Raw genomic sequence first — 55,190 nt, 5'->3', positions numbered from 1 at the left:
CCGGGAAGGGCGCGTCGGGCAGGGTGAGGCGGTCCGACTGCCTGGCCAGCCAGTCGTTGAAGTCGGCGGCCCGGGCCAGGGCGTCGTGGTCGCGGGTCCGCGTGTTGACCAGATCCAGGGCCAGGGGCTCACCCGTCAGCAACTCCATGGCGCTAATGCTATCTCCAAGTGTTGACCCATTAGATCGTTTTGGCTATAACTAATGCGTCTTCGCGAGAAAGAGGCATGTGAGATGGAGATCCCATACGTCAGGCACGGGTTCGTGGACGTCGAGGGGGTTCAGGTCTTCTACCGGGAGGCGGGGCCGGAAGGCGGGGTCCCGCTGCTGTTGCTGCACGGGTTCCCGTCCGCGTCGCACCAGTACCGGCGGCTCATGGACGCGCTGGGCACCCGCCACCGGGTCGTCGCGCCCGACTATCCCGGGTTCGGGCACACGCGGACCCCCGACGGGTTCGAGTACTCCTTCGACCGGCTGGCCGACGTCGTCGAGGGGTTCGTGCGGGCGATCGGGCTCGGGCCGTTCGTGCTGTACGCGTTCGACTTCGGCGGGCCCGTCGGGTTCCGGGTGGCCGAGCGGCATCCCGAGTGGATCGCGGGGCTCATCGCGCAGAACGCCAACGCGTACGACGAGGGGCTGTCCGAGGTGGCGCGCCAGGCCGTCAAGGCGCCGTCCGAGGAGCTGTTCACGCTGCCGTTCACCCGTGGCCAGTACGAGGACGGCACGACGGACCCGGCCCTCGTCGCGCCCGACGGATGGACGCTCGACCAGCACTTCCTGGACCTGCCGGGACGCAAGGAAGCACAGCTGGCCCTCGCCCGCGACTACGCGGGGAACCTCGCGCGCTACCCGGACTGGCAGGCCTGGCTACGCCGGCACCGCCCGCCCACGCTGGTGCTCTGGGGGCGGGGAGACGCGATCTTCCTCGAACCGGGCGCCCACGCGTACCGGCGGGACGTGCCCGAGGCGGAGGTGCACGTCTTCGACACCGGCCACTTCGCGCTGGAGGAGAAGCTGCCGGAGATCGCGCCGGTCGTCGCGGGCTTCCTGGAAAGGACGACCACATGACGAAAGCCCCACGGTCGCCCGTGGGGCCCGACGAGCGTGAAGGAGGATCCGGCGCGAGCGCCGGGCCCTCGTCACGTCAACCAGGAACGGCTATCGGCGGCCGGGAGGACGGCCGTCGTCGTCGTCTCCGGCGCCATAGTCATCGGCGTAATCGGCATAGCGATCCGCCAGCTCATCGTTGAGGTCGTCGGCGTCGTCATTGCTGCTGGAGTCTCCGACCCCGAGTTCATCGCGAAGACGGTCAAGATCCGTGCCACCGCTGTTGTACTTCAGCTGGCGAGCAACCTTGACCTGCTTGGCCTTTGCTCGGCCGCGCCCCATTGGCTCGACCCCCTCGTGTGGGGTCGTCCCCGACCCCTCGTCGCTAACGCACCACACACTGACGCCGCTTCTCTTTGGGCGTCAGCCTATCGTTCGCCTATTACCGTACCTGTTTTGTGCCCAGCTCGGTACGTCGTATGGGCGTGGGGCGTCAGCGGCCCAGCCAAATGGCCCGAATACGCCCGACTTCCGACATTCTGCGCTCGGCTAGCCTATCCGCTGCGACGGCGGGAGGAACGCCCTCATCGGCAGCGATTCGGAAGATCTTCAGAGTCGTGTCGTAGATCTGGGCGGCCTTCGCTCTGGCTCGTTCCATGTCGAAGCCCTCGATCTCATCGGCGACCTGGATCACCCCTCCCGAATTGACGACATAGTCGGGCGCGTAGAGGATGCCGCGCTCGGCGAGCTGCTTCTCGACCCCGGGGTGGGCGAGCTGGTTGTTGGCCCCGCCACAGACGATCTTCGCCCGGAGCCTGGCGACCGTCGCGTCGTCGAGGGCGCCGCCCAGCGCGCACGGCGCGAACACGTCGATGTCGGATCCGGACAGCTCGGCCGCGTCGGCCACCACGTCGACCTCCGGGTGGCGCAGGCGCACGCGCTCGACGGCCTTGGGGTCGACGTCGCAGATCACGACCTCGGCGCCGTCCTCGCGCAGGAGATCGACCAGGCGGTGACCCACCTTGCCGACCCCTTCGACGCCGACGCGCCTGCCGTGCAGCGACGGCGTGCCGTACACGCGCTCGGCCGAGGCCCGCATGCCCTGGAACACGCCGAACGCCGTGAGGATGGACGAATCCCCCGCCCCGCCGTGGGCCGGCGAGCGGCCGGTCACGAACCGGGACTCGCGGGCGATGACGTCCATGTCCGCGCTGTAGGTGCCCACGTCGCAGGCCGTGATGTAGCGCCCGCCGAGCGACTGCACGAACCTCCCGTACGCGCGCAGCAGCGCCTCGTTCTTGTCGTGGGCCGGGTCGCCGATGATCACGGCCTTGCCGCCGCCCAGGTCGAGCCCGGCCAGCGCGTTCTTGTAGGACATGCCCTTGGAGAGGTTGAGCACGTCGGCCAGGGCCGCGCTCTCGCTCTCGTACGGATAGAAGCGGGTGCCTCCCAGCCCCGGGCCCAGGGCCGTGTTGTGGATGGCGATGATGGCACGCAGGCCGCTCTGCTCGTCGGCGCAGAACACGACCTGCTCGTGGACGTCCTTTTGGGACGAGCCGAAGACGTCGGTCACGGTAGTGACTCCCTGTCCGGTCCGCCGCACCTTTGCGGCGGAGATCACCTCACAGCGTAGTAAGCGTCACAACGGTGCACGCAGGTTCGCTTCATGACACGATGCCTCCGTGCTGCCCTATGCCGCCTACCTCCGCGTCTATGAGCCACTGACCGCGTTCGCCGAACCCGAGCGCAAGGTGTGGGCCGACTACGCCGACTCACGTGACCGCCCGCGCCGCGCGAACGCGCTCAATGCGGAGCACGGCGAGTCGGTGATGCGCCTCCTCGGCATGCCCCCTCAACCCGTTCCCGCCCAGGAGAGCCCCAACGCCTATCTGCGGCGTGTTGAGGACCGGTTGTACGTCTGCCCCTGGCAAACCCGTTTGCGCTCGTGGCTGGCGTTCTCAAGGCTGCGTGGCAGCACTCCTGTGAAGATGATGGACCGCCTGGTGCCCAAGGCGATCGCCGACCAGGTGGCCGACGACTTCGACCGGTACAAGCGGCAGGCCGGTTCGTCCGCGTTGCGTACGCACATTCGCACCACGGCGTGGCATGTGCCGCCATCGTGGTTCGTGCCGTTTGATGGAAACGAGCGCTGGCTGGTGCTCGGCTCCGCCAACCCGGGACAGGACGTGACGACCGCTACCGGACGCAACCTCATCTACGTCACCTCCATGGCACAGGCCAGGAGGCGGGCGGCCAGGGCGCTCAACGTGCTGCGCAGGCACCTGGGCGACGTGTCCGCCAACTTCGACGTGGAGGACGTCGCCAGGTGGCTGGAGGAGTTCCACCCGCACTCGCTGGTCGAGCTCGACTACGGCGGCCTCGTCCACCTCATGGACGACGACGCGCTGCAGGCGGATCAGTCGGTCGCCGAGCTGTCGGCCGCCCTGACGGGCCTGGACACGGGTCAAGAAGAACTTGCCTACGCCATGTACCAGAGAGTGATCCTCCGGTGGAAGTCAATGCAACAGCTGGAATCTGCCAACTGAGGCTCAATGCGACCGTCTGACCTGCATGAGTAGGTCACGTCTCACGGCTGCTCTCTTCTGCGAACTGAGTAGTTTGCCGTTTTCACTGCGATACCACGAACCGTGTCGCTAGAATCACCGAGCGTGACATCGCCACGGGGGCGGGCAGTTGGGTCAAAGAAGGGCTCGCCAATCGCTCTGCGTGGCGGTATGGTCACATCGGGTGATGCCGCATATGGCTCAGAAAAGCCGCACGCTCTGTGCCATAGGGGGACATCCGTGACACGCGCAAAGGCAGTCACAGGATCGCTAAGCCGGTCCACACGGAGGAGAGGCCGCACAAATGTCAGCTCGTACACCCGAGGCCGAGCCACTGCTCACGCCCGCTGAGGTCGCGACCATGTTCAGGGTCGACCCCAAGACCGTTACGCGGTGGGCCAAGGCGGGTAAGTTGACGTCGATTCGCACCCTCGGCGGTCATCGGCGTTACCGGGAGACCGAGGTCCGGGCACTGCTCGCGGGCATTCCGCAGCAGCGCTCGGAGTAGGTGAGGGTCGTCACGGATCCTCAGGGGGGTTGAGGGTGAGCCAGGCCGACGGCCTGGTCCACCGCTGTGACGACACAACGTCGCATGGGAGAGTTGGCGCCGCCCGCCCGGCGCCATCCTTCCGCGACGGATCCGAGCGACCGAGCCGCCTCACGCAGCGAGGCGATGAGTGCGGCTAACTGAATCGTTCCAGCAGCGTGGCCACGTCGCCGTCGTAGGCGGCGGCCACGCGGAGCAGCGCGCCCATGTGATCGACGAGCATCTTTTCCAGCGTCGGTCGCTCTATGTCACGATGCTCCAGCCAGTCGAGCCCGGCCGTCTCCACGGAGGCGATCCACGACCGCAGGGTCGCGCGCAGCACCGGGCTGGCCTCCTCGACGCGCATCTGTTTCAGGATCTGGCGGAAGAGCCGCCGGCGTACGCCGTCGACGATCTCGCCGACCTCGCCCGCCCTGTTGGCGGGCCCCCCGCGCAGCAACGCGGCGAACCCGGCCGCGTGCTCCTCGACGAAGTCGAAGTAGCGCCTGAGCCCTGAGGCCAGCTCTTCGACCGGCCGGCCGCCCTCATGGGGGCGGAGCCGGGACTCCAGTTGCTCCGCCGCGCTCTTCAGCGCGGCCACGTAGAGCTCCTGCTTGCCGCCGAAATAGTGGTAGACGAGGGCCCGCGAAGCGCCCGCCGCCGAGGCCACGTCGTCGATCGAGACGTCTTCCGCGTCACGGGTGCTGAACAGCTCTAGCGCGGCCGCCATCAACTCCTCGCGACGCCGGTCGACGCTGAGCCTGCGCCGCGCCGGCCGTGCCGTGTCGGCTGACTTCCCGGGTGTCACACCTGCACAGTAGCCGACGCCGTGCCGCCCGTTCCCCGGGTCGACTGACGATGATTCCCTGAGTCAAACAGTGAGAAGGCCGTACCCTGCGGCGAACTCGATCGTTTGGTCAGACAGGTGCCCATATCCGCATCGCGGGGGAGACACATGTCAGGACCGCCCGTCAACACTTCCACCATCACCGAGCTCAGAGAGGTAGACACGCTGCCTCGGCCCAGACCGACAATCCGCAACGTCGCCGAACGAGCCGGCGTCTCGAAATCGCTGGTCTCTCTCGTGCTGCGCGGATCCCCGCACGTGAGCGAGCACCGGCGCCAGGCCGTGCTGCAGGCCGCCCGCGAACTCGGCTACCGGCCGAACGCGGTCGCGCGGAGCCTGGTCGAAGGCCGTACGCATCTTGTCGGCGCGCTCGTCGCCGACCTGCACAATCCGTTCTACGCGGAGTTCCTCGACGGTCTGCAGGAGAGCCTGCACGGCGACGGCCTGCGCATGCTCATCGGGAACAGCCAGTGGGACCCGGCGTTCGAGGACGAGGCCGTCGAGGCCTTCCTCGAGCTCAGGGTGGACGGGCTGATCCTCCTGGGCATCGCGCCGACCAGCGAGACGCTGATCGAGGCCACCGCCTACACCCCGACCGTCGTCGTAGGGGAACGTGACATCGAGCTCGACGGAGTCGACATCGTGGTCGACGACGACCAGCTCGGCGCTCGCCTGGCCATCGACCACCTGGTCGAGCTGGGCCACAAGCGCATCGCGCACATCGAGGGCCGGCGCTCGTCGCGCTGCGAGGGTTACCTCGTGGCCATGCGCAGGCACTCGCTGGCGCCGTACATCATGGTCGAGGCCGCGGACTCGACCGAGGAGGGCGGCAGGGAGGCGGCGATGGCGCTGCTCACCCGCGACCCGAGGCCCACGGCGATCTTCGCCGCCAATGACGTGGTCGCGCTCGGCGTGCTCTCGGCCGCGAGCGAACTGGGCCTGCGAGTCCCGCAAGACCTTTCGGTGGTCGGTTACGACAACACGCACCTGTCGGCCTCCCACCACATCTCGCTCACCTCGGTCGACCAGCCCCGCCGCACCATGGGAAGGTCGGCGGCGGCGCTGCTGAGCGACCGGATCGGGGACCCCGCCAAGGTCTCGCGCCTGCGTGAGATCCGCCCCGAGCTGATCGTGCGACGTAGCACGGGTCCGGCCTAAGTCGAATGAGAAATCTGCAAAGCCGACCGCCGCTGTGGCGAGAATCGCGCGCACGACAGTAGGGCGGCGGTCTGCTGGAGCAGGTTTCTTGTTCGCAAACCCTCAAGGCTGGGTCAAGCCGCGCGGAGAAGCGGCCGCGCGGCTGTTTACTCGTCAGGGTCATGCTAATTGTGGCCGGATTCGGTCCGGTCACGGTCTGATCCGGGGGAACAGTCATGCGTGATCCGGAACTAGTGTCTTGCGCCCAGCGCGCGGCGGCCGAGCTCGAGCGCGCCTGGGGCCACTGGCGGGCGGGGAGGGGGCGGGGCGTCGACGGCGCCGCGGAGTCGGTCGCCAGTTACGTCGCCCACTCCCTCGACCACCCGTGGGGCCGGCCCCGCGTCGTCCTCGGGCTCGACGCCGAGGACGCGCGGGAGCTGGCCGCCCTGCTGGAGCGCCAGGAGGTCGGCGAGCGCGTCTGGTGAGGGCCCGAGGCCCCTCCAGGACGTACGATTCCCCTCCACCAGCCGTGGTTGGCATAAGACGGGTTCGAGCTCCGGGTTTGCCGTAAGTTGGAACCCATGCGTGCTCTGCCAGCCTCAGTCCTCGTCGTTTGCGGCCTGATCGCCTCCGCGTGTGGCGGCACCGGCACCGGTGGCGCCGCGGCAGGTCAGGCCGCTCCCGCGACCGCCGCGGAGCAGACCGCCGCGGAGCAGACTCCCGCAAAGCAGTCCCCGCCCGACGCCAAGCCGCTGGAGGGCAAGGTCGTCGTGATCGACCCGGGCCACAACGGCGGCAACTACCGCGACCCCAAGGCCGTCAACCGCATGGTCAACGTGCTGACCAAGTGGAAGCCCTGCGACACGACGGGCACCGCGACCAACAGCGGCTACAGCGAGGCCGCCTTCACCTGGGACGTCTCCAAGCGGCTCGTCAAGATCCTCGAAGCCCGCGGGGCCACGGTCAAGCTGACCAGGGCGGGCAACAACGGCGTGGGTCCGTGCATCACCGAACGCGCCGCGATCGGCAACAGGGCCCACGCCAACGCCGCGATCTCCATCCACGGCGACGGCTCGGCCCCCGCCAACCACGGCTTCCACGTCATCATGCCGAAGAAGATCAAGGGCCCCGTGGACAAGGTCGTGGCCGCGTCGAGCAGGCTCGGCATCGACGTGCGCGACGCGTTCGCCAAGGGCACGGGCCTGCCCTACTCCACCTACGTCGGTCGCGACGCGCTCGACTACCGCAACGACCTCGGCGGCCTCAACCTGTCGACGGTGCCGAAGATCTTCATCGAGTGCGGCAACATGCGCAACGCCGCCGAGGCGGCCAAGTTCCAGGACCCGAGCTTCCGGCAGAAGATCGCGGTGGCGCTGGCGAACGGATTGCAGCACTATCTCAAAGCATGATTCCTCGCCCTGAGCTGCTCAGCGATCTTTCCGGTTCTTTCCAGCTGACCTCGGGCGCGACCGTGTCCGGCGACCTGGTGGACGCCGTACGCCTCGCGCTCCCGCTGCTCGACCTGCGGCCCGGCGACGCGGGTGAGATAGACGTCCGGCGGGATCCGGCGCTCGGCGAGGAGGCGTACCGGCTGACGGCCGGCTCGCGGGGCGTCGAGATCGTGGCCGGCGGGCGGGCGGGGGCGTTCTACGCGGCGCAGTCGCTGCACCAGCTGCTGCCGGCCGCCTCCTACCGGTTCTCCGGCGGGGCCTCCTGGTCCGTTCCAGGGGTGCGGATCGAGGACGCGCCGCGGTTCGCCTGGCGCGGGCTGCACCTGGACGTGGCGCGGCACTTCTTCCCCAAGCGGGAGATCCTGCGCCTGCTCGACCTGATGGCGATGCACAAGCTCAACCGCCTCCACCTGCACCTGGTGGACGATCAGGGATGGCGGGTGGAGAGCAGGGCGTACCCGCTGCTGCACGAGGTCTCCTCGCACCGGCCGCGCACGGCGACCAACTTCTGGCGGGAGCCGGACACGTACGACGACCTGCCGCACGGGGGTTACTACACGCTCGACGACCTGGCCGAGATCGGCGCGTACGCCCGCTCGCGGTGCGTCACGATCGTCCCCGAGATCGACGTGCCCGGTCACGCGTCGGCGATCCTGGCAGCCTACCCGGCGCTCGGGGCCACCGGGGAGCCTTACGACGTGCTCGACCGGTGGGGCATCTCCTCCGCGATCCTGTCGCCGCTGCCGCCGACCGTCGAGTTCCTGACCACGATCTTCGACGAGCTGATCGGGGCGCTGGGCGAGACCCCGTACGTGCACATCGGCGGCGACGAGGTCGTGCTGGACCATTGGGGCGAGTCCCCGGAGATCATCGCCTACCGCGACTCGCTCGGGCTGGCCACCTCCAACGACCTGCAGGCGTGGTTCCTGCGGCGGCTCGCGGACGCGCTGGCCGAGCGGGGCGCGCGGACCGTGGTGTGGGACGAGGCGTTCGTCAGCGGCGGGCTGCGGGAGGACACCGTGGTGATGCCGTGGCGCGGCATGGGGGTGGGCCGCCGGGCCGCGGCGGCCGGGCACGACGTGGTGGCGACCCCGGTGTTCCCGCTGTACTTCGACTGGGCCGAGGCGGCCTCGGCGGACGAGCCCATGGCCATCGGCGACGCCATCACCGTCTCGGACGTGGCCGCCTTCGAGCCCGCGCCGGCCTCCTGGACGGAGGAGGAGCGCGCCCGGGTCCTGGGAGCCCAGGCGCAGCTCTGGACCGAGCGGGTGCCCGACGCCCGCATGGTCGACTACCGCCTGTGGCCGCGGGCGTGCGCGCTGGCGGAGGTCGCGTGGGCCGGTCCCACGGACGGCTTCACGGGACGGCTGGAGGAGCACCTGGGGCGGCTGGACGCGCTCGGGGTCGAGTACCGCCCGCCGGCGGGGCCGCACCCGTGGCAGCGGCGGCGTCCGCACCGGCCGGGCGTGTTGCGCGTCCATGAGGCGATGGACCACATCGAGAGCATGACGCACGACGCGGAGTCGACCCGCCCCAGCGTGTGACTCAGGTGGCCGGGCGGTCGTTGAGGATGCGCTGGAAGAGGCGGCAGTCCTGCCACCTGCCGTCGATCTCGAGGTAGCGGTCGGCGGTGCCGTACGGCTCGAAGCCGGTCTTGACCAGCACGTTCTGCGAGGCCGCGTTGTCGAGCAGGGTGCTGGCCGCGATCCGGTGCAGCCGCAGCTCCTCGTCGGCCATCCGGCACACCTCCCGCACGGTGCCGGTGGCCAGGCCGCGCCCGGTGTAGTCGCCGTCCACCCAGTAGCCGAGGTCGGCGCTCAGCCAGGGGCCGCGGACGATGCCGCTGAGCGTCGCGCGGCCCACGACCTCGTCGCCGTCCGCGAGCACCCACGGCATCGCCCGGCCCTGCGCCTGCTGCTCCAGCACGTCCTTGAGCCGCTTGGCCTGCCCCTCAAGGGTGAAGAACTCGGCGGGCCTGCGAGGCTCCCACCGTTTCAGGTGGTCACGGTTGCGGTCGTAGGCGCGTACCAGGGCCTCGACGTCCTGCTCGGCGGCCGGCCGTAGAACGACGCCGTCCGCCAGGGATACCTCTTCGATCATTCGCTCCACGATAGGGGATTCAGGCCGTACGGCCGATGGCGTCGGTGACGGACTTGAGGCCGTGGCGGCGTACGCGCCTGGAGAGCTGGCGGTGGATGCGCGAGGCCCACAGCGGGCCGCCGTAGATCCAGCCTGTGTAGCCCTGGACCAGGGTGGCCCCGGCGAGCAGGCGCTCCCAGACGTCGTCCACGTCCTCCACCCCGCCGACCGACACCAGCGTGAGCCGGTCGCCGACCCTGGCGCGCAGGCGCCTGAGCACCTCCAGCGAGCGGCCCTTGAGCGGGCGGCCCGACAGCCCGCCCGTCTCGCCGCCGTGCCTGATCGTGGTGTTGGTGGCGATGATCCCGTCCAGGCCCAGCTCCACCGCCAGGTCGGCGACCGCGTCGACGTCCTCGTCCGCGAGGTCGGGCGCGATCTTCACCAGCAGCGGGGTGGGGCGGGGCGTGCCGTCCGCGACCTTCTTGACCGCCGTGAGCAGCGGACGCAGCAGCGAGACCGCCTGAAGGTTGCGCAGCCCCGGGGTGTTGGGCGAGCTGACGTTGACCACGAGGTAGTCGGCCAGCGGCGCGAGCTCCCTGGCGCTGGCCACGTAGTCGGCCACGGCCTCCGACTCGGGCACCACCTTGGTCTTGCCGATGTTCACCCCGACCACGACGGGGACGCCGCGGGCGCGGCGCAGCCTGCGGGCCGCGGCGGTCGCCCCGGCGTTGTTGAAGCCCATCCGGTTGATCACCGCGCGCTCCGGCAGCAGCCGGAAGAGGCGCGGGCGCGGGTTGCCCGGCTGGGCGTGCGCGGTGATCGTGCCGACCTCGACGTGCCCGAAGCCGAGCGCGGCGATGCCCTCGGCGCACGCGGCGTCCTTGTCGAACCCGGCGGCCAGGCCGAGCGGGCCCGGGAAGTGCACGCCGAACGCGGTCACCCGCAGGGCCGGGTCGCGGGGCGCGAGCACGCGGAAGAGCAACCGCTTGACCACGGGCAGCCGCGCGAGGAGCGCGAGGGCGCTCACGGTGAGATGGTGCACGGCCTCGGCGTCGAAACGCCGCAGGACCTGTGTGAACACGAGGCGATACATCACGGGTCAGGCTACCAACCCGGCCTCGTGGGCGATTATCGCGGCCTGCACCCGGTTGCGGACGCCGAGCCGGGTGAGGATGGCGCTCACGTACGCCTTGACCGTGCCCTCGACGATGTGCAGCTCGCGGGCGATCTCGGCGTTGGACATGCCCGCGCCGAGCAGGGCCAGCACCTCTCTCTCGCGGTCGGTGAGCGCGCTGACGCGTTCGCGGGCCAGCGCGCCCTTGCTCATCCTGCCGCCCGCGAGCTGCGCGATCACCCGCTGGGCGACCCTGGGCGACAGGTACGCGGCCCCGTCGGCCACCGCGTGGATCCCGGCGATCAGCTCGCGCGGGTCGCCCGACTTGAGCAGGAACCCGCTCGCCCCGATGTCGAGCGCCTTGGCGATGTAGTCGTCCTCCCCGAATGTGGTCAGCATCACCACGGCCGTGTCCGGCGCGACCCGGCGCATCTCGCTCGCCGCGCCCAGGCCGTCGAGCCTGGGCATGCGGATGTCGAGCAGCGCCACGTCGGGGCGGTGGCTGATGGCCAGGTCGACGGCCTGCCTGCCGTCGCCGGCCTCGGCCACCACCTCCAGCGACGGGTCGGAGGAGAGGATCGCCTTGACCCCGGCCCGGATCATGGCCTCGTCGTCGGCCAGGAGTAGACGGATCACGCCCTCTATATTGCCGATATGGCACAGGTGAAGGTGTACGGGCGCAGGGACGTGTGGGCCGGACGGCAGCGGGAGATCTCGGACCTGGTGCAGTCGTGCCTGGTGAGCGCCTGGGGGCTGCCGCCGGAGAAGCGGTTCCACCGGTTCCTGCTGCTCGACGAGGACGACTTCGTCTGCCCGGGGCGCAGTGACGATTACCTCATCATCGAGGTGATCTGCTTCACAGGGCGCAGCGACGACGCCAAGCGGGCCCTGATCCGGGAAATCTACGAAAAATCCGGCTACGATCCGGAGGACGTCGAGATCACGATCATCGAGATGCCCAAGGCGAACTGGGGGATCCGCGGGGTGCCCGCCGACGAGCTCACCCTCTCGTACAAGGTCGAGGTCTAGCTGACGGTATGGTCCGACTCATGAGCACTCACTATGACGTCGTCGTTCTCGGCGCGGGTCCGGGAGGGTACACGGCCGCCGTCCGCGCCGCCCAGCTCGGGCTGCGCGCCGCGGTCGTCGAGGAGAAGTACTGGGGTGGCGTCTGCCTGAACGTGGGCTGCATCCCGTCCAAGGCGCTGCTGCGCAACGCCGAACTGGCCCACATCTTCAACCACGAGGCCAAGACGTTCGGCATCAGCGGCCAGGTCACCTTCGACTACGGAGCGGCCTTCCAGCGCAGCCGCAAGGTGGCCGACGGGCGGGTCAAGGGCGTTCACTACCTGATGAAGAAGAACGCCATCACGGAGTACGACGGTCGCGGCACGTTCCTGGACGCGAACACGCTCCAGGTGAACGGCGAGACGATCACGTTCTCCAACTGCATCATCGCGGCGGGGGCGACCACCCGCGTGATCCCGGGCACGCGGTTGTCCGAGCGCGTGGTGACGTACGAGGAGCAGATCCTCACCGAGGAGTTGCCGGAGAGCATCATCATCGCGGGCGCCGGCGCCATCGGCGTGGAGTTCGCGTACGTGCTGCACAACTACGGCGTCAAGGTGACGATCGTGGAGTTCCTCGACCGGATGGTGCCGCTGGAGGACGCGGAGGTGTCGGCCGAGCTGGCCAAGCGCTACAAGCGGCTCGGCATCGAGGTGCTGACCTCGACCCGCGTGGACGCCATCGAGGACACCGGCGCCTCCGTCAAGGTCACCGTCACCAGGGGCGACCAGACGCAGGTGCTCGAGGCCGACAAGGTGCTGCAGGCCATCGGGTTCCAGCCGCGCGTCGAGGGCTACGGCCTGGAGAAGACGGGCGTGGCTCTCACCGACCGGGGCGCCATCGCGGTCGACGGGCGGTGCCGTACGAACGTGCCGCACATCTTCGCCATCGGCGACGTCACCGCCAAGCTGATGCTGGCGCACGCCGCGGAGGCCATGGGCATCATCGCCGCCGAGACGATCGGCGAGGCGGAGACCATGGAGCTCGACTACGTGATGATCCCGCGGGCCACGTACTGCCAGCCGCAGGTGGCCAGCTTCGGCTACACCGAGGCGCAGGCGCGCGACCTGGGCTACGACGTGAAGGTGGCCAAGTTCCCGTTCACGGCGAACGGCAAGGCCCACGGCCTGGGCGACGCGAACGGCTTCGTCAAGATCATCAGCGACAACACGCACGGCGAGCTGCTCGGCGCCCACCTGATCGGGCCCGAGGTCACCGAGCTGCTGCCGGAGCTCACCCTGGCCCAGCAGTGGGACCTGACCGTGCACGAGGTCGCCCGCAACGTCCACGCGCACCCGACACTCGGGGAAGCGGTCAAGGAGGCGATCCACGGCCTCGCCGGCCACATGATCAACATGTGATCGCCCGACTCCCGGGGTCCTCACCAACGAGGCGCTATGCGCTGGTTCGGACCCTGCCTCCCAAGGGGGCGAGCCCCCTTTCGATCCCCCAAAGGCGCGGTCCTCGCTGACGCTCGGGCGTGCTGATGGGGGATCGGGGCGAAGCCCCGATCCCGGGTGAGGTGGCCTGCCGGCCCCCTCACGCTCCCCCGGCTGTGGGCCGCGTTCAAAGGGCCACTTCTGGCGCTAGGCGGGCAACGTCCAGGAAGGCCCGTCAGGCTCGCCCAGCCACACCCATTGCGCCTCGGGCGTAACCGTCAGCCCGAAGCCGGATTGGTGGGGCCGACCGGCTTCCTCCCACGTCAGAATGGCGTCTTCGACGGCATCCCACAGCTTGAACATCATCCCCCCGGGCCATCCCGCGAAAGCCGCTGCCCCTATTCCGGGCTCCCTTCCGGAGATGCCGTGATCACCGCTGATGAGCTGCCGGAGAAGCCGGCCGCGCAGGCACGCGCCAAGGCGGATGCGCGTGCGAGCGCGACGTGGGTGGAATTCCTGGGCGAACAGCCTGAGCTCAGGCTTTCCGGGGCAGGCCCGCCGGCTCGGAGTCAGGCCGGGGTGCGGGTTCGGTGCGGAGGGGGGTCTCGCGGATGAGCCAGGAAGCGGCGAAGGAGATCGCCGCGAGGGCGGCGGCGCCGAGGAGGAGGGCGTGCAGGCCGCTGGTGACGGCCTCGCGGACGGCGTCGGCCACGGGGGCGGGCAGGTGCGGCAGCGAGCCGGGCGTCAGCTCGCCGCCCCGCTCCAGCCGGTCGGCCGTGCCGGGGCCGAGGCGGTCGGTCAGGTGGGTGCGCATCCGGGCCGCGTACAGGGTCCCGAGCACGGCGATGCCCAGTGATCCGCCGACGGTGCGCAGGAGGGTGACCGTGCCGCTGGCGGCGCCCATGTCGCGCGGGTCGGCGCTGTTGATCGTGATCAGCGTCGTGCTCTGCATCACCAGGCCGATGCCCGTCCCGATGACGAGGGTGAGCGCCGAGGCGGCGGGTGCGGGGGTGGCGGCGTCGAGCAGGAGCAGGGCCAGGGAGCCGGCGGTCATGAGGGCGCCGCCGAGGATCGGGTAGCGGCGGTAGCGGCCGTCGCGGCTGATGAGCCGGCCGGTGAGCAGTTGCGCGGCGAGCATGCCGAACATCAGCGGCAGCAGCAGCATGCCGGCCGCCGCAGGGGAGGCGCCCTGGACGAACTGCATGTACTGGGGCAGGTAGTTGGTCACGCTGACCATGGCGGCGCCGACGAGGAAGCTGAGGACCTGGGCGAGGGTGAAGTCGCGGTCGGCGAACAGCCGGGGCGGGATGACGGGCTCGGCGGTCCGGCGTTCGACGGCGACGAATCCGGCCAGGGTGGCCACGGCGAGCGCGCCCAGGGCGAGGATCTGGGGTGAGGTCCAGGCGTACGCGGTGCCCGCCCAGCCGGCCAGCAGGGTCAGGGCCACGATGGCGGTGGTGAGCAGGGCCGCGCCGGCGTAGTCGATGCGGGGTCTGACGCGTTCGGCGGGCGGGAGGTGGATCCGGGTGGCGATGATCAGCAGCGCGAGGGCGCCGACGGGCAGGTTGACGTAGAAGGTCCAGCGCCAGCTCAGGTAGTCGGTGAGCAGGCCGCCCAGGAGCGGCCCGCCGACGTACGCGATCGGCATGATGACGCCGATCATCGACTGCAGCCGGCCGCTCTCGCGGGGCGGCACCAGCACGCCGATGATGGACAGCGCCCCGACCATGAGCCCGCCCGCGCCGAGCCCCTGTACGGCGCGGAAGGCGATGAGCTGGCTCATGTCCTGTGACAGGCCGGCCAGCCCTGACCCGGCCAGGAAGAGCACGATCGCGCCGATGAAGGTCGCCTTGCGGCCGAACAGGTCGCCCACCTTGCCCCAGATCGGGGTGGTGGCCGCCGTGGCGAGCAGGTACGCGGTGACCACCCAGGGCAGGCGGTCCAGGCCGCCGAGGTCGCCCGCGATCGTGGGCAGCGCGGTGCCCACGATCAGGCCGTCCAGCATGGCCAGGAACATGCCGAGCAGCAGGCCGAACACGCCGACGTAAAGAGATCGGGTCATGACGCGTCACGCCGCGTACGGCCGGACGGACTTGGCCTCGCGCAGGGCCTGCGCCCACCAGGCGAGCCGGTCCAGCATCACCTTGGCGGCGGGCTCGACGGCCGGGTCGACCGCCTTGCCCGCGCCGTCGAACTGCTCCCAGACGCGCTGGAAGCCGATGCTGTCACGGATGGTGACCGCATGCAGCTCGGCCAGGACCAGGCGCAGCTGCTCGACCGCGCGGGTCCCGGCGGAGAAGCCGCCGTAGGAGACGAAGGCAACCGGCTTGGCGTGCCACTCCGGGCCGTGCCAGTCGATGGCGTTCTTCAACGCGGCGGGGAAGCTGCGGTTGTACTCGGGCGTGACGATCACGAAGGCGTCGGCCGCCGCCATCCGCGGTGACACCGCGGCCAGCAGGTCTCTGGCCTGCTGGGAGGCAGGAGGCTGGCCGAGGACCGGGAAGACGGTCGGCAGCGGAGTCTCGACCAGGTCGATGAGGTCGGCCTCCATGTCGCCGCGCTGGGCGAGCTGGTCGACGATCCAGGTGCTCACGACCGTGCCGAGGCGGCCGTCTCGGGTGCTGCCGAGGATGACGGCGATCTTGAGCGGGTTGTCGTTCATGGGGACTCCCGTAGTGTACGGCGTATTGATTGAGATACAACGTACACATGAGAGTGTACGTTGTCTACTTCGGATACGCTGTATCACGAACGGAAGGGGAGCCGCATGGCCGTCGAGAAAGAGAAACCGCGCGAACCGCTCTGGGCGCGCCTGGAACGTCCGGCTCCGGCCCCCCGGCAGACCCTCACGCCGGGGCGCATCGCCACGGCGGCGGTCGGGATCGCCGACGCCGAGGGCCTGGACGCCGTCACCATGCGCCGCCTGGCCACCGAGCTGGGCGTGGCGCCCATGGCGCCCTACCGGTACGTGTCAGGCAAGGACGAGCTGCTGGAGCTGATGGTCGACCACGTCTACGAGGACCTGCGGCTGCCCGAGGGCCTCGGCTGGCGCGAGACCATGCGGGCGCTGGGCCACGGCACCCGCGAGATGACGCTGCGGCACCCGTGGCTGGCCCAGCTGTCCCCGCAGGCCATGCTCGCGCTCACCCCGCGCCGCATGGCCGTCACCGAACGCTCCCTGTCGGCCCTGGCCGGGTCGGGCCTCGACTCCGACGCGATGATGAGCGTGTTCCGCGCCGTGGACGCGTACGCGACCGGCGCCATGGCATACGAGATCGCCGTGCGGAGCTTCATGGCCCAGCAGGGCCATGCCGACGGCGGCGAGCTGCGCAGCGAGCTCGCGCCGCAGATGAGCTGGCACATCCAGACCGGGCGCTACCCCGCCTTCGAGAGCTACCTGAAGACGGCCGCCCGCAAGGACGACGAGCTCTGGCGGTTCGAGACCGGCCTGGACTACGTCCTCGACGGCATCGCCGCCAGGCTGGGCGTCTGAGCCGCCAGGCTGGGCGTCTGAGTCTGAGCCGCCAGGCTGGGCGTCCAAAGGTCTACCGGTAGCGGGCGCGGCCCTCGCCCGGCACCACTTCCCCGAGCACCCAGGCGTCCAGCCCGCGTGCCCCCAGCACCCTGACGGCCTCGTCCGCCGCTTCGGCGGCCACGATGGCCGCCATGCCGACCCCGAGGTTGAACGTGCGGTCCATGTCCTTCTGGGCGATCTGCCCGTGCCCGGCGAGCACCCCGAACACGGCGGGCGGCGTCCAGGAGGACCGGTCGAGCACGGCGTCCAGGTGGTCCGGCAGCGAGCGCGACAGGTTGCCCTCGATGCCGCCGCCGGTGATGTGGGCATAGGCGTGCACGTCGACGGCCCGGGCCAGCTCCAGGCAGTCCAGGGAGTAGATCCGGGTCGGCTCCAGCAGCTCCTCGCCCAGCGGGCGCCCCAGCTCGGGCAGGACGGCGTCGAGCGACAGGGAGGCCTCGCGGAGCACGTGGCGCACCAGGGAGTAGCCGTTGGAGTGGATCCCGGAGGAGGCCAGCCCCAGCACCACGTCACCCGCCACGACCCGGGAGGACCCCAGCATGGCGGCAGCCTCCACGACGCCCGTCCCGGCGCCCGCCAGGTCGTACTCGTCCGGCCCCATGGCCCCGGGGTGCTCGGCCGTCTCCCCGCCCACCAGCGCGGCACCGGCCAGGCGGCAGCCTTCGGCCACGCCGCCGACGATCTCGGCGACGCGCTCGGGCACCACCTTCCCGCAGGCGATGTAGTCGGTCATGAACAGCGGCTCGGCCCCGCACACCACCAGGTCGTCGAGGACCATGCCGACCAGGTCGATGCCGATGGTGTCGTGCTTGCCGTAGCGCTGGGCGATCATGACCTTGGTGCCCACGCCGTCGGTGGAGGTGGCGAGCAGCGGCCGCTCGTAGCGCAGGAGCGCCGAGGCGTCGAACAGCCCGGCGAACCCGCTGGCGTCGTCGACCACCTCGGGCCGCCGCGAGCGCGCCACCTTGCTCTTCATCAGGTCGACGGCGCGCTCGCCCGCCGCGATGTCGACGCCCGCGGCCTCGTAACTACTCACGCGGCCTCCTTCGTCGGCAGCGTGAGTACAGTACTGCCGTGTTCATTGGTTCGCTCGCTACGCTCGCTCACGCTTTGCTCTCCAACACGAACTTGCCCACGTTGTCCTGGTCGATGGGGATCGGGTAGGAGCCGTCGAAGCAGGCCCGGCACAGGCGCTCCGCCGGAATGGTGGTGGCCTTGGTCAGGCCCTCCAGGGAGATGTAGCCGAGCGTGTCGGCGCCGAGCGAGGCGCGGATCTCCTCGACCGACAGCGATCCCGCGATCAGCTCGGCCCTGGTGGCGAAGTCGATGCCGTAGAAGCACGGCCAGGCCACGGGCGGCGAGGAGATGCGTACGTGCACCTCCTTGGCCCCGGCCTCGCGCAGCATCCGGACGATGGCCCGCTGGGTGTTGCCGCGCACGATCGAGTCGTCCACGACCACCAGCCGCTTGCCCTCGACCACCTCGCGCAGCGGGTTGAGCTTCAGCCGGATGCCGAGCTGGCGGATGGTCTGCGAGGGCTGGATGAACGTGCGGCCCACGTAGGAGTTCTTGACCAGCCCCTGCCCGTAGGGGATCCCGCTCTCCTGGGCGTAGCCGACGGCCGCCGGGGTGCCGGACTCGGGCGTGGGGATGACCAGGTCGGCCTCGACAGGGTGCTCGCGGGCCAGCACGCGGCCCACCTCGACCCTGGTGACCTGGACGCCGCGCCCGGCGATGGTGGTGTCGGGGCGGGCGAGGTAGACGTACTCGAAGAGGCAGCCCTTGGGCTCGGCCAGGGCGAAGCGGCGCGACTTGACGCCGCGCTCGTCGATGGTCAGCATCTCGCCCGGCTCGATCTCGCGGACGAACGTGGCGCCCACGATGTCGAGGGCGGCCGTCTCGGAGGCCACCACCCAGCCGCGCTCCAGCCGGCCCAGGACCAGCGGGCGGATGCCCTGCGGGTCGCGGGCCGCGTAGAGCGTCTTCTCGTCCATGAACACCAGCGAGTAGGCGCCCTTGACCTGCGGCAGCAGCTCCGCCGCCGAGTCCTCGATGGAACGCGTGCGGTCCTGCGCGAGCAGCGTGGTCAGGACCTCGGTGTCGGTCGTCGCGCGGGTGGAGCCCGGGGCCAGGCGCTGGGCCAGCTCCGGGGTGTTGATCAGGTTGCCGTTGTGGGCGAGCGCGAGGCCGCCGACGTCGGTGGAGCTCAGCGTGGGCTGCGCGTTCTCCCACACGCTCGATCCGGTGGTGGAGTAGCGGCAGTGTCCGATGGCCAGGTGGCCGCGCAGGGTGCTGAGCACCGACTCGTCGAAGACCTGGGCGACGAGGCCCATGTCCTTGTAGACGAGAATGCGGCTGCCCTCGCTGACCGCGATGCCCGCGGACTCCTGGCCGCGGTGCTGCAACGCGTACAGCCCGTAGTAGGTGAGTTTGGAAACTTCCTCGCCCGGAGCCCAGACGCCGAAGACGCCACACGCGTCTTTAGGAGCGCGGTCATCGAGGTCCAGGTCATGGCCGAGCCGGCCGTCGCCCTTCAGCACATGCCTCAGTTTAGGTTGGCCGCATCTGTGCTCGCACACTTGGGGGCGATATCAGAGCCCTCCTCGATGGCGTCCGGCCCGTTCGGGCAGCGTGAGCCTGGGGAAGTGCCTGCGGTTTTGGCACACGATGACCCAAGTATCGAGGGCCTTTTACCGTGTCGCGTGGTTTAGCCGACCCTCTCCGCGAAAGGGTGAAGTATCCGGCAGTAGAACCCGTCGGGGAGACGCATGACCACACCTGGGGACCCGAACGAGCCCCGCCCGGGGCAGGACCCGAGCGAAGGCCGTCGGGAAGAGGAAGAGCCCGGCCGGCACACGCCCGAGTGGTGGCGCGACGGCGAGTCGGAGGAGGAACGGCGGGAGCCCGCTCAGGAGGGCGAGGAGCCGATCGCCCCCGCGCCGCCCGTCGTGCCCCGGCCCGACGTGCCGCCCACGCACGAGCCCAGGCCGGGCGGCGAGCCGACCCATCCCGACCTGCCCACCTCTCCGGAGACCCCGCCGCCCACGGAGGGCGACGCCGGGAGGCCCCAGGCCCCGCCGCCCACGGGAGGCGATGCCGAGGAGACCCAGGTCATACCGCCCACCCGGGGTGACACCGGGGAGACCCAGGTCATGCCGCCCGCCAGGGGAGATGCCGAGGAGACCCAGGCGTATCCGATCCCCGGGGCCACTCCGCCGTACCCGGGCTGGGGAGGCGCTCAGGGTGAGCCGCCGGCCAGGCCGGCGCCCTCCCGGTACGAGCAGGGCGACCGGCCGCCCTACCTGGCGCCGGACGAGGGAGCGCCGGACGACGGCGGCACCTACCGAGGCACCTCGCCGCAGGAGCCGGCCGTCCCCGGCACGACGCCCTCCAGCCCGTACGGCGGCCCGCCCGGCTACGGCCCGCCCCCTTACGGCGCCCCCTACCAGCGGGCCCAGCCGGGCAGCGGCCTGGCCACGGCGTCGCTGGTGCTCGGCGTGGCCAGCCCCTTTCTCGTCTTCGTCTGCTTCACCGGCCTGATCACCGCCATCCTGTCGATCGTCTTCGGCTGCGTGGCGCTCGCCAAGCGCGTCGGCAAGGGCCGCGCCGTCGCCGGCATCGTGATCAGCGGGCTCTCGCTGGTCCTCTTCGCGATCGTGGCCATCTGGTTCTGGAGGGTGGTGCAGGAGTGCGCCCCCCTGCCCAGCCCGCTCGCGGACAAGTGCTTCCAGGACAAGTTCCCCTGGATGGGCGGCCGCAGGTAGGAAGCTAGAGCGGCAGGTGCTCTGACAGGTCCGCCCGCGACCCGCTGGCGGACACCAGGTTCTTCGCCATCGCCTCCGCCCAGGTGAGGCGGCCCAGGGCCAGCTCCATCCAGGTGCGCCCGTCCATCTCGACCACGTTCGGCGGCGTGCCCCTGGTGTGCCGGGGCCCCTCGACGGCCTGGACGGCGGCGTACGGCGGCACGCGTACCTCCACGGTCCTGCCGGGCGCGGCGGTCGCCAGCCGGTCGAGCAGATAGCGCACCGCCTGCCTGGCCGCGGCCCGCTCGGGCTCGACCCCCCGGTCGTAGGCGGCCAGCACCACGGCCACGAGCGCGTCGGGCAGCGATGACGCGGGACCGTCGTACGGAGGCTCGTCGAGGGCGACGAGCTGGCCGTCGAGCGCCGATCTCAGCTTTTCCTGATCCAGTTTGCGTGGTGGCACCCCACCATTGTCTCCCTGGAAGCGTTCATCAAGACGGAGGTCATCGTTCACCTCCGGTTTTGACAGCGGCCGTAGCGTCCCCGCCGTACAACCGCGCACTTTTATGGAGGATCTGTGGCGAACTCGAATGCGGGCGGGCGGCTGCTACCGCTGCTCACCACCCCGCACAAGGGCGGTCGCTCCGCGATGACGTGTCAGTTCCGCTGCGGGAACGCGTGCGCGCATGACGTGGCGAACACCAGTGACAACACCTATTTCGGTGACGTGGTGAAGGAGGCGCTGTCGCGCCGCGGCGTGCTGCGCGCCGGTGCGCTCGGCGCCCTGGTGGCGGGCGCGGGCATCGCGGGGGCAGTGCCGGCCCTGGCCGACGACCCCGAGACGCAAGCCGCTGAGCTCGCCCGTGGCGGGACCTCCGGCGACCTCCGGTTCACCCCGGTCGCGCCGAACAAGGACGACAAGTTGACCATCCCCGACGGCTACCGCTCCTCCGTGGTCGTGCGCTGGGGTGACCCCGTCGTGTCCGGAGCGCCGGCCTTCGACTTCGACAACCAGACCGCGGACGCGCAGGCCAAGCAGTTCGGCTACAACTGCGACTACGTGATGCTTCTCCCGATGGGCCGCGACCGTGGCCTGCTGTGGGTGAACCACGAGTACACCAACGAGGCCCTGATGTTCCGCGGTTACACGGGCGGCGCCGCCGCGACCGAGGAGCAGATCAAGATCGCGCTGGCCGCGCACGGTGGCTCGGTCGTGGAGGTCGAGCGGGCCGGCGCCGGCGAGTGGAAGCTGGTCACCAGGGGCCGCCGCCGCTACAACCGCCGCATCACCGCCCAGACCCCCATGAAGTTCTCCGGCCCCGCGGCCGGGAGCGACCTGCTCAAGACGGCCGCCGACCCCCAGGGACGCAACCCCGTCGGCATGCTGAACAACTGCTCGGGCGGCACCACCCCCTGGGGCACCGTGCTGACCGCCGAGGAGAACTTCGACCAGTACTTCGTCAACGGCGACAAGGTGCCCGCCGAGCAGAAGCCGTACATCACCCGTTACACCATCACCACCGGCACCCCGTCGAGCAGCCGCAGGTTCGACCGGGTGGAGGAGCGCTTCGACCTGGCCAAGCACCCGCAGGAGGCCAACAGGTTCGGCTGGGTCGTGGAGATCGACCCGTTCGACCCCGACTCCACGCCGATCAAGCGCACCGCGCTCGGCCGCTTCAAGCACGAGGCCGCCAACACCACGCTGGCCCGCGACGGCCGCCTGGTCGTCTACATGGGTGACGACTCGCGCTTCGAGTACATCTACAAGTTCGTCTCCAAGAACCGCTACATCCCCGGCTTCGACCGGCACAACCGGACGCTGCTGGACGAGGGCACCCTGTACGTGGCCAAGTTCACCGGCAACAGCCCCGCCTCCGAGATCGACGGGAGCGGCAAGCTGCCCTCCGACGGCGGGTTCGACGGCTCGGGTGAGTGGATCCCGCTGGTCTCGGGCAACAAGTCGTACGTGGACGGCATGACCGCCGCCGAGGTCCTGGTCTACACCCGCCTGGCCGCCGACAAGGTGGGCGCGACCAAGATGGACCGCCCCGAGGACATGGAGCGCAACCCGGTCACCGGCGGCGTGTACGTGGCGCTGACCAACAACACCAACCGCACCGCGGCCCAGGTGGACGAGGCCAACCCGCGCCCGTCGAACAAGCACGGCCACGTCCTGGAGATCGTCGAGAAGCGCGACGACGCGGGCGAGAAGGCGTTCGCGTGGTCGCTCCCGCTGGTCTGCGGCGACCCGAACGACCCCGCCACGTACTTCGCCGGCTACGACAAGACCAAGGTCTCGCCGATCTCGTGCCCGGACAACGTGGCGTTCGACCGTGACGGCAACCTGTGGATCGCCACGGACGGCAACCAGCTCGGCAGCAACGACGGCATGTTCGTGATGCCCGTACGCGGCAAGGACCGCGGCCACCTGCGCCAGTTCCTCACCGTCCCGTTCGGCGCCGAGACCTGCGGCCCGCTGGTGACCGCGGACCAGCGCAGCGTCTTCGTCGCGGTGCAGCACCCCGGCGAGACCGACGGCGCGACCCCCGACAGCCCCAGCAGCCACTGGCCCGACGGCGACCAGCCGCGTCCGTCGGTCGCGGTGATCTGGCACGGCCAGGGCAAGAAGATCGGCGCTTGACCTCAACTTAACTTGAGGCAATAGCGTTCCATGCCATGAGCATGGAGATGACCGCCTGGCACCAGCTGTACTCGATGAACAACGAGAAGGAGCGTCGCCCTGTCTCCAGGGCGACGCTCCGCCGTATCGGCGGGTTCGCGCGCCCGCACCGGCGCAAGCTGGCGCTGTTCCTGGTGCTCAGCGTGGCGATGGCGGGCCTGGCGGTGGGGTCCCCGCTGCTCGCGGGCCGGGTGGTGGACGCCATCTTCAACGGCGAGCCGCTGGACGTGGTCGTCGGGGTGGCGCTCGCGATAGCGGGGCTGGCCCTGGCGGAGGCGGGGCTCGGGCTGCTCAACCGGTGGTTGTCGGCGAGCCTGGGCGAGGACCTGATCCTCGATCTGCGTACGGCCGTCTTCGACCACGTGCAGAAGATGCCCGTCGCGTTCTTCATGAGGACGCGCACCGGCGCGCTGGTCAGCCGCCTGAACAACGACGTGATCGGGGCGCAGCGGGCGTTCACCGACACCTTGTCCGGCGTGGCGGGCAACCTCGTGACGCTCGCGCTGACGCTGATCGCCATGATCGGCATCTCCTGGCAGATCACGTTGCTCGCGCTCCTGCTGCTGCCGGTCTTCGTGCTGCCCGCCCGGCGGATGGGCACCCGGATCGCCAGGCTGCGGCGCGAGGCGGCCGACCACAACGCGGCCATGGGCACGCAGATGACCGAGCGCTTCTCGGCGCCCGGGGCGACGCTGGTCAAGCTGTTCGGCCGGCCCGCGCACGAGTCGGCCGAGTTCGCCGGCCGGGCCAGGCGGGTGCGTGACATCGGCGTGCGCTCCGCCATGACCCAGTCGGTCTTCGTCACCGCGCTGACGCTGGTCTCGGCGCTGGCCCTGGCGCTCGTGTACGGGCTCGGCGGCTTCTACGCCCTGCGCGACCAGCTCGCACCCGGCGCGCTCGTGTCGATGGCCATGCTGCTCACCCGCCTGTACGCGCCCCTGACCGCGCTCGCCAGCGCCCGCGTGGACGTCATGAGCGCGGTCGTCAGCTTCGAGCGCGTCTTCGAGGTGCTCGACCTCGAACCGCTCATCAAGGAGAAGCCCGGCGCCCGCGAGGTCCCGCAGGGCCCGGTCGCCGTCGAGTTCGACGACGTCCGCTTCGCCTACCCCTCGGCCGACAAGGTCTCGCTCGCCTCGCTGGAGGAGGTCGCCACGCTCGACTCCCGCGGCGGCGTCGAGGTGCTGCACGGCGTCTCGTTCCGGGCCGAGCCCGGCCAGATGGTGGCGCTGGTCGGCTCGTCCGGGGCGGGCAAGTCCACGATCGCGCAGCTCCTGCCCAGGCTGTACGACGTCGACTCCGGCGCCGTACGGCTCGGCGGCGTGGACGTGCGCGACCTGACCGCCGACTCGCTCCGCGACACGCTCGGCATGGTCACCCAGGACGGCCACCTGTTCCACGACACGATCAGGGCGAACCTGCTGCTGGCCAGGCCCGAGGCGAGCGAGGACGAGATCTGGGACGCCCTCGCCAGGGCCAGGCTGGCCACCCTGATCGAGTCGCTGTCCGACGGGCTCGACACGGTCGTGGGGGAGCGCGGCTACCGCCTGTCGGGCGGCGAGCGCCAGCGGCTGACGATCGCCAGGCTGCTGCTGGCCAGGCCCAGGGTCGTGATCCTGGACGAGGCCACGGCGGCGCTCGACTCCACCTCCGAGGCGGCCGTCCAGGCGGCGCTCGGGGAGGCGCTCGAAGGCCGGACCGCCGTGGTGATCGCCCACCGGCTCTCCACGATCCGCGCCGCCGACCTCATCCTGGTGATCGAGGACGGGCGCGTGGTCGAGCGCGGCACGCACGCCGACCTGCTCGCCGCCGGCGGGCGCTACGAGGAGCTCTACCGCACTCAGTTCGACGAGCCCACGGTCGCGGCCGCCTGAGGCTCCTCGTGGGGCTCCTCACGCCGGGTAACACGCAGGGAATAGAGGGCGACCGGGACCGCCGCCAGCACCACGACGGCCGCGATGACCAGCGTGAACTGGTAGGCGTCCAGGAAGGCGAGCAGCGGCGCCCGGTCGCTGCCGCTCTGCCTGGCGCTCAGGATCGCCCCCAGCACGGTGATGCCGAGCAGCCCGAACACCTCGCGTGAGACGTTCAGGACGCCCGAGGCCACGCCCGACCGGCCCTGGGGCATCCCGCCGAGGATCGCGGCCGTCAGGGGCACGAGCATGCCGCCGCCCAGCCCGTACAGCAGGAACCAGGGGGCCACGCCGGCGTAGTCGGCGTCGGCGCCCACGCCGGAGAGCAGGTAGATCGCCGTGCCCATGAGCGCCATGCCGAGCGCCACCGTGGGGCCGATGCCGATGCGCGCGCTGATCCGCTGCGACAGGATCGCGATCACGGCCATGACCAGGGCCATCGGCACGAACGCCGCGCCCGCCTGGGTGGGGGAGAAGCCGAGCACGTTCTGCAGCCAGAGGGCGCTGAAGAAGTAGATCCCGAACACGCCGAACGACCAGATGCCGCTGGTGAGCAGCCCGCCGCTGAACACCCTGGACCCGAACAGCGAGATCGCGATCATCGGCTCGGCCGCCCGCGCCTCGACCAGCACGAACGCCACCGCCGCCGCCGCGAAGACGCCGAACGCGGCCAGGATCGACGGCGAGGTCCATCCGGCGCTCTCACCCTCGATGAGCGCATATGTCAGGGCGAACAGGGCGAGGGCGGAGGTGGCCAGCCCGGGCAGGTCGATCCGGTGCCGCACGCGGGTGAAGGCGGGCCTGACCGCCCACAGCCCCAGCCCGAACGTCACCACGCCGATCGGCACGTTGATCAGGTAGATCCAGCCCCAGTGCAGGTTCTGGCTGATGAAGCCGCCCGTGATCGGCCCGAGCGCCATGGAGAGCGCCCCCGCGGCGCTCCAGATGCCCACGGCCCTGCCGCGCTCGCCGGGGTCGGGGAAGATCTGGCCGATCAGCGTCAGCGCGGTGGGCGTGAGCAGCGCCGCCCCCACGCCCTGGACGGCCCGCGCGGCGATCAGCGCCGCGCCGGACGTGGCCAGCCCCGCCGCCATCGAGGCCAGCGTGAAGACGGCCAGCCCGCCGAGGAACACCCTGCGGGCCCCGAACACGTCCGCCAGCCGGCCGCCGACCAGCATCAGCCCGGCGAAGACCAGGATGTACGAACTCACGATCCATTCGAGGCCCGAGATCGTCAGCCCCAGCTCCCGCTGGATGGTCGGCAACGCAACGTTACCGACGTTGTTGTCCAAGTAAGTCATGAAGGTGCCCAAGGTCACCGCGACCAACGCCCACCACCGCACGTCATTCCTCCTATACGCCGTACTTGTACGTCGTATAGTTGAACTTGTACAGCGTATAGTTGTCAACCGTGATGGGAAAACTGACCGCGCAGGCGATCGCGGAGCGAGCCCTGGAGATCGGTGACGCCGAAGGGCTCGACACCGTGACGATCCGGCGCCTGGCCACCGACCTGGGCGTGACCCCGATGGCCCTCTACTGGCACTACAAGAACAAAGAGCAGCTGCTCGTCGGCATGGCCGACCACCTGATCGGCGGCTTCGCGCCCAAGCAGGCCGACGAGCGCCCGTGGCGGGAGCAGTTCCGTGACCTGATCGAGGGGCTGATCAGGACGCTGCGCACGCATCCCTGTGCCAAGAGCGTGCTCGAGCAGATCGACCCCATCGAGGTGCCGAACTTCCTGGCCGTCTGGGACCAGTCGCTCGGCCTGGCCCGCAGCGCCGGGTTCGGCATCGACGAGAGCTGTCTGATCAGCAAATATCTGCTGCAGAGCGCCATCGCCATCGCCGACGCCCCCGTGCACGTCAAGACCGTCGACCCGGACGCGGTCAGGGCCAAGCTGGCGGGCCTGCGGTCGCTGCCGGAGGAGACGTACCCGTACCTGGTCGAGATGGCCTCACCGCTGGTCAAGGGGACGGAGCAGGGGCTGTACGACACGTTCGGCGTCGACCTCGTGCTCAGCGGCATAGAGGCGCTCGCGCCCGAAGGCTAGAGTCCCGATCATGTCCTTCGAGCTGATCTGCGAGATCGAACCTCCCACCAAGCCCGATCTGAAGCACGTCAGACACCAGATCGGCACGATGAGCAAGATCGCCCACTCGTTCCTCATCCCCGACAACCACATCGGGCGCGCGACGGTGTCGAGCGTGGCGGTGGCGCACGAGGTCGAGGCCATGGGCGGGCGCGGCATCGCCTGCCTCAACTCGCGCGACCGCAACCTGCTGGGCTTCCGCCGCGACCTGCTCACGGCGGCGGCGTACGGGGTGGACCAGTTCCTGTTCGTGTACGGCGACAAGCCGACGAGCGGCAACCGGACCAGCGACCTCACCGTGCGCTCGATGATCGAGGAGGCCCGGGAGTTCTCGCCCGGCATGCGGCTGGGCGCGGCGGCCTCGATGCGCTCGCTGCCCGCCTGGAAGCGCGCGGCCGACTTCCTGTTCCTCCAGGTCGGCTTCTCGCTGGAGGCGCAGCTGCGCTGGCGCGAGACCCACCCGGTGGACGTGCCGGTCTACGCGGGTGTCATGGTGCTGGCCAGCGAGCGTCACGCCAGGATGCTGGCCGCCGCCATCCCCGACATCGACCTGCCGGAGGACCTGATCGCGAAGGTGGCCGCGGACCGCATGGCCGGCGTGGAGGCGGCCTGCGAGCAGGTGCTCGCCCTGCGCGACTCGGGCGCCTTCGACGGCGTCCACCTCATCCCGGTCTCCCGCTACCGCGACGTGGAGTCCAGGCTCGCCACCGCCCTCTGAGGGCGCGCCAGAGCCGCGAACAGCGCGCCTGCCAGGGCCACGGCGAACAGCACGGCGTACGCGCGCTGGAAGCCGTCCATGAGCTGTCCCACCGCCACCGGTGACAGCCTGGACAGCGTGCCCGCGTAGACCTGGGCCCGCAGCCCGGGCCCCACGGCGGCGGTCAGGACGCTGAGCGACAGGCCGACGCTGATCACGATGCCGACATTCATGATCATGACGCGGAACCCGTTGACCACGCCCAGGCTGCCGGTCGGCAGCGCCCGCATGACCTGGGTGGTGTTGCCGGTCAGGAACGTTCCGCTGCCGCAGCCGGCCACGAACAGGCCGATCCCGATCACCCAGTACGGGGTGGCGGGATCGGCGGTCAGCATCAGCGTCCCGAGCCCGAGGGCGCTGAGCACCGCCCCGCCGATGGACAGCGCGTACGGCGACACCCTCCGTCCCAGCAGGCCCACGATCGGCGAGGCCAGCCCGATCCCGACGGGCACCGGCAGCACGCTGAGCCCCGCCGCGAACGCGTCCACGCCCCTGGCCGCCTGGAAGTACAGCGCCACCACGAGGATCAGCGCCGAGCGGGCCAGGGCGTTGCAGAACGAGGCCAGGTTCGCGTAGGTCAGCAGCCGCCCGCCGAACAGCCGCAGGTCCAGCACCGGGTTCGAGGAGCGCCGCTCGGCCAGGACGATCAGCGGCAGCAGCACCAGGAAGACCGCCACCCCCGTCAGCACCACCGGGCTGGACAACCCGCCCGAGCCCGCCTCCGACAGCGCCAGCAGCACCGCCGTCAGCGCCGCGAACAGCAGCACGTTGCCCAGCGCGTCCAAGGGCTCCCTCGGCTGCCTGGGCATCCTGCGCAGGAGCACCGCCCCCACGGTCAGCGCGGCCAGCCCGGCGGGCACGTTCACCCAGAAGATCCACTGCCAGCCCGCGGTCTCCGCGATCAGCCCGCCCAGCGTGGGCCCGGCCAGCTGCGCCACCGACAACGTGCCGATGTAGACGCCCATGCCCTGGCTCAGCCGGTCGGGCGGGAACGCGTCCGTGATGATCACCGTGCCGTTCGCCAGGATCATCGCCGCGCCGATCGCCTGCAGCACGCGCATCGCGATCAGGAACCACACGTCCGGCGACAGCCCGGCCAGCAGCGAGGCCACCGTGAAGATCGCGAACCCCGTCAGGTAGACCTCCCGCCTGCCCAGCAGGTCGGCCACCCGGCCGAAGAACACCAGGCTCGCGGTGTTGACCAGCAGGAACGACAGGAGGATCCAGCCCGACTCCAGGGCGTCGGCGTGGAAGTGCCGCACGACCGTGGGGAGGGCGACGTTGAGCGTGCTGCCGGCGATGCCGATGAGCACCAACCCCAGGCTGGTGACCGCGCAGACCCGCCAGGCGTAACGTAAGCGGCTGGCGTCGTGAGGAATGACCGCGACCATGCCCTCCACTATGACGTACGGCGTACGTACGGGATCTGGCGGGCGGGGCTAGCGGGCCCGCCTGCGCAGGCCGTCGAGGTCGTGGATCACCACGCGCCGCCGCCCGGTCTCGATGAGCCCCCGGTCGCGCAGCGTGCGCAGCGCCTTGCTGACCGCCTCGCGGGAGGCGCCCGTCCATCCGGCCAGCTCGTCCTGCGACAGGGGCAGCGCCACGCGCACCCCGCTGTTGGTCTTCTCGCCGTACCGGTCGGCCAGCTCCAGCAGGCGCGTGGCGACCCGGCCCGTGGTGTCGAACGCGCCGTACTCGATGCGCTTCCTGTCCGCGTCCCGCAGCCTGCCGGTGACGAGCTGCATGAGCAGCACGGCGATGCGCCCGTGGGACTCCAGGAACGACGAGAAGTCCCGCACCACGATGCCCGCGATCGGCTCCAGCGCGGTCACCGTGGCCGAGCGGGGCGATCCGTCGATGGCCGACATCTCCCCGAGCAGCGCGCCGGGGCCGCGCACGGCCAGCACGACCTCGGTGCCGGCGCTGGTGTGCGACGAACACTTGACCCGGCCCTCCAGCAGCACGAGCACCCAGTCGGACGTGTCGCCCTCGTTGATCACCGTGGTGCCGCGATCCCACCGTCGCGGTCGGCCGGCCGCGCGCAGGGCCGCGATCTCCTCGTCGGTGAGCATGGACAGAAACTCGCCGGACTCTGGCTCCATGCGCCCGATTATGTCGTTACGGGAGTCACCCTTCTATTGCAAATCAGTCAGAACATAGGCGGCGACCGGCTCTTCCTTGCCCTTGAGGTTGAGCGGCCCCAGAGGGTTCACGGACGCGCCACGCCCCAGTTGCCTGAGTGTCGTCTCCCCGATGACGACCGTGCCCGGCTCGGCGATGCCCTCCAGCCGGGCGGCCACGTTCACGCAGTCGCCCATGGCGTTGAAGCCGCGCAGCTCCGGGCTGCCGATGTTGCCGACCAGCGCGGGACCGGTGTTGACGCCCACCCGGAACGTCGGCCACGGGACGTCGTCAACCCGCTTCCAGGCCATCTCCTCGGCCACCTCGGCGGCGGCCCGCTGCATCTCCAGCGCGGCCTTGCAGGCGGCCCGCGCGTGGCCCGCCTGGGTGGCCGGGGCATTGAACAGGGCCAGCAGCGCGTCGCCGACGAACTGCACGATCGTGCCGCCGTTGTTGAGGATGCAGGGGACGGCGGCCGTGTGGTAGCGGTTGAGCATCTCGACGATCTCGCCCGGCGTCACCTTCTCGGAGAACGTCGTGAAGCCCTTGAGGTCGGCGAAGAGCGCGGTCAGCTCCTTGAGCTCGCCGCCCAGCGCCGCCTGCGCCGGGTCGGCCAGCAGGGCGTTGGCCACGTCGGGCGACATGTACTGCCGGAAGAGCGTGTCGAGCTCCCGGTAGAGGCGGGCGTTCTCCAGGGAGATGGACAGCTGCCCGGCCAGCGTGGCGGCCAGCGCCTCGTCCTGGTGCGTGCGCCCGACGGGCACCTCCAGCACGCCCGCCAGATGGCCCTTGACCGTCAGGGGGAAGGCCAGCAGGTTGTCCCGCTTGATGGGCTGGTTGCCGGCGAACTCGTACCCGCGTGAGCCGATCTCCGCCTTGCCCTCCGCGACCAGGCCGATCTTGACGTCACCGTACGCCTGCCGCACCCGGTCCAGGGCCGTGGCCAGGAGCTGGTCCTCGGGCAGGCCCACCCGGGTCTGGGCGCTCACGGCCACCAGGGCGGCCAGCCGCCCGGACAGCTCGCGCTCGTGGGCCAGCGCCTCGCCCGCCCGGTCGAGCACCGCGACCTGGCTCTCGTTCAGCCGGAACTTGCCCGACATCCGGGTCGCGGCCAGCGGCTCGCCCCGACGTACGTGCTCGACCAGCTCCTCCAGGGCCTTGTCGTAGTCCTGCTGGATGCGCCGCACGGTCGCCGCCAGCGTCACCGAGTCGAACAGGCCCGCGCTCGACCCCTCCCGCCTGAACTGCAGGTACGCGCTGTAGGCCACGAAGACGAAGGCCAGCGTGAGCAGCACGTGCCACTCCCACCAGGACAGGTGCCAGTTGAGCTGCGACATCCCGGCGACCATGGTCTCGGCCAGCAGCGCGTACGCCGTGATCAGGCTGATGAGCATGGCCGACGGGCGCTTGCGATGCAGCAGGAACATCATCACGCTTGCCGCGCCGTACAGCAGGACGCCGGGCACGGACGCCCAGGCCAGCCAGTCGACCGGCGAGGCCATCGGCGGCTCGCTGAGCGGCGTCAGCCCCGGGACCAGCGACGTGATCCCCCAGACGACCATGAAGCCGAACAGCACGGAGCGGATGAAGTGCTGGGCATCCAGCACCTTCCTGGCCGCCTCCTCGCCCAGCGGCAGCGCCGAGGCGAACGCGAACGTCGCCGCGACGGAGAGCCCCACCTGCTGGCCCACGTCGAAGCCCAGCGAGCCGATCGGCAGGATGATCTGCGGGGTGGCCAGGCCGTGCATGAAGAAGAAGCCGGCACTGCTCAGGAAGACCATGGACACGAGGAACAGCCGGGCGTCCTGACGACGCCGCGACGCCTCGCTGATCATCACGCCGAGGACCACGTTGATCCCGGCCACGGTGATGATCATCCAGAAGTGGCCGGCGTTGTGCTGCCACATGATGTTGACCTTAGGCTGCGCGAGCAGCAGCCATAGCCCCAGCAGTGGCAGGACCAGGTGGATTCCCCAGACCACGCCGCGAACGGGTTGGGTGGCCGGAGGCAGGTACGGGGTTGACACAGACCTGATTATCCACGGGAGATCGACGCCGCCAATGCGTCGTTTTACTCACCGCAGTCGCCGAATCCTGTCAATCCGGTCAGTAGCCCTCTGTTTCGTGACGGATACGTTATGTAGTTTCTGTCATCTCTTAGAACGATTGAAACGTGAATCTCGTGGACAACATGAGCATCACGTGTTCTGGAAGGACAGCCGTGGCTAACAAGGTTCGCGGTGGGCGCACGCTCACCCTCGCCGCCGTGGGGGCGCTGGCCGCCTCGCTCCTCACTGTCGGTGGCGTCGCCACCGCATCGTCGGCCGCCGGCGAGGTGCACGCCTGCGTGCACAAGAAGACGCGGTACGCCCGCATCGTCAACCCCGACACCAAGTGCCGGAAGACGGAGGTGCGGATCCTGATCGGCGGCGCCTCCCAGACGACGGTCCAGCAGGGCGAGCAGGGTGCGACGGGCGCGAAGGGCGAGCCCGGCCCGGCCGGCCCGCAGGGGCCGAAGGGTGAGACGGGCCTGAAGGGCCCGCAGGGCCTCAAGGGCGACACCGGTCCCCAGGGCCCGAAGGGCGCGGACGGTAAGGACGGTCTGCCCGGCAAGGACGGCAAGGACGGGCTCCCCGGCAAGGACGGTCAGGACGGCAAGGACGGCCTCCCCGGCAAGCCGGGCCCGAAGGGCGACCCGGGCGGCGCCGACGTCACGGTCTACACCAAGTCGGCCTCGATCGGCAAGAATGGTTCGGGCTCGGTCTCGTGTGAGGGCGGGGACATGGCGACCGGTGGCGGCTTCACGCTGTACCAGGTCGGCGCCCGAGCCACGATGAGCGCGCCGAGCGGAACCTCCACCTGGGTCGTCAAGGCGCACGACTTGGGCTTCGGGGACGTCGGCACCGTCTACGTGGTCTGCCTGAAGAAGGCGTAACGCGCGAAAGAGGGCCGGTACGGGCGTCCCGAACCGGCCCTCCCTGAAACCGTCAGCCGAACAGCGCCGGCAAGGCCGCCGAGTGGGTCTCCCGCAGCTCCTCGACCGGCACCTCGAACACGTCCTCGACCACCAGCGAAGCGCCCCCGGTCACGCCGAGCCCGTAGCAGGGCACCTCGTGGCGCCCGCACAGCGACGCGAACTCCTCGTACGCCTCCGGCCGCACCACGACCAGCGCCCGCGAGGCCGACTCGCTGAACAGGTCGGTGAACGCGTCACCGCTCAGCGCCACCGAGGCCCCGATGCCGCGCGCCAGGCACGACTCCGCCAGCGCGACGGCCAGCCCGCCGTCCGACAGGTCGTGCGAGCCCTCCAGCAGCCCTCGACGGGCGGCCTCCACCAGCACGGTCGCCAGCGCCTGCTCGGCGTGCAGGTCGGCCCGGGGCGGCAGCCCGCCCAGGTGGCGGTGGGCGACGTGTGCCCACTCCGAGCCGCCGAACTCCTCGTGCGTGTCGCCGAGCAGCACGACCTTCAGCCCTTCGGCGGTGAACCCGGACGGCACCCGCTTGGCGACGTCCTCGATGACGCCCAGCACGCCCACGACCGGCGTGGGGTGGATGGCCGTCGAGCCCGTCTGGTTGTAGAAGGAGACGTTGCCGCCGGTCACCGGCACGCCCAGGGTGCGGCACGCGTCGGCCAGGCCGCGCACGGCCTCGGCGAACTGCCACATGACCTCGGGGTCCTCAGGCGAGCCGAAGTTGAGGCAGTTGGTCACGGCCAGCGGCTTGGCACCGGTCACGGCCACGTTCCGGTACGCCTCGGCCAGCGCCAGCTGCGCTCCGGCGTACGGGTCGAGCTTGGCGTAACGGCCGTTGCCGTCGGTGGACAGCGCGATGCCCCGGGTCGTGGGCTCGGCGTGCTTATGGTCGCGCCCGCTTCGGCCTTCGTTGGCTTCGCTCTCTCCGGCCGAGCTCCTGCGCTCCGGGGCCATGACCTCCGAGATCCGCAGCATGCCCGCGTCCGCCGGCTGGGCCAGCACGGTGTTGGAGCGGACGTACCGGTCGTACTGGGAGGTCACCCACTCCTTGGAGGCCAGGTTGGGCGAGCCGAGGAGCTGGAACAGCGTGGCCCGCAGGTCCGCGGGCCGCTCCAGCCGGTCGGGCGTGTCGGCGTTGAGCGCGGCCTGCCCGGACGGCTCGTGGTACGGGCGCTCGTAGACGGGCCCGTCGTCGGCCGCCGTGCCCGGCGGGATGTCCACGATGACCTCGCCGTCCCAGGTCATGACCAGGCGGCCGGTGTCGGTCACCTCGCCGATGACGGTGGCGGGGACGTCCCACCTGTCGCAGATCGCCATGAACGCCGCGATGTCGTCGGGCCGGACCACGGCCATCATCCGCTCCTGCGACTCGCTCATGAGGATCTCCTCGGGCCTGAGCGAGGGGTCGCGGAGCGGGACGAGGTTGAGGTCGACGTGCATGCCGCCGGTGCCCTTGGCGGCCAGCTCGGTCGTCGCGCACGACACGCCGGCCGCGCCGAGGTCCTGGATGCCGACGACCACGTCGGCCGCGTACAGCTCCAGGCAGCACTCGATGAGCAGCTTCTCCATGAACGGGTCGCCCACCTGCACGGCGGGCCGCTTGGCGTGCGACTCGTCCTCGAAGGTCGCCGACGCGAGCACGGAGGCGCCGCCGATGCCGTCGGGGCCGGTGGACGCGCCGAACAGCACGACCTTGTTGCCCGGGCCGGGCGCGGTGGCCAGCTTGATCTGGTCCTTGCGGAGCAGGCCCACGCACAGGGCGTTGACCAGCGGGTTGCCGATGTAGCAGGGGTCGAAGACGACCTCGCCGCCGATGTTGGGCAGGCCCAGGCAGTTTCCGTAGTGGCTGATGCCCTCGACCACGCCGGGCAGGACCCGGCGGGTGTCCACGGCGTCCGCGCCGCCGAAGCGCAGCGCGTCCATCACCGCGATCGGGCGCGCGCCCATCGACATGATGTCGCGGACGATCCCGCCGACGCCGGTGGCCGCGCCCTGGTGCGGCTCGACGTAGGACGGGTGGTTGTGCGACTCGATCTTGAACGTGGCCGCCCAGCCGTCGCCGATGTCCACCACGCCCGCGTTCTCGCCCATGCCCACGAGCAGTGCCTCGGACTTGGGAGCCTTCGTGGCGAACTGCTTGAGATGCACCTTGGACGACTTGTACGAGCAGTGCTCGGACCACATGACGCTGTAGATGGCCAGCTCGGAGCCGGTGGGACGGCGACCCAGGATCTCCTTGACCCGGTCGTACTCGTCCTGCTTCATCCCCAGCTCGGCGAAGGGCATCGGCTCGTCAGGCGTCTCTCCCGCCCGCTTGACACTATCGGTCATACGTTCACCAGCTTCTTGAGGATGGAGGTGAAGAACCCGAGGCCGTCGGTGCTGGGCGCGCCGACCAGGTCCTCGACCGCGTGCTCGGGGTGCGGCATGAGGCCGACCACGTTGCCCGCCTCGTTCCGGATGCCCGCGATGTCGTTGAGCGCGCCGTTGGGGTTGCCGTCGATGTAGCGCACGACCACGTGGCCGCCCGATTCCAGCGCGGCCAGGGTGTCCTCGGAGGCCACGTAGCGGCCCTCGCCGTGCTTGACGGGCAGGACGATCTCCTGGCCGGGCTCGAAGGAACCGGTCCAGGAGGTGTTGGTCTGCTCGATCCGGACCCGCTGGTCACGGCAGACGTAGTGGAGCGAGGCGTTGCGGGTCAGCGCGCCGGGCAGCAGGTGGGCCTCGCAGAGGATCTGGAACCCGTTGCAGGTCCCGATCACGGGCAGCCCCGCCCTGGCGGCCGGGATGAGCTCGTCCATCAGCGGCGCGAACCGGGAGATGGCGCCGCAGCGCAGGTAGTCGCCGTAGGAGAAGCCACCGGGCAGGAAGACGGCGTCGACTCCCTTCAGGTCGTGGTCGGCGTGCCACAGCGGCACCGCCTCCGCGCCCACGAGGCGTACGGCCCTGGCGGCGTCCTGGTCGTCGAGAGTTCCTGGAAACGTGACTACGCCCACACGGGCAGCGCTCATGACAGTCGTCCCCTCCGAGGAATGCGCGCGCACGCGCCACCGTCTCTTCGGGTGGACGGTGGTCTGCGGCGGTGTCTTCAGATTATCGGGTGCTGCCGGGTGGTCCACATCGGCTCGTGCGTCGGGCGAAGGACCAGGTCAGACAGCTGCCAGCTCGCGGTGACGGGCATCGGCCGCGTCGTCCCAGGCGAGGTGCTTGCGCAGGTGGACCGTGGTGCCGCGGCCGGGCGTGATGCCGAAAGAGATCTCGTCGACCACGGAGCGCATGATCAGCAGGCCGCGGCCGTTCTCCGTGTCGGGCGGAGGGAAGTGCAGCGGCATCGTCGGCAGGCCGTCGCCGCTGTCCGCGACGCGCACGTCGCAGCGGCCATAGCCGATCGCGGCGCTCACTTCGTAGCGGTTGGCGGGCCCCCCGTGCCGCACCGCGTTGGAGCATGCCTCGGAGACGGCGAGAAGCATGTCGGCGATGCACGTCTCGCTCACGTTGAGTGAACGCATGGCATCCCCAAGCACTCGCCTGACCATCGGTATGCCGATCGCATCCCGAGGCAGTGCCAACGAGAACTCAATATCCACCGGACTCCTCCGGGCGCCAGAATGTCACCTGGAGTAGGTTTCCCTGTGAAAACGGGGCTAACCGCAAAATCACGTTGTTGTTATTTAGTGTTGGCATGCCCGTGGCATTGTGGCGCCGCGGAACCCCTCTTTAACCGTCCAGGGGGGGAATCCGGCCACCAAATCTCCCCTACTCCTCAACCCGGACGCTGTAGTCCTCGATCACCGTGTTGGCCAGCAGGGTCTCGGCCATCTTGCGGACCTCCGCCAACGCCGCCTCGTCGGCAGGGCCGTCGAGCTCGACCTCGAAGCGCTTGCCCTGGCGCACGGCCGAGACGCCGGAGAAGCCGAGCCTGGGCAGTGCCCTGGCGATCGCCTGGCCCTGAGGGTCGAGGATCTCGGGCTTCAACATGACGTCCACGATGACGCGGGCCACTGCGTTCCTCCAGGGTGCGGTGGGTGACTGGGAAGCACAGCCTACCGGCGCGTGTGGCTGTCGACACAACGGGAACGGGGAGGACATGGGGCTTGCGCGCAGGGCTGTGACGTCTGCCACGATGTCCCCAAACGCGTACGAACCACCACCAGATGGTTCCTCGCTTGGAAGGCCGGCCTGAGGTGGCAACCCCATCGAGGACCTGCCCTGACAACCGCACAGGAGTGGCCCATGACCGAGCTTGTCGAGGTCATCGACAGACACAGCACAGGTGTCACGAGGCCGACGAAGGAGGCCTCGTGACACTCGAAGCCTCTCGTGGTGCTGACGCACCTCCGGAGCTCGTCCAGTTGCTCACCCCCGAGGGCGAGCGGGTAGAGCACCCCGACTACGACATCGACCTGACCGATGAGGAGGTCCGGTCGCTCTATCGCGACCTGGTCCTCGTACGGCGCATCGACCTGGAGGCCGTGGCGCTGCAGCGCCAGGGCGAGCTGGGCATCTGGGCCTCGCTGCTGGGCCAGGAGGCGGCCCAGATCGGCTCGGGCCGCGCATTGACCGACTCCGACATGGCCTTCCCCACCTACCGCGAGCACGGCGTGGCGTGGTGCCGCGACGTCGACCCGGTGAAGCTGCTCGGCCTGTTCAGAGGCGTGAACCACGGCGGGTGGGACCCCAAGGAGCACAACTTCCACCTGTACACGATCGTGATCGGCAGCCAGACCCTCCACGCGGTCGGCTACGCGATGGGCATCCAGCGCGACGACGCGAGCGCCGCCACGATCGTCTACTTCGGCGACGGCGCCACCTCGCAGGGCGACGTGAACGAGTCGTTCATCTGGGCCAGCGTCTTCAACGCGCCGATCGTGTTCTTCTGCCAGAACAACCAGTGGGCCATCTCCGAGCCCCTGGAGAAGCAGACGCGCATCCCCCTCTACCGGCGCGCCTCCGGCTTCGGCTTCCCGGGGATCAGGGTGGACGGCAACGACGTGTTCGCCTGCCTGGCCGTGACCAGGAAGGCGCTGGAGGCCGCCCGCACCGGCCAGGGGCCGACGCTCATCGAGGCGTTCACGTACCGGATGGGCGCCCACACCACCACCGACGACCCGACGCGCTACCGCGTGGCCAGCGAGCTGGAGTCGTGGAAGCTCAAGGACCCGATCGAGCGGGTCAGGTCGTACCTGTTCAAGCACGAGCACGCCGACCAGGCGTTCTTCGACTCCGTCGACGCCGAGGCCGACCAGCTCGGGGCCGACCTGCGCAGGCGCTGCCTGGCCATGCCCGACCCCCAGCCGCTCGACATCTTCGACCACGTCTATCGCGAGCCCCACGCCCTGATGGACCAGGAGCGCGCCCAGTTCGCCGCGTATTTGGAGGGGTTCCGTGACTGAGCGCAGCGAAGGCACCGGTAAGCGCAGCGCGACGGTCATGAAGCCGACGAAGGAGGCGTCATGACGGTCATGAGCCTGTCCAAGGCGCTCAACGAGGGCATGCGCAAAGCCATGGAGGACGACCCCAAGGTCCTCATCATGGGCGAGGACGTCGGCAAGCTGGGCGGCGTCTTCCGGGTCACCGACGGCCTGCAGAAGGACTTCGGCGAGGACCGCGTCATCGACACGCCGCTGGCCGAGTCGGGCATCATCGGCACCGCGATCGGGTTGGCGCTGCGCGGCTACCGGCCGGTGTGCGAGATCCAGTTCGACGGGTTCGTCTTCCCGGCCGCCGACCAGATCATCACGCAGCTCGCCAAGATGCCGATGCGCTCGCTGGGCGCGATCAAGCTCCCCGTCGTCGTACGCGTGCCGTGCGGCGGCGGCATCGGCGCGGTCGAGCACCACAGCGAGTCGCCCGAGGCGTACTTCACCCACACGGCCGGGCTGCGCGTCGTGTCCTGCTCCAACCCGGCCGACGCCTACACCATGATCCAGCAGGCCATCCGCAGCGACGACCCGGTGATCTTCTTCGAGCCCAAGCGGCGCTACTGGGAGAAGGCCGACATCGACACCGGCGCCACCGACTGGTGGCCGCCGCTGCACACGGCCCGGGTCGTGCGGCCCGGGACCGACGCCACGCTGCTGGCGTACGGCCCCATGGTCAAGACGTGCCTGGAGGCCGCCACGGCCGCCGAGGAGGACGGCCGATCGCTCGAAGTGATCGACCTGCGCTCGCTCAACCCGCTGGACGAGCCGGTCGTGATGGACGCCGCGCGCCGCACCGGACGGGTGGTGGTCGTCCACGAGGCCCCGGTCAACAGCGGCTTCGGGGCCGAGCTGGCGGCCAGGATCACGGAGCAGTGCTTCTACCACCTGGAGGCCCCCGTGCTCAGGGTCGGCGGCTTCTCCACCCCCTACCCGCCGTCGAAGCTGGAGGAGCACTACCTGCCCGACCTGGACCGGGTGCTCGACGCCGTCGACCGGTCATTCCGGTTCTGAGGGGGTGGGGTTCTCATGCGACGCGAGTTCAAGCTCCCGGACGTCGGCGAAGGGCTGACCGAGGCCGAGGTCGTCCGCTGGCACGTCAAGGCGGGCGACACGGTCAAGGTCAACCAGATCGTCGTGGAGATCGAGACGGCCAAGTCGATCGTCGAGCTCCCGATCCCCTGGGACGGGGTGGTCGCCGGCCTGCTGGCCGAGGAGGGCCAGACGGTCGACGTCGGCGTCCCCATCATCACCGTCGAGACCTCCGAAGGCGGCGCTCCCGTCTCGGAGGAGACCAAGGCCCTGGCCGAGGACCTGGTGCCCACGCCTCCGGCGGAGGGCGCCGTCGAGCCCGGCGCCCACGGCAGCCCGGCCCCCAAGGAGGAGCGCCAGGCGGTCCTGGTCGGCTACGGCGTCAAGACCGGCGCCACCAAGCGCCGCCCCCGCAAGCCCCGGGCCCCCGAGCTCCCCGAGCCCGGGGTCCCCGGCGTTCCGGCGACCCCGGTGGCCGGCCCCGCCCGCGTGGAGGTGAACGGCGCCCCCGCCCCCGCCCCCGCCCCTGCCCCTGCCCCTGTCCCGCCGTCCGCCGGCGGCCGGGTCAGCGTCCTCGCCAAGCCACCCGTACGGAAGCTGGCCAGGGACCTCGGCGTCGACCTGTCCACCCTCACCGGCACCGGCCCCGAGGGCTCGATCACCCGCGATGACGTCCACGCCGCGGCGGAGCCCGGGGCGGCCCCGGTCGCCGCGGCGGCGCCGGTCGTCGAGGTGGCGCCCGAGCGGCCGGAGGAGCGCATCCCCGTCAAGGGCGTGCGCAAGATGACCGCCCAGGCCATGGTCGCCAGCGCCTTCACCGCTCCCCACGTCACCGAGTTCCTCCAGCTCGACGTGACGAACACCATGGAGACGGTGCGGCGCCTGCGCGCCTTCAGGGACTTCGCGGACGTCAAGGTGTCGCCGCTGCTGCTGGTGGCCAAGGCGGTCCTCACCGCCGTCAGGCGCCACCCGATGATCAACTCGTCGTGGGACGAGGCGGCGCAGGAGATCGTGGTCAAGCGCTACGTGAACCTGGGGATAGCCGCCGCCACGCCCCGCGGCCTGGTGGTGCCCAACGTCAAGGACGCCCACGCCCTGTCGCTCCCCGAGCTGGCCGGGCGGCTGGCCGAGCTCACGGAGACGGCCAGGGCGGGCCGCACCCAGCCGGCCGAGATGGCCGGCGGCACCTTCACCATCACCAACGTCGGCGTCTTCGGCGTCGACGCCGGCACCCCGATCCTCAACCCCGGCGAGGCCGCCATCCTCGCCGTCGGCCAGATCAGGGACATGCCGTGGGTGGTGGACGGCGAGCTGGCGGTGCGCAAGGTGACCACCCTGGCACTCTCGTTCGACCACCGCATCGTCGACGGCGAGCTGGGCTCGATGTTCCTGCGCGACGTGGGCGACATGCTGGAGGACCCGCTGCACATGCTGGCCTGGAGCTAGCCGGGAGAGACTACGGCGACCGCCGGGAGGACCCCTCCCCCGGCGGTCGCCGTAGGCCGGGACACCCGCACCCACCCCGTACAGAGTCGCGCGGTCGCGATCTGATACATCTGATCTATGATTCGCCACATCGTGCTGTTCACCTGGACCGACGCCGCGACCGACGAGCAGAAGGAGACGGTGACCGCCGAGCTGGGCAAGCTGCCCGGCGCAATCCCGCAGCTCCGCTCGTACACCGTGGGCGCCGACGCGGGCATCAACCAGGGCAACCACGACTACGCGGTGGTGGCCGACTTCGACAACGTCGACGACTACCTGCTCTACCGCGACCACCCGCAGCACCAGGCGGTGATCGCGCAGCACATCCGGCCGATCCTGGCCTCGCGGGCCGCGGTGCAGCTCAGCCTCTAGATCTCCGGCGGGTTGTTCTCGCGGCGCATCAGCCTGTCCTCGGACGTGTGCCCCCGCCTGGGGGCCAGCACGATGCTCAGCACCACGCCCACGCCGCCGACGATCATGAAGATGAGCCCGACCACATCCATGTGGACGCTCTTGCCGAACACATCGGGCTCGATCGCGAATCTCAGGATGGCGCCGAGCGTGAGGAAGAAGATGCTGACCCCGACACCCATGACGACCTCCAGGCAAACGGCGGGTACAGCCACGGTCATACCCGGGTACAGAAGATCACACCCGTGACATCTCAGGCGAGACAGGACAGCGGCTCGCCCCCGTTGTAAGTGATCATGTCGAACACGGCGGTGACGAGGTCGATCGGCGCGCCCGGCGGCTGCCCGTCGAGTTCGGCGTAGGCGCGGTGCAGGTTGCCCACGATGCGCTCGGAGTCCAGCAGCCCGCCCCACTCGCCCAGGTCGGCCTCCCTGGCCGCCTCCAGCGGCGACAGCCCCGCCGCCCGGCCCCGCGCCGCGGTCTCCTGGACGAACCGCAGGTAACCCTCGACCCGGTCGTACGCCTCCGGCCCGCACACCCCGCCGTGCCCCGGCACGACGGTCTCCGCCCCCAGCGCCCTGAGCTGGTCGACGGCGTCCAGTGCCCCGGCCACCGAGCCCATCAGCACGAACGGCGTCCCGCCGTTGAAGACGAGATCGCCCGAGAACAGCAGCCGCCGCTCGGGAATCCACACGTACGAGTCGTTCGTCGTGTGCGCGGCGTGGCCCACGTGCCGCACCTCGCACCGCAGGTCGTCGGAGTGCAGGGTGATCCGGTCGGTGAAGGTGAGGAACGGCGGCGCCACCTCCATCTCGCCCCACTCCACATCGGGCGACCACGCGGCGCGGTAGGTGGGCACGCCCTCGGCCAGGATCTGCTCCCGTACGCCCTCGTGCCCGACGATGGTGGCCTCGGGGAAGAGCCAGTTGCCGAACGTGTGGTCGCCGTGGTGGTGGGTGTTGACCAGCGTGGTGATCGGCCGGTCGGTCACCGTGCCGATGGCCTCGCGGAACGTCCGCGTACGGCGCTCGGTCGAGCAGGCGTCGACGCAGATCACGCCGCGCCGGCCGGCCAGGAAGCCCGTGTTGTTGATCCACCAGCTCCCGTCGGGCTGGATGTAGGCGAAGACGCCCTCGGACACCTCTTCGACCCGGGGCGGCGGGAGGGGGTGATTGTGCGAACTCGAACTCATGCCGCGACCGTACTCCCTCGGAGCATCCCCGACCGCGCCCTGTTGCCGTTCCCCGCCCCGCACGCGCTTGCCGCGACAAAGCGGGGGCGCCCGCCGACCGGCAGGCGCCCCCAGGGGTTGAGGGGTTCTAGAAGGCTTCCTCGGGCAGCTCCATGAGCTCCTGCCCCGTGGACTCCACCACCCGCCGCTCGGCCGCCAGCCGCGGCAGGACGGTCTTGGCGAAGAACGAGGCCGCGGCCACCTTGCCCAGGTAGAACGGGTCCTCGCCCGCGGCCAGCTTGGCCAGGGCCACCTCGGCCTGCCGCAGCAGCAGCCAGCCGATCACCAGGTCGCCCAGCGAGAGCAGGAGCCGGGTGGTGTTCAGCCCGACCTTGTAGACCTCCGCCGGCGACTCCAGCGAGCCCAGCGCCCAGCCCGCCAGGGTGTCGCCCATGGACTTGACGTCCGCGGCGGCCTCCGCGAGGAGCTTGCGCTCCTCCTTGAGCCGGCCGTTGCCCGCCTCGGAGCCGGCGAACTCGCCGATCTCGGCCAGCAGCGACCCGACCGCCGCGCCCTGGTTGCGCAGGATCTTCCGGAAGAACAGGTCCAGGCCCTGGATCGCGGTCGTCCCCTCGTACAGGGAGTCGATCTTGGCGTCCCGGATGTACTGCTCGATCGGGTAGTCCTGCAGGTAGCCCGAGCCACCGAGGGTCTGCAGCGAGCGGGAGAGCAGCTCGTACGACCGCTCGGAGCCGACGCCCTTGACGATGGGCAGCAGCAGGTCGTTCATGTCGGCGGCGTGCCGGTCGTCGGGGTCGACCAGGAGGGTGTCCTGGAACGTGGCCGTGTAGAGCACCAGGGCCCGCATGCCCTCGGCGTACGACTTCTGCAGCATGAGCTCGCGGCGCACGTCCGGGTGGTGGGCGACGGTCACCCGCGGGGCGGCCTTGTCGGCCATCCGGGTCAGGTCCGCGCCCTGGACGCGGGACCTGGCGTACTCCAGCGCGTTCAGGTAGCCGGTGGAGAGCGTGGCGATGGCCTTGGTGCCGACCATCATGCGGGCGTGCTCGATGACCATGAACATCTGCCTGATGCCCTCGTGCACGTCGCCCACCAGCCAGCCCACGGCCGGGTGCTTGTCGCCGAACGTCAGCTCGCACGTCGTGGAGACCTTCAGCCCCATCTTCTTCTCGACGTTGGTGACGTAGACGCCGTTGCGCTCGCCCAGCTCGCCGGTCTCGAGATTCACGTGGAACTTCGGCACCAGGAACATCGACAGCCCCTTGGTGCCCGGGCCGTGGCCCTCGGGGCGGGCCAGCACGAGGTGGAAGATGTTCTCGGTCATGTCGTGCTCGGCACTGGTGATGAACCGCTTGACGCCCTCGATGTGCCAGCTGCCGTCCTCCTGCCGCACCGCCTTGGCCCGGCCGGCGCCCACGTCGGAGCCGGCGTCCGGCTCGGTGAGCACCATCGTGGCGCCCCACCCGCGCTCGATGGCCAGCTCGGCGAAGCGCTTCTGCTCCGGCGTGCCGACCTTCCACAGCGTGTACGCGAAGTTGGGGCCCGCGGCGTACATGTACAGCGCCGGGTTGGCACCCAGCACCAGCTCGGCCGTGGCCCAGGCCAGGCTCCTCGGGATGCCGGGGCCGCCCAGCTCGGCGGGCAGGTCGAGGTTGGCCCAGCCGCCGTCGACCAGCGCCTTGTAGGACTTCTTGAAGCCCTCGGGCACCTTCACGGAGTTGGTCGCCGCGTCGAACACGGGCGGGTTCCTGTCGCCCTCCTCGAAGGAGTCGGCCAGGACGCCGGTGGCCAGCCGGTTGACCTCGTCAATGAGGCCCCGGGCGACCTCCTCGTCCACGTCCGCAAAGGGCCCTGTGCCGAGGATCTCGCGTCGCCCGAACACCTCAAAGAGGTTGAATTCCAGGTCTCGCACGTTGCTCTTGTAGTGGCCCATGGGGTCGATCTCCTTGAACCGAGGGGTATACGTACTGGCGAGTAACCTTACTCTGCAATGCTACCCGCGGGTAACCCGAGGTATGCGTGGCATGCTCATCTCCATGGACGCCGAAGAACTCGCCGCCAGATGGCGAGAGCGACTGGATTCCTGGGCCATCCCCGACGAGATCATGGCCCAGGCTCCGGTCGACCCGTGGAGTCACTCGCCCGAGCGGTTCGGCACCCGAACCGACAGGGCGCTGGCCGAGCCCGACGACGGCCCGACCATGACCCGGCTCTCGGAGGCGCTGCCCGACAAGGGCACGCTGCTCGACGTGGGCTCGGGCCCGGGGGCGTCGTCCCTGCCGCTGCACGGGCGCATCGGCCACCTATACGCGGTGGATCCCTCGGCGTCGATGCTGGAGGGGCTGACGGCCAGGGCGGACAAGCTCGGCGTGCCGGTCACGGCGATCGAGGGCCGCTGGCCGGACGTGGCCGGCGAGGTGCCGGTGGTGGACGCCACCGTGGCCGCGCACGTGGTCTACAACGTCCCGGACCTGGCCGGCTTCCTGAGGGCGCTCGACGAACGCACGCAGGGGCGGGTGGTGCTCGAACTGACGGGCCGCCATCCCATGAGCTGGATGACGCCGCTGTGGCAGCACTTCCACGGGGTGAACCGGCCGGTGCGGCCCATCGCCGAGGACTGCGTGGCGCTGGCGGCGGCACTCGGCTACGCCGTGCAGGTGGAGGAACGGGAAGCTCCCCTGGAACGATTCACCTCGCTGGAGGATCTGGCGGCCAGCGCGTGCCGCAGGGTGTGCCTCGATCCGTCCAGGGCGGAGGAAGTGGCGGCCACGGTGCTGGAGCTGGGCATGTGGCCGTTGCCCCGCGACCGGTGGGTCACTATTTGGTGGGAATGATCCCGCTGCGGGCCGCGTTCTCGCAAGTGAGCTGACAGCTCCCGGACGAGACGCGCCGTACCCGGAACGCCAAGACGACGCGCGCACCGCAGTCTCGTCTCAAGGGAGTTCCGATCATGGCGTGGATCGTCCTCGTGCTGGCCGGCGTCCTGGAAGTCGCCATGGCCCTTTCGCTCAAGCTCAGCAACGGCTTCGGCAATCTGTGGTGGAGCCTGTCGTTCCTGGTCACGGCCGTGCTGAGCTTCGGCCTGCTCTCGTACGCGCTCAAGAGCCTCGAAGTCGGCACCGCGTACGCCATCTGGACCGGCGTCGGCGCGGCGGGCACCGCGGTGCTGGGCATGATCGCCATGGGGGACGAGGTCTCGCTGCCGCGCCTCGTCTCGATCGCGCTGATCCTGGCGGGGGTCATCGGCCTGCGGGTGCTCGCTTGACGTTTCGGCCTGTCATGGGTTGGGTGGCTGCGTGATCGAAATCCATGCCGTCACCATCGACGCCGCCGACCCGTACGAGATCGCCACCTGGTGGAGCAAGGCCACCGGGCTGCCGCTCGGCGAGGGCGACCAGCCGGGCGACGACGAGATCATGCTGCGCACCGAGCAGGACCCGTTCCTGCTGTTCATCCGCGTGCCCGAGGGCAAGACCGTGAAGAACCGGGTCCACCTCGACGTCAACGGCACCGAGGGCAGGACCCGCGACGAGGAGGTCGAGCGGCTGATCGGGCTGGGCGCGACCGTCCACGACGACCGGCGGCAGCCCGACGGCAGCGGCTGGGTGACGATGCTCGACCCGGAGGGCAACGAGTTCTGCGTGTGCCGGAGCCAGGCGGAGCGGGAGGCGCAGGGCTGACCTCACCGGTCGGTTCTGGCGCGGCCCTGCATGGTGAGCGTCAGGATGCCGGCGATCAGGTAGACCAGCGCGCCGTGCCACAGGGCCTGCACGCCCGAGCCGAACACCCCTTCGCCGTCGAGCACGAGCTGCACCGGATAGTCCAGCACGGCCGTGATGGCCGCGGGCAGCAGCGAGAACTTCCACGGGTGCTTCAGCGACCAGAGGCGGGCCTGGCGGGTCACCCGGTCGCCCTCGTGCGGCTTGGAGACCGCGCCGATCGCGGCGATCAGGGCGAACAGGCTGATGCCCAGGCCCAGCGCCCACGGCAGGTCGCCGCCGCCGGTGAGCACGCCCAGGCCGAAGCTGGTCGCGGCCACGGCGCCGCCGCCGACGGCAGCGGCCTTCCAGGGGGCGCCGCGGAGCGCGGCACCCGACAGCGAGACTTCATCTCGTCGGCTGATTTCGTTCATGTCATTCATGCTGCCTTTTCGGCCCCCTTGGGGGCATCGGGGACGGACCCTGAGCCATCCCTGACATCATTCGGACATGCAGCAAAGTGAGAAAGTGCTCTTCCGCGAGGCCCGCAAGGAGGACGTGCCGGCGATCGTGGCGATGCTGGCCGACGACCATCTCGGCGCCACGCGCGAGGGCGACCCCGGCGACGAGCGCTATCTGGCGGCGTTCGAGCGGGTCGACGCCAACCCGTACGACGAGTTGATCGTGGCCGAGCAGGATGGCGAGGTGGTGGGCACGATGCAGCTCACGTACCTGGCCGGGCTGTCGCGGCTGGGTGCCGAGCGGTGCCAGATCGAGGCCGTCAGGGTCGCCGACGGCGCCCGCGGACAGGGCCTCGGCGGCCGGATGATCAAGCGGGCCGTCGACCGGGCCCGGGAGCGCGGCTGCGCCATCGTGCAGCTCACGTCCGACAAGTCACGTACGGACGCGCACCGCTTCTACGACAACCTCGGCTTCACGGCCTCCCACGTGGGCTACAAGCTCTCGCTGAGCTGAGCCGGCATCCAGCGGCACCGGTCGTGGTGTTCACGGACCGGCACAAGGGCTGATCTCGACCAGGTTGTCGTGGAAGCCCGGCCCCCTGCCCATGTCCCCGTCCCGCTCGGCCACGACCGCGTTCGGGTTGGCGCCGCCGGGGGTCAGCTTCGGCCAGCGTCCCTTCGGCGAGGCCACCACCCCGGCCGCCACGCGGTCGCTGATCTCCACGTCCGCCAGGAACTCGCCGCCGTCGTTGTGCACGCGTACCCGCTGCCCGTCCGCCAGCCCCCGGGAGGCCGCGTCGGCCGGGTTGACCAGCACCACCGGGTCCTTGGCCCGGCGGCGCAGCTCCGGGTTGTTGCCGAAGGTCGTGTTGAGGAACGTGTGCGAGGCGGGCGTGACCAGCGCCAGCGGGTACGGCGAGGCGCCCCTCGCGCGGACCGTGTGGGACGGCGTGTACGCCTTGCCCGCCGACGGGAAGCGCAGTCTGCCGGACGGCGTCGGGAAGCCCTCGGCGAACGGCGTGAAGGGCTGTGGATAGTTCATCCGCACCCAGCCCTCCTTGCGCAGCCGGTCGAGCGTGATGCCCTCCAGCGACGGGTGCCCGCTCGACAGCAGCTGCTCGGCCAGCTCCAGGTCCGAGTCGAACAGCGACGGCTCGGTCATCCCCATGTGCGCCGCCAGCCGCCGGAACGTCTCCGTCGTGGACAGGCACTCGCCGGGCGGGGTCGCGGCGGGCTCGTTCCAGAGCAGGTAAAGATGCCCGTATCCGGCGTGCAGGTCATGGTGCTCGGTCTGCATGGTCGCGGGGAGCACGATGTCGGCGTAGTCCACGGTGTCGGTCGGGAACTGCTCCATGACCACCGTGAACAGGTCCTCGCGGGCGAGCTGCCGCCTGATCGCGTTCGAGTCGGGGCTCGAACCGGCCGGGTTGGCCGCGTACACCCACAGGCATTTCACGTCGTCAAGCTGGGACCCCAGCTTGGTCATGACGAGGGTGCGGACGGGCTTGACCAGCAGGTCGTTGCGCATGTCGATGTCGAGGTGCACGTGGCCGGAGGTGGAGTACGCGATGCCGCCGCCGGGGTGGCGCCAGTCGCCGGTGACGCCGGGGATCGAGGCGATCGTGCGCAGCGCGGTGCCGCCGCCCTGGTTCCGCTGGATGCCCTGCGTGGCGCGGATGGCGGTCGGGCGGGTGTGGGCGAGCCGCATCCCCAGGCTGTGGATGGCGGCGGTGGGGATGCCGGTGATTTCGGCCACAGTCTCGACCGGATATTTCAGGATTTCCTGGCGGAAGTCCTCCCAGCCCTCGGTGTGCTCGGCCAGGAACTCCTCATCCTGCGCGTTCTCCGCCAGCACGACGTTGAGCAGCCCGAGCGCGAGCGCCGCGTCCGTGCCCGGCCTGATCGCCAGGTACTCGTCGGCCTGGTCGGCCGTCCTGGTGCGGATCGGGTCGATGGCGACGACGTGCGCGCCGTCCGCCCGCGCGTCCTGGATGAACTTCCACAGGTGGTGGCCGCTGGTCAGCGTGTTCGTGCCCCAGAGCAGGATCAGCTTCGCCAGCGCGATGTTCTCGGGGTCCATGCCGCCCGGGGTGCCGTTCGTCCGCATCAGGCCGCTGCTGCCGGCCGCCGAGCAGATGTTGAGCCAGTGCTTGGAGGCGCCCAGCACGTTCCAGAACCGCCGCCCGGCCACGCCCTCGCAGCCCTGCAGGTAGCCGAGCGTGCCGGTGCCCAGGTACGGCCAGATGGCCTCTCCGCCGTGCTCCTCGACGATGCCGCGCAGCCGCTCCGAGATCTCGTCGAGCGCCTCGTCCCAGGTGATGCGCTCGAACCGGCCGGAGCCCTTGGGGCCGATGCGGCGCATGGGGTGGAGGATGCGGTCGTCCGCCCGGGTCTGCTCAAGGTAACGGTTGACCTTCACGCACAGCGCGCCCCTGGTGTACGGGTGGTCGGGGTTGCCGCGGAGCTTGACGGTCTCGCCGTTCTCGACGGTGACCACCCAGGAGCAGCCATCCGGGCAGTCCAGCGGACAGGCCCCCAAAACCCTCAATTCACCCGACATGGGACACAGACTACGTCCCGTACCTGGAATGACGGGAGACGCGGAAATGCGTGTAGCCTGCCCGGTGCGACGTCCTCGGGGGACGATTGAGGACACTGGAAACCTGGAGATCGCACGGTCCGCCCGGGAAGGTGCAGAATCGCTGTCGGTGGCCGAAATCAGGGAACGAGATGACACGGAGGACCTCGAGGGGGATCCAGCCGTGGATAAGTCACGCGCGGAAAACGACGTCTACGTCGTAGAGCCGCTGCTGCCCCAGCGCCTTCGCCGCCCCTCCGACCTGCTGCGATTCTTCGCCACTCTCATCGTGCTCGGCGCGGTCGTCCTGCTCGCGCTGGTCGCCAAGCAGACGCTCATCGGCCTGGAGGCCGACGTCAAGGAGGGCGCGCAGCTCGTACCGCTGCTCAGCAGGATCGCCGCGTTCCTCGGCGGCGCGGCCGTGCTCATCGTGCCCGCGGCGTTCGCGGTCGAACGGGTCTTCCACCGCGACGGGCTACGCGTCGCCGAAGGGCTGATCGCCGCGATCATCGGCCTGGCCGGGTCGTTCCTGCTCGGGCAGTGGCTGGTCGCGGGCAACGCCGACGACCTGCGCGTGCTGCTGACCGGCGACCGGACGATCGAGCCGGTGAACACGCTGCTCACCTCGGTCGTCGCGTACGCCACCGCCGTCCGCATCTCGCGCCGGCCCACCTGGCGCATGCTGATGTGGACCACGATCGCCCTCTACGTCCTCGCGTTCTTCTCCGGCAGGCAGATCACGCTGCCCAGCGCCATCGTCACCGTGCTGGTCGGCATGGCCATCGGCTACGCCACCCTCTACGGCGTCGGCAGCCCCAACACCAGGCCGCCGGGCAGCGCCGTGGTGGCCGCGCTGCGCAAGCTGTCGTTCGCGGTGGTCTCGGCCCGCCGCATCGAGGACGACCTCCAGGGCAGCCGCCGCTACGCCGTCGGGCTCAAGGACGGCACCAGCCTCGACGTCACCGTGCTCGACCGCGACCGGCAGGTGGCCGGGCTGCCGTACCGGCTGTGGCGGCGCATCAGGCTCAACTCCGAGACCCGGCGCCGGGCCATCAGATCGCTGCGGGCGGAGCTGGAGCGCGAGGCCCTCATGGCGTACGCGGCCCAGGCGGCCGGCGCCAGCACCCCACGCCTGCTCGGCACCAGCGAGATCGGCACCGAGGCCGCGATGCTCGCGTACGAGCACATCGAGACGCGCCCGCTCGACGACGTGCCCGACGAGCAGATCGACGACGAACTGCTCGCCCAGATCTGGGAGCAGGTGGAGCTGCTGCAGATCCAGCGCCTGGCGCACCGGCGGCTCACCGGCGACGGCATCCACCTCGACCGGGCGGGCCGCGTCGTGCTGACCGACGCCCGCAGCGGCGAGATCGCCGCCGGAGACCTGCTGCTCAGGCTCGACATCGCCCAGCTCCTGACCTACCTGGCCCTGCGCGTCGGCCCCGAGCGCTCCGTGCGGGCGGCGGCGGCCGTCATGGGGCCCGACACGCTGGCGGCCGCCATGCCGCTGCTCCAGCGCATCGCGCTGACCAGGGAGACCCGCTCGGCCCTGGCCAAGAACAAGAACCTGCTGGCCGGCATCCGCGAGCACATCGTCGCGCTCAAGCCGCAGGCCAAGGTCGAGGAAGTACGCCTCGAACGCTTCAAACCGCGCACCCTGATCACGATCATCGCCAGCACGCTGGCCGCGTACATCGTGCTCTCCCAGCTCAGCCGGGTCGACATCTACCGGGTGGTCACCACAGCCAACTGGGCCTGGTCCGGGGTGGCGCTGCTCGCGTCGTTCGTCAGCTTCGTGGCCGCGGCCCTGATGCTGCGGGGGTTCGTGCCCGAGCCGCTGCCGCTCTGGCGGACCGTGCTCGTGCAGTTCGCCTCGTCGTTCGTCAAGCTCGTCGCGCCCGCCGCCGTGGGCGGGGTCGCGATCAACACCCGCTACCTGCAGAAGCGCGGCATCCCGCCGGCGAGCGCGGTGGCCAGCGTGGGGGCCTCGCAGCTCATCATGCTGGTCTTCCACATCGCGCTGCTGCTGCTGTTCGCCTACATCACCGGCTCCACCACGACCACCTCGTTCACCCCGTCACGCGGCCTCGTCGTGGTGCTGCTCGCGGTCGCGGTGCTGGTCGTGGTGGTGCTCGGCGTGCCGCCGCTGCGCAGGCTGGTGACCTCCAGGCTGCGCAAGCTGTTCTCGAACGTGCTGCCCAGGCTGCTCGACGTGCTGCAGTCGCCGCGCAAGATGGTGGAGGCGTGCACGGGCACGCTCATGATCACCCTCGCGTTCGTGCTGTGCCTGGACGCCAGCGTCGCCGCGTTCGGCGGCACGCTCAGCTTCACCGCCGTCGCGGTCGTCTACCTCACGGCCAACGCCATCGGCTCGGCCGCGCCCACACCGGGCGGTCTGGGCGCGGTCGAACTCGCGCTCGCGGGCGGCCTGACCGTGGCCGGCGTGCCCGCCGAGCTGGCCACCTCCGCCGTGCTGCTGCACCGGCTGCTCACGTTCTGGCTGCCGGTGCTGCCCGGCTGGGCCGCCTTCACCTACCTTCAGCGGCACGAATCCCTGTGATCAGCGGGCCGTGTAGCGCGCGGTGATCTTGTCGATGGCCCCCAGCTCGTCTTCGGTGAAGTCGGGGCCGTCCACGCACGCCACGTTGTCCTCAAGCTGCCGCACGCTGCTCGCCCCGATCAGCACGCTCGTCACCCGCGGGTCCCTGAGCGTCCACGACAGCGCCATCTGGGCCAGCGTCTGCCCGCGGCCCCTGGCGAGCTCGTTGAGGTCGCGGGCCAGGTCGACGTCGATCCTGTCGGCGCTGAGGAACCTGCTCGTCGCCGCCCGCGAGTCCGACGGCACGCCGTCGAGGTAGCGGTCGGTCAGCAGGCCCTGCGCCAGCGGCGAGAACACGATGCAGCCCATGCCCGCCTCCTCCACCGCGTCGAGCAGCCCGTTCTCGATCCACCGGTTGATCATCGAGTAGGACGGCTGGTGGATGAGCAGCGGAGTGCCCAGTTCGAGCATGATCCGCGCGGCCTGCGCGGTCTGCTCGGCCGAGTAGTTGGAGATGCCCGCGTAGAGCGCCTTGCCCGAGCGCACGGCCCGGTCGAGCGCCCCCATGGTCTCCTCCAGCGGCGTCTCCGGGTCGGGACGGTGGCTGTAGAAGATGTCCACGTACTCCAGGCCCATACGCCGGAGCGACTGGTCGAGGCTGGCCAGGACGTACTTGCGCGAGCCCCACTCACCGTACGGGCCCGGCCACATGTCGTAGCCGGCCTTGGTGGAGATGATCAGCTCATCCCGGTACGGGAGGAAATCCTCGCGCAGGATGCGGCCGAAGTTCTTCTCCGCCGAGCCGTACGGGACGCCGTAGTTGTTGGCCAGGTCGAAGTGCGACACCCCGAGGTCGAACGCGCGCCGCAGGATCGCCCGGGAGTTCTCGATCGGCCGGTTGTCGCCGAAGTTGTGCCACAGGCCCAGGGAGACCGCGGGCAGCTTCAGCCCGCTGCGGCCGCTGCGGTTGTACGGCTGCCGCTCGTAGCGGCCGTCGTCGGCCTGATAGGTCATGAGGTGCCCCTCTCGATGATCCAGGAGAGCGCGAAGGCCTCTTCGCGCCAGGCGTCGTAGCGCCCGCTGCGGCCGCCGTGTCCGGCGCCCATCTCCGTCTTGAGCAGGAACGGCCCGCCGCTCGCCGTCGCCCGCAGCCTGGCGATCCACTTCGCGGGCTCGTGGTAGAGGACGCGGGTGTCGTTCAGGCTGGTGATGGCCAGGATCGGCGGGTACGGCCGTCCGTCCACGTTCTCGTACGGCGTGTAGCCCTTCATGTAGGCGTAGACGTCCGGGTTGTGCAGCGGGTCGCCCCACTCGTCCCATTCGATCACAGTGAGCGGGAGCGACGGATCCAGGATGGTGTTCAGCGCGTCCACGAACGGCACCTCGGCCACCACGCCCGCGAACTCCTCCGGCGCCAGGTTCGCGACCGCGCCCATCAGCAGGCCGCCGGCCGAGCCGCCCCTGGCGATGATCCGCTCGCTCCAGCCGGTCGCCTTCAGGTGCCTGGCCACGGCCACGAAGTCGGTGAACGTGTTGCGCTTCCTGGTGAGCTTGCCGTCCTCGTACCAGCGGCGGCCCATCTCACCGCCGCCCCTGACGTGCGCGACGGCGAAGACGAACCCGCGGTCCAGCAGCGAGAGCCTCGGGACCGAGAAGCCGGGGTCGATGGAGGTCTCGTAGCTGCCGTACCCGTACAGCACGGTCGGCGCGGGCTTGGCGGAGTCCTTGCGCTTCACGATGGACACCGGGATCCGCGTGCCGTCCTCGGCCGTGGCCCACTCGCGGAACTGCTCGTAGTCGGCCGGGTCGTAGCCGCCCAGCACCGGGCGCCGCTTGAGCAGGATCAGCTCGTGCGTGTCGAGTTCGTAGTCGTACACGCTGGGCGGGGTGACCATGCTCGTGTAGGCCAGCCGGAGCCGCGTCGTGGTGAACTCGGGGTTGCCCGCGGGGCCGACGTCGTAGAGCGGCTCGGGGAAGTCGATCTCGTACGCGTTCCGCTCGGCGGCCTCGATCCGCTCGCGTCCGTCCTGGACGTCGTCCGGGTACGGCAGCACGCGCAGCCCGGTCAGCCCGTCGCGGCGGAAGTGCACCACGGCGTGGTCGGAGAACGCGTCGATCTCCAGGAGCCTGGTGTCCTCCCGGTGGGCGACCAGCGGGGTCCAGGTGCCGGGGGCGTCGAGCGGGGCGGTGGCCAGCTCGAAGTTCTCGGCGTTCTCGTTGTGGAGCACGTAGAAGAAGTCGCCCGCGTGCTCGACGCCGTACTCGACGCCGGTCTTCCTGGGGCGCACGACCGCGAACTCACCGGTGGGATCGGTGGCGTCGAGAATGCGCACCTCACTGGTGATCTTGCTGCCCGCGCCGAGCACGAGGTACTTCTCGCTGCGCGTCAGGCCGATGCCGACCCAGTAACGCTCGTCGCCCTCCTCGTAGACCAGCACGTCCTCTTCGGTGCCGAGAGTGTGCCGATAGACCTGGTACGGGCGCCAGGCGTCGTCGACGCGCGTGTAGAAGAACGTCGAGCCGTCGGCCGACCAGGCGCCGCCGTAGAAGATGTCGGTGATCTCGTCGGGGAGCAACTCGCCTGTCGCGAGGTTCTTGAACCGCAGCGTGAATCGCTCGTCGCCCTTGAAGTCGGTCGAATAGGCCAGCATCGTGCCGTCGGGCGAGACGGAGCTGGTGCCGATCGAGAAGAACGGGCTGTCGCCGGCGAGCTCGTTTCCGTCGAGAATCACCTCCTCGCGTTCGAGAGTGCCGCCCGGGGTGATCTCCGGGGGCGCGTCGCTGTCGGCCGGGACCCGGCAGGAGACCGCGTACTGCTTGCCTTCGGAGGTACGCGAGAAGTACCACCAGGAGCCCTTACGGCTGGCCACCGAGAGGTCGGTTTCCTGCGTGCGGCCCTTGATCTCCTGGAACACCTGCTCCTGGAGGTCGGAGAGGTGAGCGGTCTGCTGTTTGAGAAACTCGTTCTCCGCCTCCAGATAGGCGGTGGTATCGGGATCTTCCTTGTTGCCCAGCCAGGCGTACTCGTCGATGACGGTGTCACCGTGGTGGGTGCGCTCAGTCGGAACCTTCTTCGCCACTGGCGGCGTGTTACTGCTCACGTGGGGAGTCTATGTTCGGTCGTGATCGATCTGTGTCCGTCGAACGTGGCGAAGCGGCCCGAGGGGTCGGGAGCGCTGCTAATCTTGAAGAGCCGACGAAGTGCGGCACACTCCTTCTTCTCTCCTCCGTCACGGCGGACGTGCGCGTCCACTCGTGAGGGCTGGTAAGTTAGAGGGGTTGTCCCGGAAACGGGGCGGGTCTTAATTTCCGCAAGTCGAGCAAGTCCGGTCAATTTGACAGGAACTTGAACGG

The 55,190-nt window shown here is 70.2% G+C and carries 53 protein-coding genes and 1 riboswitch (1 of these 54 running past the window's edge); of the genes, 25 read left to right on the top strand and 28 right to left on the bottom strand.

Annotated elements, in window-relative coordinates; all coding sequences use genetic code 11:
• A protein-coding gene (locus ACIBQ1_RS55850) for a CGNR zinc finger domain-containing protein (RefSeq protein WP_397291131.1) crosses the window boundary here: on the bottom strand, window positions 1-148 show its beginning. The gene continues 410 nt to the left of window position 1, outside the view; the window shows 148 of its 558 coding nt (coding positions 1-148); the start codon lies at window positions 146-148; its stop codon lies off the left edge, out of view.
• Between the two features lie 84 nt (window positions 149-232).
• On the opposite strand from ACIBQ1_RS55850, the gene ACIBQ1_RS55845 reads away from it, so the two are divergent.
• Window positions 233-1,066 (top strand): alpha/beta fold hydrolase, encoded by an 834-nt coding sequence (locus tag ACIBQ1_RS55845; RefSeq protein WP_397291129.1) that lies wholly within the window; start codon window positions 233-235, stop codon window positions 1,064-1,066.
• 90 nt (window positions 1,067-1,156) lie between these two features.
• Here ACIBQ1_RS55845 and ACIBQ1_RS55840 read toward each other — a convergent pair whose 3' ends face one another.
• Together ACIBQ1_RS55840 and ACIBQ1_RS55835 are read right to left on the bottom strand one after the other, a co-directional pair.
• The gene (locus ACIBQ1_RS55840; RefSeq protein ID WP_397291128.1) at window positions 1,157-1,387 is read right to left on the bottom strand and encodes a DUF3073 domain-containing protein; all 231 of its coding nucleotides are present in this window, start codon (window positions 1,385-1,387) and stop codon (window positions 1,157-1,159) included.
• A 151-nt stretch (window positions 1,388-1,538) separates the two neighbouring features.
• On the bottom strand, window positions 1,539-2,618 hold the full coding sequence (locus ACIBQ1_RS55835) for a Glu/Leu/Phe/Val dehydrogenase (protein ID WP_397291126.1): 1,080 nt from the start codon (window positions 2,616-2,618) through the stop codon (window positions 1,539-1,541).
• A 109-nt stretch (window positions 2,619-2,727) separates the two neighbouring features.
• On the opposite strand from ACIBQ1_RS55835, the gene ACIBQ1_RS55830 reads away from it, so the two are divergent.
• Window positions 2,728-3,591 carry a hypothetical protein gene (locus ACIBQ1_RS55830; RefSeq protein WP_397291125.1) on the top strand — a complete coding sequence of 288 codons (864 nt, stop codon included), beginning with the start codon at window positions 2,728-2,730 and terminating at the stop codon, window positions 3,589-3,591.
• A gap of 322 nt (window positions 3,592-3,913) precedes the next feature.
• Window positions 3,914-4,117, top strand: coding sequence for a developmental transcriptional regulator BldC (bldC, locus tag ACIBQ1_RS55825; protein WP_013133571.1), 204 nt, complete (start codon window positions 3,914-3,916; stop codon window positions 4,115-4,117).
• 175 nt (window positions 4,118-4,292) lie between these two features.
• Here bldC and ACIBQ1_RS55820 read toward each other — a convergent pair whose 3' ends face one another.
• Window positions 4,293-4,943, bottom strand: coding sequence for a TetR/AcrR family transcriptional regulator (locus ACIBQ1_RS55820; protein WP_397291123.1), 651 nt, complete (start codon window positions 4,941-4,943; stop codon window positions 4,293-4,295).
• A 147-nt stretch (window positions 4,944-5,090) separates the two neighbouring features.
• On the opposite strand from ACIBQ1_RS55820, the gene ACIBQ1_RS55815 reads away from it, so the two are divergent.
• The 4 genes from ACIBQ1_RS55815 (at window position 5,091) to ACIBQ1_RS55800 (ending at window position 9,114) form a co-directional block, all read left to right on the top strand.
• The gene (locus tag ACIBQ1_RS55815; protein ID WP_355388792.1) at window positions 5,091-6,140 is read left to right on the top strand and encodes a LacI family DNA-binding transcriptional regulator; all 1,050 of its coding nucleotides are present in this window, start codon (window positions 5,091-5,093) and stop codon (window positions 6,138-6,140) included.
• A gap of 215 nt (window positions 6,141-6,355) precedes the next feature.
• The gene (locus ACIBQ1_RS55810; protein ID WP_397291121.1) at window positions 6,356-6,604 is read left to right on the top strand and encodes a hypothetical protein; all 249 of its coding nucleotides are present in this window, start codon (window positions 6,356-6,358) and stop codon (window positions 6,602-6,604) included.
• A gap of 96 nt (window positions 6,605-6,700) precedes the next feature.
• Window positions 6,701-7,528, top strand: a complete 828-nt coding sequence (locus ACIBQ1_RS55805; protein WP_397291119.1) for an N-acetylmuramoyl-L-alanine amidase — start codon at window positions 6,701-6,703, stop codon at window positions 7,526-7,528.
• Window positions 7,525-9,114, top strand: a complete 1,590-nt coding sequence (locus ACIBQ1_RS55800) for a beta-N-acetylhexosaminidase (RefSeq protein WP_397291118.1) — start codon at window positions 7,525-7,527, stop codon at window positions 9,112-9,114. Before ACIBQ1_RS55805 ends, ACIBQ1_RS55800 begins: the two co-directional genes overlap by 4 nt.
• 1 nt (window position 9,115) lies before the next feature.
• Here ACIBQ1_RS55800 and ACIBQ1_RS55795 read toward each other — a convergent pair whose 3' ends face one another.
• Genes ACIBQ1_RS55795 through ACIBQ1_RS55785 form a run of 3 tightly spaced genes read right to left on the bottom strand, consistent with a single transcriptional unit; the run spans window position 9,116 to window position 11,399 of the window.
• A complete protein-coding gene (locus ACIBQ1_RS55795; protein WP_397291116.1) occupies window positions 9,116-9,670 on the bottom strand; it encodes a GNAT family N-acetyltransferase in 555 nt (184 codons plus the stop codon).
• Between the two features lie 19 nt (window positions 9,671-9,689).
• Window positions 9,690-10,742: a quinone-dependent dihydroorotate dehydrogenase gene (locus ACIBQ1_RS55790; RefSeq protein WP_397291114.1), complete on the bottom strand. Its 1,053-nt coding sequence runs from the start codon at window positions 10,740-10,742 to the stop codon at window positions 9,690-9,692.
• 6 nt (window positions 10,743-10,748) lie between these two features.
• Complete coding sequence (locus tag ACIBQ1_RS55785) at window positions 10,749-11,399, bottom strand: response regulator (protein ID WP_397291113.1); 651 nt, start codon at window positions 11,397-11,399, stop codon at window positions 10,749-10,751.
• Between the two features lie 18 nt (window positions 11,400-11,417).
• Between ACIBQ1_RS55785 and ACIBQ1_RS55780 the strand changes: the two genes are divergently transcribed.
• Entirely contained in the window at window positions 11,418-11,792 is a 375-nt protein-coding gene (locus ACIBQ1_RS55780; RefSeq protein ID WP_397291111.1) for a tautomerase family protein, read from the top strand.
• A 20-nt stretch (window positions 11,793-11,812) separates the two neighbouring features.
• Window positions 11,813-13,192, top strand: coding sequence for a dihydrolipoyl dehydrogenase (gene lpdA, locus ACIBQ1_RS55775; RefSeq protein WP_397291109.1), 1,380 nt, complete (start codon window positions 11,813-11,815; stop codon window positions 13,190-13,192).
• Between the two features lie 225 nt (window positions 13,193-13,417).
• Here lpdA and ACIBQ1_RS55770 read toward each other — a convergent pair whose 3' ends face one another.
• From ACIBQ1_RS55770 to ACIBQ1_RS55760, 3 genes are all read right to left on the bottom strand, one after another.
• Window positions 13,418-13,576, bottom strand: coding sequence for a hypothetical protein (locus tag ACIBQ1_RS55770; RefSeq protein ID WP_397291107.1), 159 nt, complete (start codon window positions 13,574-13,576; stop codon window positions 13,418-13,420).
• Between the two features lie 169 nt (window positions 13,577-13,745).
• Window positions 13,746-15,272, bottom strand: coding sequence for an MDR family MFS transporter (locus ACIBQ1_RS55765; RefSeq protein WP_397291106.1), 1,527 nt, complete (start codon window positions 15,270-15,272; stop codon window positions 13,746-13,748).
• 6 nt (window positions 15,273-15,278) lie between these two features.
• Entirely contained in the window at window positions 15,279-15,872 is a 594-nt protein-coding gene (locus ACIBQ1_RS55760; RefSeq protein WP_397291104.1) for an NADPH-dependent FMN reductase, read from the bottom strand.
• A 105-nt stretch (window positions 15,873-15,977) separates the two neighbouring features.
• On the opposite strand from ACIBQ1_RS55760, the gene ACIBQ1_RS55755 reads away from it, so the two are divergent.
• Entirely contained in the window at window positions 15,978-16,703 is a 726-nt protein-coding gene (locus ACIBQ1_RS55755; RefSeq protein ID WP_397291102.1) for a TetR/AcrR family transcriptional regulator C-terminal domain-containing protein, read from the top strand.
• A gap of 52 nt (window positions 16,704-16,755) precedes the next feature.
• Here ACIBQ1_RS55755 and purM read toward each other — a convergent pair whose 3' ends face one another.
• Window positions 16,756-17,781 (bottom strand): phosphoribosylformylglycinamidine cyclo-ligase, encoded by a 1,026-nt coding sequence (purM, locus tag ACIBQ1_RS55750; RefSeq protein WP_397291100.1) that lies wholly within the window; start codon window positions 17,779-17,781, stop codon window positions 16,756-16,758.
• Window positions 17,782-17,848: 67 nt separating this feature from the next.
• The gene (gene purF, locus ACIBQ1_RS55745; protein ID WP_397291099.1) at window positions 17,849-19,285 is read right to left on the bottom strand and encodes an amidophosphoribosyltransferase; all 1,437 of its coding nucleotides are present in this window, start codon (window positions 19,283-19,285) and stop codon (window positions 17,849-17,851) included.
• 228 nt (window positions 19,286-19,513) lie between these two features.
• Here purF and ACIBQ1_RS55740 point away from each other — a divergent pair, with 228 nt between their 5' ends.
• Window positions 19,514-20,509 (top strand): hypothetical protein, encoded by a 996-nt coding sequence (locus ACIBQ1_RS55740; RefSeq protein WP_397291097.1) that lies wholly within the window; start codon window positions 19,514-19,516, stop codon window positions 20,507-20,509.
• A gap of 4 nt (window positions 20,510-20,513) precedes the next feature.
• Here ACIBQ1_RS55740 and ACIBQ1_RS55735 read toward each other — a convergent pair whose 3' ends face one another.
• Window positions 20,514-20,951 (bottom strand): sterol carrier family protein, encoded by a 438-nt coding sequence (locus ACIBQ1_RS55735; RefSeq protein WP_397291096.1) that lies wholly within the window; start codon window positions 20,949-20,951, stop codon window positions 20,514-20,516.
• Between the two features lie 114 nt (window positions 20,952-21,065).
• Here ACIBQ1_RS55735 and ACIBQ1_RS55730 point away from each other — a divergent pair, with 114 nt between their 5' ends.
• Both ACIBQ1_RS55730 and ACIBQ1_RS55725 read left to right on the top strand, forming a co-directional pair.
• Window positions 21,066-23,129: a PhoX family protein gene (locus tag ACIBQ1_RS55730; protein WP_397291094.1), complete on the top strand. Its 2,064-nt coding sequence runs from the start codon at window positions 21,066-21,068 to the stop codon at window positions 23,127-23,129.
• A 35-nt stretch (window positions 23,130-23,164) separates the two neighbouring features.
• Window positions 23,165-25,039: an ABC transporter ATP-binding protein gene (locus tag ACIBQ1_RS55725; RefSeq protein ID WP_397291092.1), complete on the top strand. Its 1,875-nt coding sequence runs from the start codon at window positions 23,165-23,167 to the stop codon at window positions 25,037-25,039.
• On the opposite strand, the gene ACIBQ1_RS55720 is transcribed toward ACIBQ1_RS55725, so the two are convergent.
• Window positions 25,006-26,397, bottom strand: a complete 1,392-nt coding sequence (locus ACIBQ1_RS55720; protein ID WP_397291185.1) for a DHA2 family efflux MFS transporter permease subunit — start codon at window positions 26,395-26,397, stop codon at window positions 25,006-25,008. The two genes, ACIBQ1_RS55725 and ACIBQ1_RS55720, sit on opposite strands and share 34 nt — an antisense overlap.
• A 95-nt stretch (window positions 26,398-26,492) precedes the next feature.
• Between ACIBQ1_RS55720 and ACIBQ1_RS55715 the strand changes: the two genes are divergently transcribed.
• Entirely contained in the window at window positions 26,493-27,131 is a 639-nt protein-coding gene (locus ACIBQ1_RS55715) for a TetR/AcrR family transcriptional regulator (protein ID WP_397291184.1), read from the top strand.
• Between the two features lie 10 nt (window positions 27,132-27,141).
• Window positions 27,142-27,888, top strand: coding sequence for a methylenetetrahydrofolate reductase (locus tag ACIBQ1_RS55710; protein ID WP_397291090.1), 747 nt, complete (start codon window positions 27,142-27,144; stop codon window positions 27,886-27,888).
• Here the strand turns inward: ACIBQ1_RS55710 and ACIBQ1_RS55705 are convergent.
• The 3 genes from ACIBQ1_RS55705 to ACIBQ1_RS55695 are packed head-to-tail and all read right to left on the bottom strand — an operon-like array spanning window position 27,849 to window position 32,075.
• Window positions 27,849-29,318 carry an MFS transporter gene (locus ACIBQ1_RS55705; RefSeq protein ID WP_397291089.1) on the bottom strand — a complete coding sequence of 490 codons (1,470 nt, stop codon included), beginning with the start codon at window positions 29,316-29,318 and terminating at the stop codon, window positions 27,849-27,851. The genes ACIBQ1_RS55710 and ACIBQ1_RS55705 overlap by 40 nt on opposite strands.
• A 48-nt stretch (window positions 29,319-29,366) precedes the next feature.
• Window positions 29,367-30,029: a Crp/Fnr family transcriptional regulator gene (locus tag ACIBQ1_RS55700; protein WP_397291087.1), complete on the bottom strand. Its 663-nt coding sequence runs from the start codon at window positions 30,027-30,029 to the stop codon at window positions 29,367-29,369.
• Window positions 30,030-30,062: 33 nt separating this feature from the next.
• Window positions 30,063-32,075, bottom strand: coding sequence for an adenylate/guanylate cyclase domain-containing protein (locus ACIBQ1_RS55695; protein WP_397291085.1), 2,013 nt, complete (start codon window positions 32,073-32,075; stop codon window positions 30,063-30,065).
• 194 nt (window positions 32,076-32,269) lie between these two features.
• Here ACIBQ1_RS55695 and ACIBQ1_RS55690 point away from each other — a divergent pair, with 194 nt between their 5' ends.
• A complete protein-coding gene (locus tag ACIBQ1_RS55690) occupies window positions 32,270-32,983 on the top strand; it encodes a hypothetical protein (protein WP_397291083.1) in 714 nt (237 codons plus the stop codon).
• 52 nt (window positions 32,984-33,035) lie between these two features.
• Here the strand turns inward: ACIBQ1_RS55690 and purL are convergent, their stop codons facing one another.
• The 4 genes from purL to purS form a co-directional block, all read right to left on the bottom strand.
• Window positions 33,036-35,351: a phosphoribosylformylglycinamidine synthase subunit PurL gene (gene purL, locus ACIBQ1_RS55685; protein ID WP_397291081.1), complete on the bottom strand. Its 2,316-nt coding sequence runs from the start codon at window positions 35,349-35,351 to the stop codon at window positions 33,036-33,038.
• On the bottom strand, window positions 35,348-36,031 hold the full coding sequence (purQ, locus tag ACIBQ1_RS55680; RefSeq protein WP_397291079.1) for a phosphoribosylformylglycinamidine synthase subunit PurQ: 684 nt from the start codon (window positions 36,029-36,031) through the stop codon (window positions 35,348-35,350). The genes purL and purQ overlap by 4 nt, the downstream gene beginning before the upstream one ends.
• 138 nt (window positions 36,032-36,169) lie before the next feature.
• Complete coding sequence (locus ACIBQ1_RS55675) at window positions 36,170-36,607, bottom strand: ATP-binding protein (protein ID WP_397291077.1); 438 nt, start codon at window positions 36,605-36,607, stop codon at window positions 36,170-36,172.
• Between the two features lie 169 nt (window positions 36,608-36,776).
• Window positions 36,777-37,022 (bottom strand): phosphoribosylformylglycinamidine synthase subunit PurS, encoded by a 246-nt coding sequence (gene purS, locus ACIBQ1_RS55670; protein ID WP_138714815.1) that lies wholly within the window; start codon window positions 37,020-37,022, stop codon window positions 36,777-36,779.
• 299 nt (window positions 37,023-37,321) lie between these two features.
• On the opposite strand from purS, the gene pdhA reads away from it, so the two are divergent.
• The 4 genes from pdhA to ACIBQ1_RS55650 all read left to right on the top strand — a co-directional run bounded on the left by pdhA (window position 37,322) and on the right by ACIBQ1_RS55650 (window position 41,329).
• Window positions 37,322-38,413, top strand: coding sequence for a pyruvate dehydrogenase (acetyl-transferring) E1 component subunit alpha (gene pdhA / locus ACIBQ1_RS55665; protein ID WP_397291075.1), 1,092 nt, complete (start codon window positions 37,322-37,324; stop codon window positions 38,411-38,413).
• A 60-nt stretch (window positions 38,414-38,473) separates the two neighbouring features.
• Complete coding sequence (locus tag ACIBQ1_RS55660) at window positions 38,474-39,454, top strand: alpha-ketoacid dehydrogenase subunit beta (protein WP_397291073.1); 981 nt, start codon at window positions 38,474-38,476, stop codon at window positions 39,452-39,454.
• Window positions 39,455-39,469: 15 nt separating this feature from the next.
• Window positions 39,470-40,918, top strand: a complete 1,449-nt coding sequence (locus ACIBQ1_RS55655) for a dihydrolipoamide acetyltransferase family protein (RefSeq protein WP_397291071.1) — start codon at window positions 39,470-39,472, stop codon at window positions 40,916-40,918.
• Window positions 40,919-41,035: 117 nt separating this feature from the next.
• Complete coding sequence (locus ACIBQ1_RS55650; protein WP_397291069.1) at window positions 41,036-41,329, top strand: Dabb family protein; 294 nt, start codon at window positions 41,036-41,038, stop codon at window positions 41,327-41,329.
• Here ACIBQ1_RS55650 and ACIBQ1_RS55645 read toward each other — a convergent pair.
• From ACIBQ1_RS55645 to ACIBQ1_RS55635, 3 genes are all read right to left on the bottom strand, one after another.
• Complete coding sequence (locus ACIBQ1_RS55645; RefSeq protein WP_397291067.1) at window positions 41,326-41,550, bottom strand: hypothetical protein; 225 nt, start codon at window positions 41,548-41,550, stop codon at window positions 41,326-41,328. The two genes, ACIBQ1_RS55650 and ACIBQ1_RS55645, sit on opposite strands and share 4 nt — an antisense overlap.
• Before the next feature lie 71 nt (window positions 41,551-41,621).
• On the bottom strand, window positions 41,622-42,560 hold the full coding sequence (locus ACIBQ1_RS55640) for an MBL fold metallo-hydrolase (protein ID WP_397291065.1): 939 nt from the start codon (window positions 42,558-42,560) through the stop codon (window positions 41,622-41,624).
• Window positions 42,561-42,687: 127 nt separating this feature from the next.
• Complete coding sequence (locus ACIBQ1_RS55635; RefSeq protein ID WP_397291063.1) at window positions 42,688-44,493, bottom strand: acyl-CoA dehydrogenase; 1,806 nt, start codon at window positions 44,491-44,493, stop codon at window positions 42,688-42,690.
• 103 nt (window positions 44,494-44,596) lie between these two features.
• Here ACIBQ1_RS55635 and ACIBQ1_RS55630 point away from each other — a divergent pair, with 103 nt between their 5' ends.
• The 3 genes from ACIBQ1_RS55630 (at window position 44,597) to ACIBQ1_RS55620 (ending at window position 46,240) form a co-directional block, all read left to right on the top strand.
• Entirely contained in the window at window positions 44,597-45,394 is a 798-nt protein-coding gene (locus ACIBQ1_RS55630) for a class I SAM-dependent methyltransferase (RefSeq protein WP_397291061.1), read from the top strand.
• A 25-nt stretch (window positions 45,395-45,419) separates the two neighbouring features.
• A riboswitch (guanidine-III (ykkC-III) riboswitch) is annotated at window positions 45,420-45,478 on the top strand.
• Between the two features lie 32 nt (window positions 45,479-45,510).
• On the top strand, window positions 45,511-45,825 hold the full coding sequence (locus tag ACIBQ1_RS55625; protein ID WP_397291060.1) for a DMT family transporter: 315 nt from the start codon (window positions 45,511-45,513) through the stop codon (window positions 45,823-45,825).
• Between the two features lie 31 nt (window positions 45,826-45,856).
• Window positions 45,857-46,240 (top strand): VOC family protein, encoded by a 384-nt coding sequence (locus ACIBQ1_RS55620; protein WP_397291058.1) that lies wholly within the window; start codon window positions 45,857-45,859, stop codon window positions 46,238-46,240.
• 2 nt (window positions 46,241-46,242) lie between these two features.
• Here the strand turns inward: ACIBQ1_RS55620 and ACIBQ1_RS55615 are convergent, their stop codons facing one another.
• Entirely contained in the window at window positions 46,243-46,692 is a 450-nt protein-coding gene (locus tag ACIBQ1_RS55615; RefSeq protein ID WP_397291056.1) for a hypothetical protein, read from the bottom strand.
• Window positions 46,693-46,768: 76 nt separating this feature from the next.
• On the opposite strand from ACIBQ1_RS55615, the gene ACIBQ1_RS55610 reads away from it, so the two are divergent.
• Window positions 46,769-47,233, top strand: coding sequence for a GNAT family N-acetyltransferase (locus ACIBQ1_RS55610; RefSeq protein WP_397291054.1), 465 nt, complete (start codon window positions 46,769-46,771; stop codon window positions 47,231-47,233).
• Window positions 47,234-47,263: 30 nt separating this feature from the next.
• Here the strand turns inward: ACIBQ1_RS55610 and ACIBQ1_RS55605 are convergent, their stop codons facing one another.
• A complete protein-coding gene (locus ACIBQ1_RS55605; protein ID WP_397291053.1) occupies window positions 47,264-49,279 on the bottom strand; it encodes a molybdopterin-dependent oxidoreductase in 2,016 nt (671 codons plus the stop codon).
• Window positions 49,280-49,481: 202 nt separating this feature from the next.
• Here ACIBQ1_RS55605 and ACIBQ1_RS55600 point away from each other — a divergent pair, with 202 nt between their 5' ends.
• Window positions 49,482-51,857, top strand: a complete 2,376-nt coding sequence (locus ACIBQ1_RS55600) for a YbhN family protein (protein WP_397291051.1) — start codon at window positions 49,482-49,484, stop codon at window positions 51,855-51,857.
• Here ACIBQ1_RS55600 and mgrA read toward each other — a convergent pair whose 3' ends face one another.
• Both mgrA and ACIBQ1_RS55590 read right to left on the bottom strand, forming a co-directional pair.
• The gene (gene mgrA / locus ACIBQ1_RS55595) at window positions 51,858-52,850 is read right to left on the bottom strand and encodes an L-glyceraldehyde 3-phosphate reductase (protein ID WP_397291049.1); all 993 of its coding nucleotides are present in this window, start codon (window positions 52,848-52,850) and stop codon (window positions 51,858-51,860) included.
• Window positions 52,847-54,937, bottom strand: coding sequence for a S9 family peptidase (locus ACIBQ1_RS55590; RefSeq protein ID WP_397291048.1), 2,091 nt, complete (start codon window positions 54,935-54,937; stop codon window positions 52,847-52,849). Before ACIBQ1_RS55590 ends, mgrA begins: the two co-directional genes overlap by 4 nt.
• Window positions 54,938-55,190: the final 253 nt, after the last annotated feature.

The sequence above is a fragment of the Nonomuraea sp. NPDC050153 genome (assembly GCF_044460125.1).
GTDB lineage: Bacteria > Actinomycetota > Actinomycetes > Streptosporangiales > Streptosporangiaceae > Nonomuraea.
This window is presented reverse-complemented; position numbering and strand designations above follow the sequence as displayed.

Excerpts from the sequence above, each read along its gene's own strand:
- ACIBQ1_RS55845 (WP_397291129.1), top strand. The coding sequence starts at position 233 with ATGGAGATCCCATACGTCAGGCACGGGTTCGTGGACGTCGAGGGGGTT.
- ACIBQ1_RS55840 (WP_397291128.1), bottom strand. The coding sequence starts at position 1,387 with ATGGGGCGCGGCCGAGCAAAGGCCAAGCAGGTCAAGGTTGCTCGCCAG.
- bldC (WP_013133571.1), top strand. The coding sequence starts at position 3,914 with ATGTCAGCTCGTACACCCGAGGCCGAGCCACTGCTCACGCCCGCTGAG.
- ACIBQ1_RS55815 (WP_355388792.1), top strand. The coding sequence starts at position 5,091 with ATGTCAGGACCGCCCGTCAACACTTCCACCATCACCGAGCTCAGAGAG.
- ACIBQ1_RS55810 (WP_397291121.1), top strand. The coding sequence starts at position 6,356 with ATGCGTGATCCGGAACTAGTGTCTTGCGCCCAGCGCGCGGCGGCCGAG.
- ACIBQ1_RS55805 (WP_397291119.1), top strand. The coding sequence starts at position 6,701 with ATGCGTGCTCTGCCAGCCTCAGTCCTCGTCGTTTGCGGCCTGATCGCC.
- ACIBQ1_RS55800 (WP_397291118.1), top strand. The coding sequence starts at position 7,525 with ATGATTCCTCGCCCTGAGCTGCTCAGCGATCTTTCCGGTTCTTTCCAG.
- ACIBQ1_RS55795 (WP_397291116.1), bottom strand. The coding sequence starts at position 9,670 with ATGATCGAAGAGGTATCCCTGGCGGACGGCGTCGTTCTACGGCCGGCC.
- ACIBQ1_RS55790 (WP_397291114.1), bottom strand. The coding sequence starts at position 10,742 with ATGTATCGCCTCGTGTTCACACAGGTCCTGCGGCGTTTCGACGCCGAG.
- ACIBQ1_RS55780 (WP_397291111.1), top strand. The coding sequence starts at position 11,418 with ATGGCACAGGTGAAGGTGTACGGGCGCAGGGACGTGTGGGCCGGACGG.
- lpdA (WP_397291109.1), top strand. The coding sequence starts at position 11,813 with ATGAGCACTCACTATGACGTCGTCGTTCTCGGCGCGGGTCCGGGAGGG.
- ACIBQ1_RS55770 (WP_397291107.1), bottom strand. The coding sequence starts at position 13,576 with ATGATGTTCAAGCTGTGGGATGCCGTCGAAGACGCCATTCTGACGTGG.
- ACIBQ1_RS55765 (WP_397291106.1), bottom strand. The coding sequence starts at position 15,272 with ATGACCCGATCTCTTTACGTCGGCGTGTTCGGCCTGCTGCTCGGCATG.
- ACIBQ1_RS55760 (WP_397291104.1), bottom strand. The coding sequence starts at position 15,872 with ATGAACGACAACCCGCTCAAGATCGCCGTCATCCTCGGCAGCACCCGA.
- ACIBQ1_RS55755 (WP_397291102.1), top strand. The coding sequence starts at position 15,978 with ATGGCCGTCGAGAAAGAGAAACCGCGCGAACCGCTCTGGGCGCGCCTG.
- ACIBQ1_RS55740 (WP_397291097.1), top strand. The coding sequence starts at position 19,514 with ATGACCACACCTGGGGACCCGAACGAGCCCCGCCCGGGGCAGGACCCG.
- ACIBQ1_RS55725 (WP_397291092.1), top strand. The coding sequence starts at position 23,165 with ATGAGCATGGAGATGACCGCCTGGCACCAGCTGTACTCGATGAACAAC.
- ACIBQ1_RS55715 (WP_397291184.1), top strand. The coding sequence starts at position 26,493 with ATGGGAAAACTGACCGCGCAGGCGATCGCGGAGCGAGCCCTGGAGATC.
- ACIBQ1_RS55710 (WP_397291090.1), top strand. The coding sequence starts at position 27,142 with ATGTCCTTCGAGCTGATCTGCGAGATCGAACCTCCCACCAAGCCCGAT.
- ACIBQ1_RS55705 (WP_397291089.1), bottom strand. The coding sequence starts at position 29,318 with ATGGTCGCGGTCATTCCTCACGACGCCAGCCGCTTACGTTACGCCTGG.
- ACIBQ1_RS55700 (WP_397291087.1), bottom strand. The coding sequence starts at position 30,029 with ATGGAGCCAGAGTCCGGCGAGTTTCTGTCCATGCTCACCGACGAGGAG.
- purL (WP_397291081.1), bottom strand. The coding sequence starts at position 35,351 with ATGACCGATAGTGTCAAGCGGGCGGGAGAGACGCCTGACGAGCCGATG.
- purQ (WP_397291079.1), bottom strand. The coding sequence starts at position 36,031 with ATGAGCGCTGCCCGTGTGGGCGTAGTCACGTTTCCAGGAACTCTCGAC.
- ACIBQ1_RS55660 (WP_397291073.1), top strand. The coding sequence starts at position 38,474 with ATGACGGTCATGAGCCTGTCCAAGGCGCTCAACGAGGGCATGCGCAAA.
- ACIBQ1_RS55655 (WP_397291071.1), top strand. The coding sequence starts at position 39,470 with ATGCGACGCGAGTTCAAGCTCCCGGACGTCGGCGAAGGGCTGACCGAG.
- ACIBQ1_RS55650 (WP_397291069.1), top strand. The coding sequence starts at position 41,036 with ATGATTCGCCACATCGTGCTGTTCACCTGGACCGACGCCGCGACCGAC.
- ACIBQ1_RS55645 (WP_397291067.1), bottom strand. The coding sequence starts at position 41,550 with ATGGGTGTCGGGGTCAGCATCTTCTTCCTCACGCTCGGCGCCATCCTG.
- ACIBQ1_RS55640 (WP_397291065.1), bottom strand. The coding sequence starts at position 42,560 with ATGAGTTCGAGTTCGCACAATCACCCCCTCCCGCCGCCCCGGGTCGAA.
- ACIBQ1_RS55635 (WP_397291063.1), bottom strand. The coding sequence starts at position 44,493 with ATGGGCCACTACAAGAGCAACGTGCGAGACCTGGAATTCAACCTCTTT.
- ACIBQ1_RS55630 (WP_397291061.1), top strand. The coding sequence starts at position 44,597 with ATGGACGCCGAAGAACTCGCCGCCAGATGGCGAGAGCGACTGGATTCC.
- ACIBQ1_RS55625 (WP_397291060.1), top strand. The coding sequence starts at position 45,511 with ATGGCGTGGATCGTCCTCGTGCTGGCCGGCGTCCTGGAAGTCGCCATG.
- ACIBQ1_RS55615 (WP_397291056.1), bottom strand. The coding sequence starts at position 46,692 with ATGAACGAAATCAGCCGACGAGATGAAGTCTCGCTGTCGGGTGCCGCG.
- ACIBQ1_RS55610 (WP_397291054.1), top strand. The coding sequence starts at position 46,769 with ATGCAGCAAAGTGAGAAAGTGCTCTTCCGCGAGGCCCGCAAGGAGGAC.
- ACIBQ1_RS55605 (WP_397291053.1), bottom strand. The coding sequence starts at position 49,279 with ATGTCGGGTGAATTGAGGGTTTTGGGGGCCTGTCCGCTGGACTGCCCG.
- mgrA (WP_397291049.1), bottom strand. The coding sequence starts at position 52,850 with ATGACCTATCAGGCCGACGACGGCCGCTACGAGCGGCAGCCGTACAAC.